This is a genomic window from Bacillus sp. ISL-46 (genome assembly GCF_018613205.1).
Map to the genome: position 1 here is coordinate 1 of NZ_JAGGQR010000042.1, position 44,405 is coordinate 44,405.

Here is a 44,405-nt window from a genome sequence, read left to right on the forward strand (position 1 = left end):
TATCCATACCAGCCAATTAGCTGCTTAACATAAAACTCTAACTTTTGGGGGTCACATCAGAAGCTTTAGGTACCCTCTTTTTATTGCGTATTTGCGCTTTTTTTAGAAAAAAATAATATTTACACACTAAAAGTAGGAGATTTTTATAATATATCGTTTGTAATTATTCCCCACTCATTTTTTATCAGCGGATTTGAGGGTTTTATCAGCGAATCTAGTCCATTTATCAGCGAATTCACACAGTTTATCAGCGATAAACTAGATTTTATCAGCGTATCGAATAATAAACGAATTAATCAGTCTATTATTTTGCCTTTGTTCCTTTACATACCTCGACTATTTTCCCGAAAATATAAAACTAACCAAACGTTTGATTAAAACGGGTATCAGCCCCGGTAAATCAATGTTTTTCTCCGAAATCTTATAAAAAGTTTGTCGGGAACTGGGACAGCTAAGCCTTCCATTCACCTTATTTCCCTTTAAATTTACACCCTTCGACCAACTGCAAACTAATCAAACGTTTAATTAAATAGGCGGAATAGCCCTCCCTCTCAACCTTTTACTCCTGAATCCGGAAAAAAGATTGTAGAATTTACACTGCTCCAAAAAACTAACCAAACGTTTGATTAGTTAGCCGCGACACCATATAAATAAAGGGTTCCAGCCATTTATTGTGAAAATCCTTTGTCGACCCGAGCGATAATTTACCTCTAATAAAATAAAAAACAAGTCGATATTAGGACTATCTTAGGGAAATTCCTATGCTTCGACACGATACCTGATCATTCCTTACTAACCAAACGTTTGATTAGTCTCGGGAAAAACCCTTTTAACAAAAGGATTTTTTCCCGGGAAATGGCGAAAAAAATGTCGAAACACGCAAACAATAAAAAAACTGGCAGAATAGATTCTGCCAGCTTCCATTTAACGCTTTTGTAATTCTTGCTGCAACAATTGGTTGACCAATTGTGGATTGGCCTGGCCCTTAGTTGCTTTCATTAACTGCCCAACTAAGAAGCCAACAGCTTTATTTTTCCCATTCTTAAAATCTTCAATCGATTGCGGATTCGCATCCAGCACTTCAGAAATAATTTTGAGAAGTGTTCCCTCATCGGAAATCTGGACAAGCCCCTTGTCCTTCACAATTTGCTCGGCATCGCCGCCGTTTTCGATTAATTCTTTAAAAACAGTTTTCGCGATTTTCGAAGAAATTGTTCCGTTTTCGATTAGCTTAATCATGCTTGCAAGACCTTCTGGTGTTAACGCTACTTGATGAAGCTCTTTTTGCTCAGCATTCAAGTAGGCGGAAACATCCCCCATTATCCAGTTCGAGGCAAGCTTCGCATCCGCACCACCATTAACTGTCTCCTCGAAGAAATCAGCCATTTCTTTCGTTACAGTTAAAACTTTTGCGTCGTAAACAGGTAACCCAAGCTCTTCTACATAACGCTTTTGACGCTGGTCTGGCAGTTCAGGGATTTCGGCACGAATTCGTGCTTTCCAGTCCTCATCAATGTACAAATCCATTAAATCTGGCTCCGGGAAGTAACGATAATCATCGGAACCTTCTTTAACCCTCATCAGCAAGGTTGCCCCAGTGGCTTCATCAAAGCGGCGTGTTTCTTGATCAATCGTTCCACCGGCCGACACCACTTCGCGTTGACGCTTCTCTTCGTATTCAAGCCCTTTGCGGACAAAATTAAATGAGTTCAGGTTTTTCAATTCTGTTTTCGTTCCGAATTCTTCTTGACCAACGGGACGAATCGAAATATTTGCGTCACAACGAAGTGAGCCCTCTTCCATTTTACAATCGGAAACGCCTGTATATTGGATAATTGATTTTAATTTTTCAAGATAGGCATATGCCTCATCAGGAGTGCGAATATCCGGTTCAGAAACGATTTCAACGAGAGGGGTGCCCTGACGATTGTAATCGCATAGTGAATACCCTTTTCCATGGTTCAGCTTTCCTGCATCTTCTTCCAAATGAATTCGCGTAATGCCAATTCGCTTTGTATAGCCATTTACCTCAATATCAATATAGCCATGTTCCCCAATCGGCTTGTCAAACTGGGAAATCTGATAGGCCTTGGGATTGTCCGGGTAAAAGTAGTTTTTGCGGTCAAACTTTGTGTGGGTCGCAACCTCGCAATTAATGGCCATAGCAGCCTTTATCCCAAATTCTACCGCTTTTTTATTTAGGACAGGTAAAACGCCAGGATAACCAAGGTCAATCACACTAGTATTCGTATTCGGTTCCGCACCAAAATGGTTTGGGCTCGCCGAGAAAATTTTTGAATCTGTTTTTAACTCAACATGGACCTCAAGTCCAATCACTGTTTCAAATTCCACGGTCTTCACCCCCTATAATCCAGGTTTCTGTTTATGATAGTCTGTTGCCTGTTCAAATGCATGTGCTGTCCGATAAATTGTTGCTTCATCAAAATACTTGCCGATGATTTGTAAGCCTAGCGGCAACCCGCCATCAAAGCCACACGGAACCGAAATTCCTGGTAAGCCTGCAAGGTTCAATGGAATCGTTAAAATATCATTGGCATACATCGTTAACGGATCCTCGATTTTTTCACCAATTTTGAAAGCTGGTGTTGGTGTAGTCGGGCCAATAATCACATCATACTTGGCAAAAACATTCTCATAGTCTTGCTTGATTAATGTCCGAACCTGCTGTGCCTTTTTGTAATAAGCATCATAGTAACCTGAGCTTAGTGCAAACGTTCCAAGCATTATCCGGCGCTTTACTTCATCACCGAAACCTTCTGCTCGTGTTTTTTTGTATAAATCAATTAACGTTTCCGCATCCTTTGTACGATAGCCGTAACGGACTCCATCGAAACGGGCGAGGTTCGCTGAGGCTTCTGATGACGAAAGCAAATAGTAAGCAGCAAGTGCATACTTCGAGTGCGGCAGGGAAACTTCTTCCCAAACTGCGCCAAGACCCTCGAGCACCTTTAATGCATTTAAGACGGATTGTCGGACAGATTCGCTGACACCTTCACCAAGATACTCTTTTGGTACTGCGATTCTAAGACCCTTTACGTCACCAGTTAAGGCACTAGCAAAGTCGGGTACGTCCACATTTGCTGAGGTTGAATCCATTGGATCCAGGCCGGATATCGCTTGAAGCAGGTAGGCATTATCCTCAACGGTTCTTGTAATCGGTCCAATTTGATCAAGTGATGACGCAAAGGCTACAAGGCCAAAGCGGGAAACACGACCATAGGTTGGCTTTAAGCCGACGACACCACAAAAAGAAGCTGGCTGACGGATCGAACCACCCGTATCAGAACCTAGGGAAAATAGGACTTCACCTGCTGCAACAGATGCTGCTGAACCGCCTGATGAACCACCTGGAACCGTCTCAAGATTCCATGGATTCCGTGTCGTTAGATAATGGGAATTTTCGTTTGAAGATCCCATTGCAAATTCATCCATATTTAACTTCCCAATCGTTACCGTTTCTGCCTGCTGCAGTTTCTGAACGACGGTGGCATCATAAATTGGATCAAAGTTTTCGAGAATTTTACTCGCACAGGTTGTCCGCAGTCCTTTTGTAACCATGTTATCTTTTAAGCCAATCGGCATCCCGAATAGCAAACCTTTTGCCGCATCCGTGTTAAGTTTCTCATCTAATGCTTTTGCTGATTGACGGGCACGCTCTTCATCTAATGTTAAAAATGCCTGAACTTTGTCCTCGACTTGTCCGATTCTCTTGTATGATTCTTCAACAAGATCGGATACATTTAGTTCCCTTTTATGTAGCAGCTCATGTAGATCTGCAACTTTATAGTCAAATAAACTCACGATTTAATCCTCCTTCCCCATAATCGATGGTACTTTAATCTGTCCATCCTGATGTTCCGGCGCATTTTTTAGTACCTCTTCAAGCGCTAATCCTTGTTTGGATTTATCTTCACGTAAAACATTTTTCATATCCAGCACATGGTATGTAGGTTCCACATTTTCCGTGTCCAATTCATTTAACTGCTCAGCAAAGGTAATAATCGCATCCAGCTGCTTTGTAAACTTTTCTGTTTCTTCCTCTGTTATAGCCAAGCGTGCCAAGTTGGCTACATGCTTAACCTGCTCATTTGAAATTCTTGACATATCATAACCCCCAATCCCATTTGTCTTGTCATATCAATACTAATGATGATACCAAACTTTTCCGCATTACCGCAATGATTCAACTATCAGTATTGGCAAGCAAATCAATTTTTGTTCAAACTTTTAAAAATTTAATTCTATTTCTCTCTTAATAATGCAAATATTTTTTCTAATAAGTTCATCACAGACATTCTTGGCATCTTCCCTTATAATGGTCATGGATGGGAGGGCTTCTGAATGAAAAAACGAAGACGGAAGAAATTTAAACTCTTTTTGATGCTGTTTATGCTTTTTTGTGGATTGGCCATGTTTCAAAATTATTTTCAACAAGCAGGTTCCCTTCAACTTGAAAAATCTGATCCATTTGCTGATGTAAAAAAATATCGTCCCTTAATCCATGATGAATTAGCGAAATATAATCTCGAAACTCATACGACAGTACTAGTAGCCTTAATGCAGCAGGAAAGCCGTGGCAAAGGCGGGGATCCTATGCAGTCGTCGGAATCGGCTGGTTTGGCAAGAAATACAATTACAGATCCGAAAAAAAGTATTCAGGTTGGGGTTAAACATTTTCAGCGCGTTCTTACTTATGGGAATCAGAAAAAGGTAGATTTCCAGGCCATTATCCAGTCTTACAACATGGGAATTGGTTACATTGACTATGTTGCACAGCACGGCGGCAAACATAGTGAGGCATTGGCGAAAGAATTCTCCCTCCAGCGGGTAAAAGAAAAGCCAGCTATATATACTTGTGGCGGCAATAAAGATAATTTCCGCTACCCTTACTGCTATGGTGATTTTACCTATAGCACAAAGGTAACGAATAATATTCAATTGTTAGCAGATACCGTTCCAGTAAACGGCACTGAAAAAACCACCAGTGGATCTTTTTGAAGATTCATCGGTGGTTTTTGTTTACTTTGAAACTGCCCCCTAAAATTGCGTTGTTTTTATGTTTTTCTTTTTCAAATGGGCGATCAGAAAAACGAGCTTAATAGGCAGGTAACCAAGAATTCCACCAGCCGTATTTAAAATTAAGTCGTCCACATCAAAGCTGCCAAATTCAAATACGAGCTGCAACAGTTCGAACGTTAGACTTAAACAAAAGGTAGCAAAGGTGACAGCGCTGATTTTTTGAAACTTTTTTGCCAGCAATGGTAAGATAAATCCAAACGGCATAAAACCGATGACATTCCCTGCTAAGTTCTCAATTCGAATACTTAGATTGATATCTGCTAAAAACAGATAAAATTTAATGGTTTTAAAGGGGACGAAATTATTCGACCGCCAGTGGTATTCATCATAGGTAAAGTTAAAATGATTAATAATCTCCGATAACGGGATATATTTAAACAAAATTAATTTCGAAAGAATCGCTAAATATAAACAAAGAATTAGGAAAAGGGTAATTTTAAAAATAATTTTCATTATCACTGCTCCATTTTTACATATCTAAATAACCATACCATATTTTTAAAATTACGTGGGAGCAAAACTCAAATTGGAGGAATTTAGAATGGCTGAACATATTTTTCATTTAAAGGCGAGCTGGCCGGGATTACGGAATGATGTCGGAGAGATTGAAGCCGGGAATCTAAAAACAAAGATTTCCATCCCACTAGGAATGGATGGGCCGGGTGTCGGCACTAATCCAGATGAGATGCTGCTTGGGGCTGCCGCGACCTGCTATATTATCACACTTGCAGCGATGATGGAACGTAGTCATTTGCAGAAAGAGACTCTAATGATGGAGTCTGAAGGAATTGTGGATGTCACCAATGGGGTTTTTACATATAAAAAGATTATTCACCGACCACATGTAGTCTTGAGAACAGGTGCATCCGAAAAAGAAGTGGCGATGGCTAAGAGACTCGCCAAAAAAGCGGAGTCTTCTTGCATGATCAGTCGCGCCATTCAGGGAAATGTGGAAATCGAACTGCAAGCTATAGTGGAAGTGGCAGTTGGGTGAAAAACAGAGGAGTGTATAGTGTCATAAAGACAGTTGGAGGTTGTACATGAGGTATTTTGTCCTTATGAACCTCTCATAAGGACAGTTTGGGCTCTGGTTTGATGATTTCCGGTGTTAAAGGCGTATGTTCTCTGAAATCACATCTGCTTATTTTTTAAAGATTTTTGAAAAAAAGCCCTTGTTTTTTTTAACTTCCTGCAGTTGGGCAGGTACCTTCTTGGTTATATAGATATCTTCCTTATCAATTGCATGATCCATAGCTAACACCAAGCCGATTTCCGTGTCGTGTTCTTTATTGGTCACAATAGTATGTTCAATCTTATATTTTGTGGCCAGCTTTACATATTTGGAAAGGGCCTCGTAATTCATGTTTCCATTTAAGAAAAGATGGGACTGGGGCTTTTCCTTCATATGCTGCTCCACTTGGGGATATACTGTTGATTCTCCTACTTGGCTTTTCGTAAGAGCCAACACAATCCGCTCTCTTAAAGTTCCTAAGAATTTCCGCCGCTCATCTGGTTTTGTTTCAAGTGGTCCATAGATACCCTGCTGTAAGACCTCATCAACGGTTGTCTTTTTCAACTCAATCAACTCCATATAAAGGCTATTATTATCTATGATGATACTCTAAAAAACGTTCCGTTCCAAAAAGTGGGTTCAGCAGCTTGTAAATTTAACTATCCGCAAGTTGAATCACCTCATACGCAAGTTGGATCACCTCATACGCAAGTTGGACCATCCCATCCGCAAGTTGGATCACCTCATCCGCAAGTTGGACCATCCCATCCGCAAGTTGGATCACCTCATACGCAAGTTGGACCATCCCATCCGCAAATTGGATCACCTCATCCGCAAGTTGGATCCCAATTCCCCGCCTATCCGACAGTAAACCACTAATTTATTCATATACCCACCAACAAAAAATCCCTCCCTCCAATAGGAGAGAAGGATTCGCGCCCTGCTAAAACCTAGTTTTTTCCTGTAAATTGTTCTGCCTCTGTTGAACCTTTCAATGCGGTTGTTGATGATGTTCCACCGGTAATGACCATAGATACTTGGTCAAAGTAACCTGTACCAACCTCACGCTGGTGACGTGTGGCTGTGTAGCCGTATTGCTCGCTGTCGAATTCCGCTTGCTGCAATTCGGAGTAAGCTGCCATGCCGCGCTCTTTATAGCCGCGAGCAAGTTCGAACATGCCATGATTTAGGGCGTGGAAGCCAGCAAGAGTAACGAATTGGAACTTGTAGCCCATTTTTCCAAGTTCGACTTGGAATTTCGCAATTGTTTCTTGATCCAATTTCTTTTTCCAGTTGAATGATGGCGAACAGTTGTATGCGAGCAACTTGCCTGGGAATTGCTCATGGATCGCTTCTGCAAATTGTCTTGCTTCCTCGAGATTCGGCTCAGAAGTTTCGCACCAAACAAGATCTGCATATGGTGCATATGCTAGACCGCGAGCAATTGCCTGGTCAATCCCCGCCTTAACACGATAGAATCCTTCTCCAGTACGTTCACCAGTAATAAAAGGTGCATCATTCATATCGATATCACTTGTAATTAAATCAGCCGCGTTTGCATCGGTACGAGCAACTAGTATCGTAGGAACACCCATAACGTCAGCAGCTAAACGAGCGGCAATCAAGTTACGAACCGCCGTTTGGGTTGGCAGCAATACTTTACCCCCTAAATGGCCACACTTTTTCTCGGAAGAAAGCTGATCTTCAAAGTGGACACCTGAAGCCCCAGCTTCAATCATGCCTTTCATTAGTTCGAAACAGTTTAATTGGCCGCCAAAACCGGCTTCTGCATCAGCGATAATTGGAGCAAACCAATCAATTGAATTGTCGCCCTCTGAATGGGTAATCTGGTCTGCACGTTGAAGTGCTTGATTAATCCTTTTGACAACACTTGGTACACTATTTGCTGGGTATAAGCTTTGGTCAGGGTACATGTGTCCGGACAGGTTTGCATCGGCTGCTACCTGCCAACCGCTTAGGTAGATCGCTTTTAGTCCTGCTTTAACTTGCTGGACTGCTTGATTTCCTGTTAATGCTCCAAGGGCATTTACATAGTCTTCTTCATTTAATAGCTTCCAAAGCTTTTCAGACCCTTTCCGAGCCAACGTATGCTCAATATCAATGGATCCGCGTAGCTTGATAACATCCTCGGCAGTGTATGGTCTTGTAATCCCTTTCCAACGGCTATCCATTTCCCAGCTTTCTTGTAATTGTGCTACTCTTGAATTTGTCATTTTATATTCCTCCTATTAATCTATTAAGTATTTTTTTAATTTAATAAACTAGATCAACTCATACCCTGGTAAAGTTAAAAATTCAGCAAAATCATCATTTAAAATCAAACGGTCAAACAGTTCAACTGCTTTATCAAATCGACCGCCTTCAAATGCCTGCACACCAATTTCCTGTTTTATTTTTCCTAATTCCTCCACCTTATATTGCTCATACATCTCCACAGTGACTTTCCGTCCGTCGTTAAGCATCCCTTTAGGGTGGCGAATCCACTGCCACAGCTGGGCTCGTGAAATTTCTGCAGTAGCAGCGTCTTCCATTAAGTTGTGAATAGGGGCTGCGCCACTTCCACTTAGCCAGGAAGCCACATATTGAATCCCAACATTTATGTTTAAACGAACGCCCTCTTCAGTAATCGTTCCACCTGGTGATTCAAGCAAATCTTGGGCTGTTACTCTGATTTTCTGTTGCTTAAGTGTATGAATTTGGTTTGCAATCGGCATTTCACGGTTGAAAACCTCCAGGGCTACCGGAACAAGACCTGGGTGTGCCACCCATGTTCCATCATGACCATCACGGGCTTCACGCTCTTTATCGGCACGAACCTTTGCAAAAGCCTCCTCATTAGCAGCCGGATTATTGCGAATCGGAATTTGGGCTGCCATTCCTCCGATTGCCGGTGCCTTGCGGCGGTGACAGGTTTGAATCGTTAATAACGAATACGAACGCATGAATGGTACTGTCATCGTTACCTGTGATCGATCCGGTAAAATGACATCCTTGTGGTTACGCAGCTTTTTTAAGTAACTGAAGATATAATCCCATCTTCCACAATTCAATCCTGCAGAGTGTTCCTTTAGCTCAAATAAAATCTCATTCATTTCAAATGCGCCCATGATGGTTTCTAGTAAGACAGTCGCTTTAATGGTTCCATTCGGAATCCCAAGCTTCTCTTGCGCAAATACAAATACATCATTCCAAAGCCTTGCCTCCAGGTGACTTTCCAATTTTGGTAGATAAAAATATGGTCCTGTTCCCCTCTTAAGTAACTGGTTCACATTATGGAAAAAGTACATCCCAAAGTCGAAGAAACTTCCTGAAATAGGCTTGCCATCTAGTAAAATATGTTTTTCTTCTAAATGCAGGCCGCGTGGTCTAACAAACAGAACAGCTGTTTTTTCATGTAGTTCATATTTTTTACCGTTAGGATTTTCAAAGGAAATCGTCCGATTTACTGCATCTCTTAAGTTGATTTGTCCTTCGATGATGTTTTCCCATGTCGGTGAAGTGGCGTCTTCACAATCAGCCATAAAAACCTTTGCACCAGAGTTTAAAGCATTGATGACCATTTTTCGATCGGTCGGGCCTGTAATTTCTACCCTGCGATCTTGCAGGTCATCCGGCAGCGGAGCAATGGTCCAGTCACCATTCCGAATATGTTTTGTCTCAGGGAGAAAATCTGGCAATTTCCCATCATTAATTTCGGCTTGGCGTTTTTGCCTGTACTGTAACAGTTCAATTCTTCTTTCGCCAAACTTTCGTTCTAGCGCTTCAATAAAATTTAATGCCTCTGGTGTTAAAATCTCTTCGTACTGGGCTCTCATTGCCCCAACCACTTCAATACCTGTCGTTTGCGTCGACATGAACTACATCACCTCTTTGTTATAATACAGCAACTATCTACGTTTTGTATTATATAACACTGATTTTAAAAATGGAACCACTTTTCAGAAAATTTTATAAAAATAGGTAAAAACTCCCTGTCCTCTGATTTTTCAAAAGGAAAAGTCCATAAAAAAAAGGACGTCATCGACATCCTTTTTTGCAGTCATTATTGGCCCGTTTCGTTAAGAAGCGTTTCATATATTCTAATAAAGTCATCTTCCCGATTATCACTAGTTAAGAACTCCGAACTTACAATGGTTTTTAATAGTTTTCTCTTCAAAGAAGCATTTTCCACTTCTTTCAGAATCCATCTTCGTTTTGAAAAAAGAAACTCAAGATAGCCCTCGTAGGAATCATCAAACTGCTCCTCGAGCTGCTCCCGAATTTTGCTTGCGAGGGTTGGACTCGCACCTCCTGTTGAAACGGCTATGCTCAACAGTCCACGTTGAAAATGGGCTGGGACATGGAAATTGGAGCGATCTGGATCGTCTGCAATCGTTACAAGCTGATGGGGTGCTGCTGAACTTCTAATCAACTGATTTTTTTCGAGATTGTTCGTTGCGGCAAAAATCATAAATGCATCCTTTATATCCCCGTCAGAAAAGGGCTTTTGCTTCCAAACAATTTTCCCCTCACGATGAAGTCCTTGAATTTCATCCGTTGCCTCCGGGCTGACGATTACGATTTCTGCACCCGTACCAAGCAGTCCCGTCACTTTTCGCTCGGCAACTTTCCCGCCCCCAACAATGACGACTGTTTTTCCTTCTAACCTTAGGATTACAGGATAGCCTGAATTCATCCTCTAAACTTCCTCGACAGGACGGACCGCTAAATATTCAACCAAGGCTTCTTTCGTTGCGCTGGCAGGCATTCCATGTGACATAAACCCGGCTTTTCCAACCGCAGCTGCTGTTTGTTTTCCCATGCTGACCACATGCAACCCTTGCAACAGTTCAACCGTATTCAAGTCACATTCACGTAACGCTTGTACAAACGGTTCAACGGACGCACTGCTTGGGAATACAATGGTATTCACGTCAGCCTCATCTAACATTCTTTTAAAAAGAGGCATGAACTGGTGATCTATTTCTTTTCTGCTAGTCACCATGATGTCTGCCTGATCATACTCTTTTTTCAAGATGCTATCGTCCCCAACAATGAGCAAGGCTCCGGTCTCGTCCATTTCATCAACCTGTACAGCAATAAATCCACGATTATTTAATGCTTTGATTGATTTCATCGAAGCGCCAAAGAAATCGGCACGGATTTTTCGAATATCCATTCCACTTTCCATCACCGCTGTAAAAAAATCGTCTACACTTTCAGGTGAGGTAAAAAATATTTTTTCATAGGAAGTTACTTTTGTCAGATCAACAGGCAGTGCCGTCTTTTTCCACTTTGGAAATTCAATCACATCGGCGCCTTGATCCATTAATTCCTTTGCTAATTCACTTTGACCCTCACTCGTCCGGGCAAGCAGTATTTGCCGTCCATACAGCGGCATTTTCTCGAACCAGCTGATTTTTTCACGCAGAGAAATGACACCCCCTACTAAAATAATCGATGGGTTGCTAAACTTTGCCTCCAAGACCTTCTCGGAAATATCAGCAAGTGTCCCTTGCAATGTTTTTTGGCGGCCAAATGTACCCCATTGAATCAAAATAATCGGGGTCGACGCTGGTTTACCGTTGTTAAGGAGATTTTCGCAAATAAACGGTAAATTGCCGACTCCCATATAAAAGGCAATGGTATCAACACCACGAGCCAGTCCTTCCCAATCAAGTACTGGTTTGCCCTCTTGCGATTTGTCATGGGCAGTAACGACTGCAAATGACTCTGCATACTCACGGTGGGTAACAGGAATTCCTGCATAAAGGGGGGCTGCAATCCCCGATGAAATGCCAGGAACGATTTCAAATGGAATTTGATATTCGGCCAGGGATGCCGCTTCTTCGCCAACTCTGCCAAACACGCCTGGGTCTCCTCCTTTTAAACGAACGACTCGCTTGCCTTCAAGAGCCTTCTCAACCAAAAGCTCGTTGATATTCCCTTGGCGTAAAATATGGCGGTTCGGTAATTTTCCGCAATAAATCAGTTCACAATCTGCTGGAGCAAACTCTAAAAGTTTGGGATTGGCAAGCCGGTCATATAAAATCACTTCGGCTTGCTTTATAGCCTCCAGTCCTTTTACGGTGATTAAACGAACGTCCCCGGGTCCTGCTCCTACTAAAAATACTTTCCCATTTTTCATTCTGCAGCCATCCTTTCCATTTCGCTCTTATCTGACAATAAAAACGATATCTTCCTCTAATTCAACCTTAAATGTCCGTACTTGACCTACATCCGGTGACTGTACTTTACCATCTTTTAAGGATATTTTCCAATCATAGACGGGGCAATATACATACTCGCCACTGACAAGGCCTTCTGAAAGGACGCCTCCTTTTGGATGGGGACTGCGGTTTTCAATCGCATAAACCTCTCCACTTGTTAATTTAAATAGGGCAATTTCTGTATAATCGATTTTAAATAGTATACCCAGATCGAACTCTTAAATTAGAATAGTTTGCCACTGGAATTCTTGTTATTGTTTGAAGCATATTGAATCACTCCCCAGCCTTAATAGTGTGTTTTGCATAATATTTATCTTGAATTTCTTCACTTTGAATCGCTTCATTCCAAGGTTCGATATATTTATTTAATGTTTTATCCATGCGCTCGTTTAAAGCTTTCCGTGTTTCCTCATTGGCAAGTACTTCTCTCACATGATCCAAGCCAACACGTTCTACCCATTTTGAAGTACGCTCTAGGTAGTTGGCTGTTTCACGATAATATTGAAGGTAAGCACCCGTGATTTCCATTACTTCCGCTTGTGTTTTCACAGTACATAGGAGGTCCCCCGCACGGAGGTCGACACCGCCGTTACCAGCGACATAAATCTCCCAGCCGCCATCAATTCCGACAAAGCCAATGTCTTTGATTCCTGCTTCGGAACAGTTCCGCGGGCAGGCCGATACGCCCATTTTTACTTTATGAGGAGTATCGAGGCGTTCAAATTTCTTTTCAAGTTCAATGCCAAGTGCCATCGAATCCTGTGTTCCATAGCGGCAGAACTGAGCGCCGACACAAGTTTTTACGGTACGAAGCGTTTTTCCATAGGCATAACCAGAGGGCATATCGAGCTCTTCCCACATTCTTGGCAGGTCTTCTTTTTTCACTCCGAATAAACCAATCCGCTGTCCGCCTGTTAATTTTACCAGTGGTACCTCATACTTTTCGGCAACCTCGGCGATTTTTTTCAAATCGGCTGCTGTCGTTTCCCCGCCATACATTCTTGGTACAACCGAGTAGGTTCCGTCCTTTTGGATATTGGCATGCATTTTTTCATTGACGAGTCGGGAATCACGATCATCTTTGTATTCATCCATATGAATCATACCTAGATAGTAGTTGATGGCCGGACGGCATTTGGTACAGCCTTCCTCATTATTCCACTCAAGGACGTTCATAACTTCTTTTACACTTGTTAAGCCTTTTTCTTTAATTTCGGCCACAACTTCATCACGGCTTAGGGTTGTACAACCGCACAGGCTTGTCTTTTGTGCTGCCGCTTCATCAAATTGGTCGCCCAGTGTATAGGCAAGAATATTGCTTACCATCGGTTTACAGCGTCCACAAGAACGGCCTGCGTTCGTACAATGGCTCACTTGGTCCAGTGTGGTTAACCCTTGAGTTTTGATTGCTTCAACAATGGCGCCTTTAGTGACTCCATTACAGCCACAAACTAATTCATCATTCGGCATTGAAGCTACATCACCATTGCCGCCTCCTGCACTGCATTCAGATTGCAGGACCGAAATACTAGTCATTCCGCTAATGTCTTCTTTTTTCGTCAGCATCCGGAATAATTTGGTGCTATCCTTGGTGTCTCCATATAGCACGACACCAACAATCGTGTTATTTCTTGTTAAGATCTTTTTATAGACACCATCATATTCATTGTAGACCATGATCGATTTTGTTGAACCATCTTCAAAAATTTCTCCAGCAGAGAAAAGGTCCACGCCGGCTACCTTTAATTGTGTTCCGGTCACAGAGCCTTCATATGGTTCGCCTAAATTGCCACAAATACGGTTGGCCAGCACTTTTCCTTGTTCATATAATGGGGCCACCAAGCCATAGACAATCTCTCGATGTTCCGCACATTCCCCCACGGCGTAAACATTAGGGACGCTTGTTTCCATGAAGTCATTGACCACTATCCCGCGATTGACATAGATTCCGCTGTTTCTTGCCACTTCGGTGTTAGACTTAATTCCGATTGCCATAACCACCAGGTCCGCTTCCACCTCTGATTCATCTTTAAAGCGAATACCTGTTACTCGTTCCTTGCCAAGGATTTCAACGGTTTCTTTTTCCATTAAGAAGTTCATGCCCTGGCTTTCTAGTTCTGCCTTCAGTAAGGATGAAGCAACCGAATCCAGCTGTCGCTCCATTAGATGCGGCATTAAGTGAACAACATCAACCTTCATTCCCAGGTTTAACAGTCCTCTTGCTGCCTCAAGACCTAGAAGTCCGCCGCCGATGACCACGGCTTTCTTAAATTGCTGAGCTGACTTGATCATCATTTCACAATCATTGATATCACGAAATCCAGTCACACCGATTTTGTCTGCACCTGGAATTGGGAGGATGAAAGAATTTGATCCTGTGGCAATAATTAATTCATCATATTCGACTTCCCTGCCTAAATTACTAACCACACGTTTTCCGTCCACATCAATGTTTACAATCGATTCACCTGTAAATAATTGAATTCTATTTTCTTTATACCAATCTAGCGGGTTAATGATAATATCTTCAAAGTTTGTATCCCCTTGAAGTATATTTGATAGTTTAATCCGATTGTAGTTTGGATATGGTTCTTGTCCAAAAATAGTAATTTCAAATGGTTCAGTGGTTACTTTGAGGATTTCCTCTACCGTTCTGACGCCTGCCATACCATTTCCGATCATTACTAGTTTTTTCATTTATCAATCACTCCTTATATGTTAAATAAGTATTTTTAAGGTTAGTAAGGTTTTCTTTATATTTAAATTGTAAATGCTAGCGTCGATAAAATTTGTGAAGTACGTCACTATCCAAACAATTATGTGAATATTTTCACATAATTGTCATAGTATATTTGGGCAACAAAAAAATAGCACACAAAAAATGCATGCTATCTAACTCTAAACTACCTTTTTTTCAGTTTTCCTTATTTGAAAGAGTTTTACCATTGAATGAATCATGGGAACAAGCACACCAATTACTACAACAGGGGCAAGCTCCCATAATACCAAGGGTGGAGTGATGAGAATACCAGTTATATGGATTGCATACAAAGTAAGAAAATAAGCTAGGCTGCCTGCCAGACCAGCTAACCGAGGGGTTTTTCTAAACAATAAATAGCATAAAGGAATGAATAAAAGCGTTATCGGAACATAAGAGGTTGGATAACCAACTGCAGCAAAAATAGCTTTGCCTACAAACCTTAACAGGATATAAAGTGCCGTCGCCATCACAGGTATGGTATAATCACGGCAATATCGGATGATTAGAATTGTTAGGAGAGCGACCATTAGGATTGAATAGGTGGGATAGACCCATTCCGGAATGCCGCCAAAAATCTGTGAGGCAGGATCTGAGATTAGTTCAAGGATTTCCTTTGAGGCAATCGATTTTCCATGAATGTATTGATCATATGAAATGGCCCCGTTTTCCTGTTGCATATTCGGAAACATCAAGCATTCAAGGAGATACATGGCAAACCAGGTATGAAGTGACCACCATGACGGTTGAATATCTCTCGTATATAGAAAGTAACCGTGCCAGACCCCAAAAATCATAATTGCTGTACCAATATAATAAATAAAATGGGTTGGACTCCATGTGGTTAAATCAATTCCATACGCAATATGATAGGTGAAATCTAGTGGGATCCCAATTAGGAATATAACGTAGCCTATTGTAATCAGGTTTCTAGAAAATCGGTCCAGATAATTTAAACGTCGCCACTCTTGAATTAACAAATATGCGCCTAAAGCAAAACCGATGGTATTAACAATATGGGGAATGGAGTATTCCTCAAATAAATATTTAAAATGATAAGAAGCATCCCATGCAGAACCAATAAATTTTAATAGAAAGGCAAGTACCCATAAACGATAATATTTCAACGATATCATCTCCTCTCTAGCGCTTATCCAAGTAAATCAAATATATCCCCAAAGATGGCAATAAGAATATAATTCACAGCTAACGCAATCGCAAAAGTAATTCCAGCGCCCCGAACATTTTTCTGTCGAAATAATTTATACATAAACGTAAATCCTGCTGTGACAACAAAAATATTACAGATTAAAAATGTCCAAAGTAAATTTTCACTATGTTGGACTGATGTGACGTGAAATAGATATAATGGAATCAATTTACAATCCCCCACACTTTTAGTCCTTACTGCCTTTTCTCTATATTATCATTATTTTTACTATAGGTAACTTTTTAAATTACATAAAATTCTTGCATTGGTTGAATTAGGTAATGTATTTTTAAAAAAGTAAGTTCTCATTGAATGGAGGAATTCCCACTGAAAAAATCTATCCTAGTTATGATCCTTTTTTATACCTTGTTTTTATCGGCTTGTAATCCGGTTAGAGTCCCAAAGTCGAGTATGGCTCATAATATGAGTGCCACTCCAACTGGTGTCATCCCTACAAAGTCTGATTGGAAGATCCAGGATCATCCGAATGCAAATGAGAAAATACCCATTTCACTGCTAATAATGGATCAGTCCAATAAACCGATTCAATCATTTGATACTGTACATGAGAAAAAAATGCATTTATTTATTGTTAGTAAGGATTTAGCTTATTTTTCTCACATCCATCCAGAATATAAGGGAAATGGCGAATTTGATTTTACCACTAGTTTCCCCGCCGGCGGAGATTATAAGCTCATCTCTGAATTTACTCCGAAGGGTGGAGGGGACCCTAGTGTAGAAAATCATTGGGTCCAGATTGAAGGGGAGGCCGCAGAAGAAAAACCTCTTGTCCCTGATCAGAAGCTAACCAAAGTCGTTGATGGAAAACTAGTGAAGCTCTCTTTTGACCAAATGATGGCTGGAATGACGATCCATATGAATTTCACCATTAGTGATGCAAAAAACCATCAACCCATTAAAAATCTGCAGCCATATTTAGGGGCAATGGGGCATGCGGTCGCCATGAGCAGTGATGCGGAAAAGTATTTACACATCCATCCGATGACAACAGAAGGAAATGGTCCAACGGTAACCTTTATGACTATTTTTCCTGAAAAAGGCATTTATAAGATATGGGGCCAATTTCAGCACGACGGCAAAGTATTTACCGTCCCTTTTGTGATAAACATATCAAAATAAAAGTGACCCCCCTTCTCGGCTTGAGAAGGGGGGTCACTTTTATAATTAGTACATTTCAGATGTTGTTTTTGCCTGCATATGAAGCAGCAAGTAGTCAGGACCGCCTGCTTTGGAGTCGGTTCCGGACATATTGAAGCCGCCAAATGGCTGATAACCAACGATGGCTCCAGTACATGAACGGTTAAAGTACAGGTTTCCAACATGGAAGTCTTCACGAGCTTGTTCCATGTGAGCACGGTTTGTAGTAATAACTGCACCAGTTAAGCCGTATTCTGTGTTGTTCGCAATTTCAAGAGCCTCATCGAAGTTCTTTGCCTTTGTGAAACCAACAACAGGGCCGAAAATTTCTTCCTGCATAATACGTGCTTTAGGAGCAAGATCCGCAATAACCGTTGGTTTAATGAAATAACCTTTAGAATTATCTCCTTCGCCGCCAGCCATTAACTTGCCTTCTTGCTTGCCGATTTCAATGTATTCCATGATTTTTTTGAACGCATTATTGTCGTTAACAGGACCCATGAACGTAGCTTGTTCAGTTGGATCTCCAACCGTTAACTCATTAGTTAATTCAACGACACGATTCAATACTTGATCGTAAACACTTTCTACGATTACCGCACGTGAACATGCAGAACATTTTTGACCTGAGAAGCCAAACGCACCTGCAACAATTGATTGAGCAGCAAGCTCTAGATCTGCTTCACTATCAACCACAATGGTATCTTTACCGCCCATTTCAGCAATCAAACGTTTCATCCATACTTGTCCTGGGTTCACTTTCGAAGAACGCTCGAAAATTCGAAGTCCAACATCACGGGAACCAGTAAAGCTGATAAAGCGAGTATCTTTATGGTCCACTAAATAGTCGCCCACTTCAGCACCGCTTCCTGGTACGAAGTTAAGAACACCTTTAGGCAGACCTGCTTCTTCCATGACTTCAACAAACTTCGCTGCAATCACAGGAGTAGTTGAAGCGGGTTTTAATAGAACCGGGTTACCAGAAACGATAGCTGCTACTGTAGTTCCTGCCATGATCGCAAATGGGAAATTCCATGGCGAGATAATAACACCAACACCAAGGGGAATATAGGAATAACGATTAAATTCGTTCGGACGGCTTTGAACGGGTACACCATCTTTAAGTGCTAGCATTTGGCGTGCATAGTATTCAAGGAAATCAATTCCTTCAGCAGTATCTGCATCCGCTTCTCTCCATGGCTTACCAGCTTCTTTCGTCATAAGAGCAGAAAATTCGTGTTTGCGGCGGCGAATAATTGCTGCAGCTTTAAATAAAACATCCGCGCGGACTTCAGGTTTGACCTTTTTCCAAGTTTTAAATGCTTCGACTGCTGCTTGCATTGCTTTTTCAGCTAGGTCTTGGCTAGCTTTTGAAACGCGGCCAATTACTTCTTCCTTATTGGAAGGATTATAAGAAACAATTTTATCTTCTGTTGCAATTCTTTCTCCATCAATAACTAAGTCGTAATCCTGACCTAAGTAACCTTCAACTGTTTTTAACGCCTTTAGATAGGCCTGACGGTTCTCTTCAATCGTAAAATCTGTAAATGGTTCGTGCTTGTAAGGTTGTACCATTTGTTAAACCCTCCTATGTATTAAAAACGTTTACACTCCACTGTTCATTCTAACATGTTTCATTTAAAGGCCGCAATAATTGTCGGGTCCCACAAAAAAAGACCCAGCATTAGCCAGATCTTATTGATAAATATGGACAAAAGGTTCCTCTTCATTAGCCTTTCGGACAATCAGTGCTTCAGGACCATCCACAGATGTAACACTTACCGAGACAGACAAATATTTAGGAAAATGTTCCATGACAAGGCCGGTTACATACTGCGTAAAACCTATTCCTTCTGTTTTTCCATAGAATTGAATTGGAATGTTAATATTTAAATCCTGCAGTTGGTCTCCCATGTAAAAGGCTCTGCCAATCACACCATTATAGTTAGGAAAATACTCCTCCACATCCTGCTTAAAATTTAAAAACGCAGTGACATCATCACGATGTTCTTCCTGTGCATCTGCAGAAGGGAAAAGAAAGTACTTTTCATTTACATTTTCCCAGCCATTTAAAGTAGTACTGCCATTGTCGACAGTGGAATAGGTAATGAAGTTACCAGGAACGACGGAAGACTTGCTTTCTTGTTCAAACAAGGCAATCGTAATTGGAACGTCCTTTAAAGACTTTATGCTCCTCATACGCTTTATCACTTCTGCAGCTATTTTCTTCCCTTCACTGACCATTTCTGAATGCGGGACTTTTTCCTCAAGGGTATCGCCGTCTGATGTCTGTTTATAGTAGTAAACTGAATTTAAGGCAAGGCCAATCGTAACACCGCCGAGTGTTACATTCCCCTTTTCATTTTTTATTAAGTAGTCGTGTTCTAAAATATGAGCTAAATAGATTGGCGAACTCGGTTCACCCTTGCTTCCAGTGTTCACAGGATTTAGCCCAATATTATCAGCATCTTTTAGTGTTTTATCTTCTTTTTTCATTTCATTGAACTGCTCTTTTGTGTATTTACGGTTTAACCAAAGTCTTATTGTCTCTTCTTTGATTTCCTGTCCTTCACGAAACAAATATTTTTCTGTATCAAAAGAATTTTGGGCAATTCTCATTAAGCCCATTTCAAACTCGTTTAAGTCATATCTTGTATTGATATTATTGACAACCAATCCGCGTGCTTCCCCTGGTTCAAATGGCAAAATTGTCCGGTAATAGCTGTCCGAAATATTATACTTTGGAATAATTGCCTTCCCTTTCACTTTCTCCTTCGTTTGCACAACCTCATTTTGCTTCTCAAAGTTTGGTGCACAGGCACTCAGCAAAAAGACAAGGGAGAGAGCGAGCAATGAGAACTTTCTCACGTCGATACACCTCTTATTTATTTAATTCAACTAGGAGTTTCTCCTCGCCCCACACTTCAATTCCTAGTTCTTGTGCCTTGGTTAGTTTTGAACCCGCCTCAACACCTGCAATGACAAGGTGTGTTTTTTTGCTGACACTTCCAGCCACATTCCCGCCCAGCGCTTCGATTTTATCCTTTGCTTCATTCCTGGATAAACGTTCCAGCTTTCCTGTAAGAACAACGGTCTTTCCTGCAAAGATGGAATCGGAATTTTCTGCGGAAACTGGTCTGGAACCCTTATATTCCATATTAACGCCCGCAATAACTAATTCGTTGATTAACTCCACAGCCTCTTCTTTTTCAAAAAAGGCGACAATTGAATCCGCCATTTTATCACCAATTTCATTAACCGCGATTAAATCTTCCTTGGTGGCAGCTGCGAGTTTGTCCATCGTACCAAATTGTTGGGCTAACGTTTTTGCGGCTTTGGCACCAACATGACGGATCCCTAGTCCAAATAAAAGCTTTTCAAGTGAATTATCTTTCGATATCTCAATGGCTTTAATAAGATTAGTAGCTGATTTCTCACCCATTCTTTCAAGGGCTAGAAGCTGTTCACGAGTAAGCTTATAAATATCGGCAACATCGGCAATTAATTTTTCAGCAAAAAGCTGGCTGATCACCTTTTCCCCAAGACCCTCGATGTTCATCGCGACCCTTGAAACAAAATGAATTAAGCCTTCCCGAAGCTGTGCAGGACATTTAGGGTTAATACAACGTAAAGCCACTTCTCCTTCAAAACGCACGAGCTCACTTTCACACTCGGGACAATGAGTCGGCATGTGGAATTCTACTTCTTCCCCTGTCCGATGGTCAGCCAAAACATTGACCACCTCTGGAATAATATCCCCTGCCTTTTTGATAACGACTTTGTCACCAAGCTTGATATCCTTTTCCCGGATTAAATCCTCATTATGCAAGGATGCACGCTGTACAGTTGTTCCTGCTACTTTGACTGGCTCAAGAATGGCCGTAGGGGTAATCACACCTGTTCTACCAACACTTAACTCAATATCTAAAAGAGTTGTGACCACTTCTTCTGCGGGGAACTTGTAAGCAATGGCCCAGCGCGGACTTTTTGCTGTCGTTCCGAGTTCTGCCTGGTGGGCATAGGAATCTACTTTAATGACGATTCCATCAATCTCATAGGGAAGGTGCGGGCGCTTTTCGACCCAGCTATTGACATATTCGATCACTTCGTCAACCGATGCACACTTGTTCCGCTCATGATTGGTTTTAAAGCCGAGGCGATCCAAGTAATCAAGGCCTTCGCTATGAGAATCAATCCCGCTGATTTCACTGATATTTCCGATTCCATATAAAAAGACATCTAGTCTTCTAGAGGCAGCGATTTTCGGATCTAGCTGTCTTAGTGACCCTGCTGCTGCATTTCTTGGGTTGGCAAATAGCTCCTCGCCGTGCTCTGCCCTTGTTTGATTCAATGCTTCAAACGAACGTTTTGGCATATAAGCTTCGCCGCGGACCTCCAAAGAAACATTTTCGCGGAGACGGAGCGGGACGGATTTGATGGTTTTTATATTAGCGGTAATATCTTCACCAATGGTCCCATCTCCACGGGTAGCGCCTTGTGCAAATAGACCATCCACATATCGTAACGATACAGCCAGACCGTCAATCTTCAACTCACATACATAAGAAATATCGACCCCGACAGCTTGACGGATGCGACGGTCAAAATCCCTTAAATCTTGCTCGTTAAAAGCATTGCCAAGACTAAGCATCGGTGTACGATGCTCTACCTTTTCAAACAGATCGAGCACGGTGCCGCCAACCCTCAGTGACGGCGAATCTGCTGTTTTTAATTGCGGATGGTTTTCCTCAAGTTCCAACAGTTCCTGCATTAACTTGTCATATTCAGCATCTGGTACAGATGGTTTGTCTAAAACATAGTATTCATAGCCATAGTGATTTAGCAGGCTGCTTATTTCAGTGATTCTCTTTTCTGCACGTTGAAGGTCCATATATTCAGTCCTTTCCTTAAGGATTTCTTAAACTTGTCTGTTGATTTCCACTCCATGCGCGCAGCGCCGCGCGGGCGGTCCGGGGAGCCTCCTCGGCGCTAAGCGCCTGTGGGGTCTCCCCTGCCCCGTCCTCCCGCAGGAGTCTCGCGCATTCCGCTCCAATCAACAGAGTGTGTAAAATCAAAATAAGGTTTAACTTAGCCTATCTAATTAGACTTTATTAATCGGAGCAAATTTGGCTAACAGGCGTTTGATTCCAACCGGACTTGGAAAGGCAATATCTAACTCCGTTCCCTCCCCTTGGCCTTTTACACTTACAACGGTTCCGATACCCCATTTACCATGTTGGGCTTTATCGCCAACCTTCCAGCCAGCCTCATCGCCAGAAGCAGCAGAAACTGGGCGCATAACTGGTTTTCTGGCTGCAGCCGGTGGACCAAATGACGTCTTCGGTGATCCGAACGATGTGCTGCGTCCTGAGCCAAATGATTTTGAATTCACTTTTTTCTCCGCTGGTTCGACTCCTTCGATCAGGTCTTCAGGGATTTCTTTTATAAAGCGAGAAGGTGGATTCATATTGGTTCTCCCAAACAATGTTCTCATTTGGGCGTTTGACAGGAACAGCGTTTGCTCCGCTCTAGTAATTCCTACATAGGCTAGACGGCGCTCTTCTTCCATTTCTACTTCTTCCATCAAAGATCGGCTATGAGGGAATACACCTTCTTCCATTCCAATCAAGAAGACAACCGGGAATTCCAGCCCTTTAGCCGAGTGCAAGGTCATGAGCGTAATTGAATCTGCCTTTTCACCATCGTCATCAAGCGAATCAATATCAGCCACCAGGGCCAAATCGGTTAAAAAGGCAACAAGACTCTTATCTTCACTTGAATCTTCAAAGCTTTTTGTCACAGATAATAATTCCTCAAGGTTTTCGAGGCGGCTTTGGGCTTCCAGCGATTTTTCCGCTTTGAGCATTTCACGGTACCCGGATTTTTCCAGTACTTCTTCAACTAGTTCTGTAACAGACAGAAACTCTTGCATATTGGTATAATTTCCGATTAAATCGCGAAATTCTCTAGCTGCTTTGGTGATTTTCGGACTCAAGCCCAATAGTTCCACTGACTCAAGTGCTTGGAAAAGGGATAAATCATGCATTACGGCAAAATCAGCAATTTTATCAACGGAGCTTGAACCAATCCCTCGCTTTGGAACATTAATAACACGGCGTAAGCTAATATCATCATCAGGATTGGAAATTAGGCGTAAATAAGCCAGCATATCCTTAATTTCTTTCCTGTCATAGAACTTTGTTCCGCCCACGATCGAGTACTCGATATTCGATTTTAGAAGCACTTCCTCCATGACACGGGACTGAGCGTTCGTGCGATACAGGATGGCAATGTCGGTTAATTTGTTTTGATGATTACGTGTTAATTCTTTAATTTTTCCAGCAACGAATTGTGCTTCCCCCTGCTCACTGTCCGCACGGTAATAAACAAGTTTGTTGCCTTCAGGGTTTTCGGTCCATAGGTTCTTCGCTTTACGGTTTAGATTGTTTTGGATGACCTTATTGGCAGCTAGAAGAATCCTTTTTGTTGAACGGTAGTTTTGCTCTAGTAAAATCACCGTTGCGTTCGGATAGTCTTTTTCAAACGAGAGGATATTTGCGATATCTGCTCCGCGCCATCGATAAATGGATTGGTCAGAATCCCCTACAACGCATAAATTCTTGAAACGACTTGCAAGTAACTTTACTAACAGATACTGTGCTTTGTTCGTATCCTGATACTCATCGACATGAATATATTGAAACTTGCGCTGATAATATTCGAGGACCTCAGGAACCCGTCTAAATAATTGAATCGTCATCATAATGAGATCATCAAAGTCCAGCGCTTGATTCTTTCTTAATCGCTTCTGGTATTCTTCGTACGCAGTACCTACAACATCTTCAAAATAGCCTCCGCCTGACTTCTTATACTCGTCCGGTTCGATCAACTCATTTTTCGCTGAGCTGATAGCTCCTAAAATAGCACGTGGATCAAATTTCTTCGGATCAATATTTTTTTCCTTAAGAATTCCTTTGACCACGGATAGCTGATCGGTTGAATCAAGAATCGTAAAATTACGGTTAAAGCCGATTCGGTCAATATCTCGGCGTAAAATCCTGACACACATCGAGTGAAAGGTGGAAATCCAAATTTCTTCGGCGGCCCCGCCCATCATTTTTCCGATCCGTTCTCTCATCTCTCGTGCGGCTTTATTTGTAAACGTAATCGCTAAAATATTATATGGATTTACTCTTTTTTCTACAATTAAATAGCCAATTCGATGGGTCAGTACTCTTGTCTTACCACTTCCGGCACCAGCCATTAGTAACAGCGGTCCATCAGTTGCCCTAACGGCACTTTGCTGCTCTGGATTCAGTCCATTTAATAGCTTATCAGTTAAATATTGCATTTAATATCCACCACCATCACAAACATTTGTTCTTATTTTTATCATAACTCTATTTTTCTACTTTAGCAATGATCGATCAATCTTTACTGTCTCCAAGGCTAAGTCAAAATTTTCATAAATGGCGTTTCCGACCACAATGACATCTGCATGCTTGGCCATTTCTGAGGCATGTTCAATGGTTGATATTCCTCCACCATAAAAAAGGATTGTTTTTTCAAGCGACTTTTTCACGCTCGCAACCAGTTCAACATCACCATATTTACCGCTATATTCTACATAAAAAATCGGCAGCTGAAACATTTTTTCAGCCATTACCGCGTAGGCAATTACTTCTTCATTGGTTATGTTTGTTTTCACATTTGTCAGTTTGGCAGCTTTGCACTCCTCATTTAAAATGCAATAGCCCTCCATGATAATTTCTTCCCAATCCATGATTTCACCAAATTCCTTAACCGCTTGGTGGTGAAGTCCTGTAATCCATTTGGTATCGCTGCTATTTAAAATGGTTGGAATAAAATAAAGGTCGAATCCTGGTGTAACCGTCTCAATCGTTGATACTTCAAGGACACATGGGACCGAAAACCTGCGAATTCTTGCCATCAAATCGAGGACTTTTTCTAATGTAATCCCATCTGTCCCACCTACGATAATGGCATCGGTTCCTGATTCACAGATTTTTTCTAAACGGTCTTCCGCTATTTCTTTATTTGGATCGAGTTTAAACACATGCCGCCACTCGCGAAAATCATACATCAAAAAGATCCTCCCATATCATTAATTCCATTACACCATTATAGCACTAGCCGATTCGATTAAAAAAGAAAACACTAAATCTAAATTTGGAAATCATAACTAAATCTAAAAAGCTGAAGAGCCTTGATCAGGGGCTGGAGCTGGATTCAAAAAAAAAAACCGAAGAGCAATTTCTCTCCGGCTTGTTTATTCTTGTTTAGTTCCAGTCGTTTCGCCCTTAACTCGTTCAAGGACCATTTCATACGTATCGTTTCCATAATTCAAGCAGCGTTTCACCCGTGAAATGGTGGCTGTGCTCGCCCCGGTTTCCGTTTCAATTTTGTGATACGTATTCCCTTCGCGTAGCATTCTTGCTACATCAAGACGTTGTGCTAATGACTGAATTTCATTAATTGTGCATAAATCGTCAAAAAAGCGATAGCACTCTTCAAGATCATTTAAGGAAAGAACGGCTTGAAACAATTGATCAAGCTCCTTACCCCGTAATTTATTAATTTGCATATTGTTTACCCCTTTAAAATGTCTATTTAGTTTACATCAAACGTGGCAATATTCTGCAGACCAGGTTTGGTTGGAACAACATTGACCCATGTTTTTCCTGGTACGAGTGGAACCTCTTCACCATTTTTGACTGGAACAATTTCACCGTTCTTATTCATCCACTCCACTTGGTTGACCTTACCCTTTTGAAGCAAATAGGCTTTTCCGCCAGACTTAAAATCGATATCTCGACGCCCATAAGAATCGATAAACTGGTGCTCAGCTTCGATAATAAAAATATTATCCAACAAAACAGGCTCTTTTGTATCTAAATCAATGGTTTGCTCGTTGCCTGAAAAACGAATATATTTACCGATCGTATCGTCAAATTTTAAGACTGAATTGGAAATTCCACTCTTAGAATAAGTAATTTTAACAGATTTAGCTTCCTTACCCGTAATATTTATACTTTCTTCTTCTGTGAAAAATTTAAATGGTGCTGGACTTTTTTCCATTGAGTATTTCTTCTGCTTAGCACCTTTTAAAATGTTTTCATACGTAATATAGGAGTTATGGGGTGCTTTTCGGGTTTTAGAGCGTTTAAATAGTGTACCATCATAGACCATCCCATTTAAATTATCAATATAGTTACCATTTAGGAGTTTCTTTGCTTCCGGGCTATAGCCATGGGCAATGTAAAGGGCATTAAGTCCTTTTGCCAAGTATATATAATAGTCCCTTGCACTCCTTACCGGACCAATATTTGCCGGCTTTTCACTTTGAAATACTGCCAGGAAGCGAGTGATATCACCCTCTGCTAGAATTTCATAGACGATATCTGCCTTGTTCAGGCCCGATTGGGGTCTTGCTTTTGGGTGATTATTAATCATTACAGCTACCGCTCTTCCATCTGTGCTGGTTTCAGAGCCAATCCCTGTTAATGGATAAGAATACGGGTCAACTTGTTTCTCTTCTGGTTTATTCTCTGTTTGAGTTACAGGTTTTTCCTTCTTTACTGGTTCCGTAACCTTTTCCTTATCACTACACCCAGAAAGTAGTAACAGGAAAGCTATCACGAAAACAACCCATTTTTTCATTTTCATGAACACACCCCTATTTACTCTCAATAAGAAAAACACTTTCACGCTTTAAAACTTTACTCACTTACAGTTTAACGCATTATTGACGGAAAGAGTACTGTTTTATTCATTACATCGTACATTCCCTGTGGGGTAATCCGAATGTAAGGCAAATGTGTTGCAGAAAAGAAGGCAAGACTGTATATAGGATCTGAAAATGAATAGCCTCGTTCTTTTAACTCGGTAAGCAGTCTTTTTTCATGACTGATTAATTCTTCGATTGGAAGGTTTGACATGATTCCACCTAAAGTTAATGGTATCTCGCACACGACCTGATTGTCCTCAACCATCACAATGCCGCCGCCTAATTCTTTCATTCTATTAAAAGCCTGGAGCATATCTTGTTTATTTTTTCCTATTAAAATAATATCTCCGGTATTTGAATACGAACTGGCCAACGCTGATAATGTAGTCGCAAATCCTTTTAATAACGTATTAATTCGCCATTTCCCATTGCGGTCAATCAATGTAAAAAAGCATTCATCATGATGTGATGGCAGTTCATCACCTGATGCATCAATAGAAATGGAATATGGCTTGGTGATGACGGCATTTTCCATCTTGATCCCAAACGGCATGGAAAATTGCATATCATCTATTGATAAATCCCAATCCAACTCCATCGGCTTTAGTCCATAATCGTTCCAAGTAATTGGCGGGTAGGCATCGGCCACTCGCTGTCCATCCCGTTTGACCCATTTTCCTTTCGCTAGAACGGAAACAGGTGTTGGATTTTCAATACTGGATAAGAAGTTTATATTGGCTACCCGGCCAGTGGCAATATTACCATGGAGATGATCAATATTGTAATAGCGGGCAATATTTACTGTTGCCATGTTATAGGCATCAATAGCTGGAACACCTTTTTCAATGGCAATGCGAATCATTGCATCAGTGACTCCTTGCTCGTAAAAGGTTGAGGATGAACCATCAGTATTAAATATTAATCTATCATATGCCTCTATACCTAGTCGCTTCATATCATCCAATATGTTCGGAAGATCAGGTCGAATCGATGAATACCTTAAAGACACCATATACCCTTGCATTAATCGGTTATATACTTCTTCACCTGTCATCGCTTCATGGTCAGAGTCCGCACCAAGCAGCATCATTTTTGCCAATGTTTTTTCCGAAGCTCCTGGAAAGTGGCCTTCAATTTGCTTGCGCATCCGTTTTGCTTCTTGAATCCAATGGAGCATCATATCATCGCCATCAAGCAGTTTGGGCCATCCTGTCAATTCCCCGCCCTGAAGAACCGCATCGTGCTCAAGCCATGATTTAACATTACTATGTGAAAAAATTTCTTCTTCATGCAGAATTTCTGTTTGTGAATCAAAACGGCTCCACCAAAACATCGTTGTTGGAATGGAGCGAAGATCCTTTAATAATGTAAACGCTTCCCTTTTTTCCAAATGTAAAACAAGGGCCATATTGTCATTAATTAATGTCGTTGTCCCGAACTGGGATGCATACGCAGCCAGTGTTTGGGGATTATATAATTGAAACGGATGGGCATGTGGCTCAATGTATCCCGGGACAAGAATCTCATTGGTGCAATCAATGATTTCACAGTTATCAAGATGTGTTGGCAAGTTCTCACCCACATAAACAATCCGATCTTCACAAATCCAAATATTTGCTCTTAACCACTTTTGAAACGTCTGATTTAAATACAAGGCGTTTTTCAATAAAATGGTTGGAGACGTTTTTCCATCCAAAACGGATACATGCATGCGTAAGTGTTTATTTTTCCAGCGGTAGCGTTGCTCTAGCATACGTCTTCCCTCCCCTTTTTTAAAAAAACTATCTATACAATAATAAGTTGATTTAACAGTAAAGAAAGCCCTTACAAAAAATTCTTTAGATACAATATTATCATATTTTACTGTTTAACGCATTAAAGAATTGATAATATTTGTAAACAATTTGTGAAGGAGTGAACAAAATGAATGTTAAACCAAATATTAGTATCTTAAATGCATTAATTCGGATTACGATCGGCTTAACGATTCTTTCCTGGACTACTTCTAAACTGGTCAAACACCCTTGGAGAGATTCTTATTTGTTTGTCGCCTTGTGTGGGGCAATGAAGGTAGCAGAGGGAATTATCCGCTATTGTCCGCTTACTGCTTTATTTGAAAAATGTCAGTGCATGATCGAGGATCACGATCGGGCGATGGATTCAATGGATGGAATGGAAGGACTTAATGGGGATGGGGATCAATTGGTACCCTATAATCCAACTTAAATCGGGGAATTGTAGATATCATCGAATCTCATTTTTTTCAAGCTAAAAAAGAGCTGACCCTAAAGCGGTCAGCCCTTGATTGGAGTTGATTGTTCATGTTTTGGGAGTATCTAACGGATATGTCGTTTGTTCTAATTGCCATTATCGGCAGCATTGTCGCACTTCTTTATGTGTTTATCCGTCGAACTGGAAAGAGGCGAGCCCGTTAGCGCGTAACGGGTTGGATCGCTTTTGCACCGATATCTTTTCGATAAAAGACACCATCACATGTTAACTTTTCCAGTTCACGATACACTTTTTCTTGCGCTTCTACTATACTTTCGGCTTTGGCTCCTACAAGAAGCACCCTGCCTCCAGCAGTAACAAACTCACCTGCATCATTTTTCACTGTTCCTGCATGAAAAGTGAAAACCTCTTGATTATTTAACTCTGCTAACCCTGTTAACACTGCACCCTTTTCATATACCTCAGGGTACCCTTTCGCAGCCACTACAGCACCGATCATAGCCTGTTCATCCCATTCAAGAGTAGGACATCCTCCATTTAAGAGCTCCAACACGACTTGAACTAAATCCGATTTCAATCTAGGCAGCACTACTTGTGTCTCTGGATCACCAAAACGGGCATTAAATTCAATCACCTTTGGACCATCAGGTGTTTTTATCAAACCCGCATATAACACGCCGCAAAAACTTCTGCCTTCCTGTACCATTGCTTTTGCCGCCGGAATAAGGACAGTATCAACAGCCGTTTGAACGGTCTCCGCACCGATTTGAGGAACAGGTGAGTAAGCACCCATTCCGCCTGTATTTGGACCAAGGTCACCATCATAGGCGCGTTTATGATCTTGAGCGATTTCTAATGGTACGACGACCTCACCATTCACCAATGCCATTAACGAAAATTCCTCACCCGCTAAAAACTCTTCAATGACTACACGGGATGACGCTGCACCGAATTTTGCATCAATAAGCATTTCTTCCACGCTAGCGAGGGCCTCTTCTTTCGTGAGCGCTACGGTGACACCTTTTCCTGCTGCTAATCCGTCCGCTTTAATGACAATCGGCGCACCTTTTTCCTCAATATAGTTACGGGCATCCTCATATTTAGTGAAAACAGCATAATCAGCCGTAGGGATTTGATATTTCTTCATTAGTTCTTTTGCGAATGACTTACTTCCTTCAATCTCGGCTGCTGCTTGGCGCGGACCGAATACGGCCAAACCAGCAGCTTCAAATTTGTCAGCAAGTCCCTCCAGCAAGGGTACCTCTGGACCAATAATCGTTAAGCCCACTCCATTGTCCTTAGCGAACTGAAGGAGCTGTTCATGTTCCGACTCTGCAATCGAGACAAGTTCCGCTACATCTGCCATTCCGGGATTACCAGGAGCAACAAATACTTTTTCTAATCCTGCGCTTTCACTTACTTTTCGGCAAATTGCATGTTCTCTACCACCACGGCCGATAATCAGTACGTTCATCGAATGCCCTCCATCGGTTTAATGTTTGAAATGTCTAACTCCTGTAAACACCATTGCAATTCCATATTCATCTGCTTTTTTAATTGAATCCTCATCACGGATGGATCCGCCTGGCTGAATAATTGCCGTAATTCCAGCTTTCGCCGCTGCTTCAACGGTATCGTCCATTGGGAAAAAGGCATCTGATGCAAGAGCCGCTCCCTCAGCCTTTGTACCAGCTTGCTTCAACGCAATTTCAGCTGCACCTACTCGGTTCATCTGTCCAGCACCAATACCAATTGTCATATCCTCATTAGTAACCACAATCGCATTTGATTTCACATGCTTGACAACTTTCCAGCCCAGCTTTAATGCTTCCCATTCTGCATCTGTCGGTTGTCTTTTCGTGGCAACCGTGACGTTCGCATCTTCTAATGTATAACGGTCTTGCTCTTGAACTAACAATCCGCCTTCAATCGTTGTCATTTTTAACTCTGGTTTTTTAACATCATTAAATGGAATGGTTAACAGGCGAAGATTCTTTTTCCCAGTTAAAATCGCTAATGCTTCCTCTGAGAAGGAAGGCGCAATGATGATCTCTAAGAAAATTTCATGAAGTTTGCTTGCTGTTTGGGCATCTACTTCACGGTTAAAAGCAATAATTCCTCCAAAAATTGACACAGGATCCGCTGCAAATGCTTTTGTAAAGGCATCATACCCTGTTTCACCTGTTCCAACACCGCATGGGTTCATATGCTTTACGGCGACAGCCGCTGGTCCTGCAAACTCTTTAACAATCTGCAGGGCTGCATCCGCATCGTTGATATTGTTATAAGATAGCTCTTTTCCATGAAGCTGGACGGCATTCGCAATCGAGAATGTCGAACCAAGTGGCTTTTTATAAAAAGCTGCTTGTTGGTGTGGATTTTCCCCATAACGAAGAGACTGTTTTAATTCATATGTTACTGTTAATGTCTCTGGGTTTTTTTCTTCAGCCAAATGGGTCATATACTCCGCAATTAAGGCATCATAGGCTGCAGTGTGGCGGAACACCTTTGCTGCAAGCTTTCTTCTTGTTTCAAACTTCGTTTCACCATCTGCTTTTAATTCAGCAATTACGGTCTCATAGTCAGTTGGATCGACCACAACAGTGACATATTGATGGTTTTTGGCAGAAGCACGAAGCATCGTTGGACCGCCGATATCAATATTTTCAATCGCATCAGCAACTGTAACATCTGGTTTTTCGATTGTTTGCTGGAAAGGATAAAGATTGACGCAAACCAGTTGAATTGCTTGTATTCCATGCTCGTCTAGCTGTTGTTGATGCTTTACATCATCCTGTTTTGCAAGCAAGCCGCCATGGATCAATGGATTTAATGTTTTCACACGACCTTCTAAAATTTCCGGAAAATTAGTTACATCACTAACACTAAGAACAGGTATACCCTGCTCTTGAAGAGCCTTTTTCGTGCCTCCTGTGGAAATAAGTTCATATCCTAGGCTGACTAAATCCCTTGCAAATTCAGTTATTCCATTTTTGTCAGAAACACTAATTAGCGCGCGCTTTTGTGTCATTGATTACATCTCCTTGTGTCAATAGCATTTGCAGTACGGATGGATAAAGTTTATGTTCGCTTTTCTGGATTTTCTGCTGTAGGCTATCTCTTGTCTCATTTTCGTCGAGTCGAACCCGCTCCTGAATAATGATTGGACCCGTATCCATTCCCTCATCAACAAAATGGATGGTGACACCGCTCCACTTCGCTTGAGCAGCCAACGCCTGCCCAATCGCATCTTTGCCAGGAAAAGCTGGAAGGAGTGACGGGTGGATATTGACGATTCTTCCTTTATACTCAGCTAACAATTTCGAACCAATCAAGCGCATGTATCCGGCAAGGACAATAAATTCTACACCAGAGGTCTTTAATTGAGCTAAAATTTCTTCCTCATAATGTTCCTTACTAGTATAGTCCTTTGCGGTAAAAACAAAACTCGGGATTTTTGCTGCTCTTGCTCTTTCAATCGCAAAAGCACCCGGTTTGTCGCAAACTAAAAGAGAAATATTTGCATCAAGATGGCCTGCTTGAACTACATCAATAATGGCCTGGAAATTGCTTCCGCTCCCTGATGCAAACACAGCTATCTTTTTCATAGGCGGCCACCTTGAGCCTTGATGTTAATTCCTTCATTCCCAGTTACCACACCAATTTCATAAGCGGTCTCTCCAGATTGGTTAAAATGTTCTAACAGGTCAGCTGCATTTTCCGGATCCACAGCAATCACCATGCCGATACCCATGTTAAAAATATTATACATCTCTTGGTAATCAATTTGTCCATGAGAAGATAGTAGTTTAAAAACAGGTGGGATATCCCAGCTTTTTTCATACAACTCAGCACCAAGACCCGCTGGCAGCATGCGCGGAATATTTTCAATAAATCCGCCGCCTGTTATATGAGCCATACCTTTTAATTGGAACTTTTTCAACGCGGACAAAATCGGTTTCACATAAATTTTTGTAGGCTTGAGTAACTCTTCTCCTAATGTACACCCGAGTTCATCAACAAAATCAAGTAACGACCAGTCATTAAATACTTTTCTTACAAGTGAATAACCATTACTGTGAATACCGCTCGATGCTAAGCCAATCAGCACATCACCCGCTTGAATCGTTTCGCCCGTGATGAGCTGCGATTTTTCACAGGCACCAACCGTAAATCCGGCTAAATCATACTCCGTTTCACTATACAATCCAGGCATTTCAGCTGTTTCACCGCCAACCAGCGCACAGCCAGCCTGCTCACAACCATCGGCAATTCCTTTGACAATTGCCTCAATTTTTTCAGGCTCCGCTTTTCCACAAGCAATGTAATCTAAAAAGAACAAGGGCTCTGCACCCTGTACAACAATATCATTAACACACATCGCGACTGCATCGATTCCAATCGTATCATGCTTATCCATCCAAAAAGCAATCATCAGTTTCGTGCCCACCCCATCGGTGCCTGACACCAAAACTGGTTCTTTTAATTGTAGTGCAGATAAATCAAACATACCGCCAAATCCGCCCAAACTGCCAAGGACGCCAGCCCGGGCTGTTTTTTGAACATGCTTTTTCATTCTCTCTACTGCTTCATAGCCTGCTTCAATATTGACTCCTGCTTGCTTATACGCATTTGCCACGCTGCTCGCCCCTTTCTACTTTTGGTAATAATATTGGAGTGTGTCAGGGTAAATTTCGGTTGGGTAATTTCCGGTAAAACAGCCAAGGCAATAACCGCTGGTGCCGTCCCCATCTTTTCTACCAATCGCTTCGATCATTCCCTCCACGCTAATAAACGTTAGCGTGTCCGCACCAATCAGTTCTCTCATTTCTTCAATCGATTTATCAGAGGCAATCAATTCTTCCTTCGTAGACGTATCAATTCCATAGAAGCACGGATTTTTAATCGGAGGAGAAGTAATGACAACGTGAACCTCTGTTGCTCCTGCATCTTTTAGCATCGTGACAATCCGCCTGCTTGTTGTTCCTCGAACAATCGAATCGTCCACCATCACGACTCTCTTTCCTTCTACTACGCCACGTACAGGGGAAAGCTTCATTTTTACCCCTTGCTCTCGTAACGATTGAGAAGGCTGGATGAACGTCCTTCCGACATAGCGGTTTTTGACTAATCCCATTTCATAGGGAATTCCCGTTGCTTCCGCATAACCAATCGCAGCTGAAATACTAGAATCCGGTACACCTGTGACGACATCCGCCTCAAACGGGGCTTCAACTGCCATTCTTTTCCCGAGGTTTTTACGGGCGGTATGAACGTTGATTCCTTGAATGTTACTGTCCGGTCTTGAAAAATAAATATATTCCATCGTACAAATAGCTTTCGTTGTACTTACAGCGAATTGTTCAGAAGTTATCCCCTTATCATTGATAATTAATAGTTCCCCGGGGCGAATATCGCGAATATATTCCGCACCTACTACATCAAAAGCACAGGTTTCTGATGCAACAATATAGGCATCACCAAGGCATCCGAGCGAAAGAGGTCTTAAGCCGTGCGGATCAAGTGCCACCATTAATTCGTTTTCTGTCATAATAAGGTAGGCATACGCCCCTTTTAACATCGAGAGTGCGTTTTTGGCACGGTCCCTTGAATCAGTGTAGCCGCTTCTCTTCATTAAGTGAGCTAATACCTCGGTATCAGAGCTGGTTTGAAAAATACTCCCTTGAGCCTCAAGCTGATGTTTTAATGAGTTCACATTAACTAGGTTGCCATTATGTGCAAGGGCAAGACTTCCCATTTGTGAATGAAACAAGAGCGGCTGAACATTTTCGTACCCGCCGCCGCCTGCTGTTGCATACCGAACGTGTCCAATCGCTGCAGTACCTGTCAATTCCTTCATGGCACTAGCCGTAAAGATTTCGGACACGAGCCCTTCACCCTTTACGCCTTTTAACTTACTTCCATCAGATACAACAATGCCTGTTCCTTCCTGGCCGCGATGCTGAAGGCTGTGAAGTCCGTAATAGGTAAGCTGTGCTGCGTCTACATGTCCCCAAACCCCAAAAATTCCACACTCTTCATTTAATCCCTTGATTTCAGGTAACATGGGATCGCCCCTTTCCAGGCATCTTTTAATTCTTCAATTGAAGCTTCAAGTACGGTTGACTCACCCATTGTGATTTGCAATTTAGCTGTATCATTCACTAAACCGATTTGTACTGCGTCTACTAAGCTTTCAAATTCAAGCTTATCTTCTTCTTTTACCGACAAAAGGAAACGAGACTGTGTTTCACTGAATAAGGCAGAAACTAGGTTTCCCGCTATTTCTACTTCCGCTCCAAGCTTTTCATTCGCAAAAAGACATTCAGCTAACCCAACGGCTAAACCGCCTTCTGATAGGTCATGAGCTGATTGAACCAATCCTGCACGAATCGCAGCTAGGACCTGATTCTGTCTTTCTTTTTCAATCGTTACATTTAATTCAGGGGCTTTACCGAAAACCTTTCCGTTCAGAAGCTTTTGCAGTTCACTGCCGCCGAATTCATCCTTTGTCTCCCCGACTAAATAAATAAGGTTGCCGCTATTTTTAAAGTGCTGTGTCGTAATATGATCAATATCGGTTACTAAACCAACCATCCCGACGACTGGTGTTGGATAGATCGCTGTTCCACTTGTTTCGTTATATAAAGAGACGTTTCCACCAATTACCGGAGTCTCAAGAACACGGCAGGCTTCGCTCATGCCATCAGCAGCTTTTTCAATCTGCCAGAACACTTCTGGTTTTTCCGGGTTTCCGAAATTTAGGTTGTCTGTAATCGCTAATGGTTCCGCACCAGAACAAACAATATTGCGGGCTGCTTCTGCCACGGCGATCTTCCCACCCATTTCTGGATCTAAATAGACATAGCGGGAATTACAATCCGTTGTCATCGCTAATGCTTTCCTTGTTCCACGAATTCTAACAACGGCAGCATCTGATCCTGGGGAAACGACTGTATTTGTACGCACCATGTAATCGTACTGCTCATACACCCATTCCTTACTTGCAACGGTTGGCTGACGTAAAATTTGTAAAAGCGTTTCTTTCACATCATCTACCTGTGGAATTTCGTTCTCCATTGTTTGGAATTCCTTAAAATAGCTTGGTTCTTTTGACGGTTTTTGGTAAACCGGTGCATCTTCCGCTAACGCATCAGCCGGAACGTCCGCAACGATTTCCCCGTTATGAATGAGACGAAGCTGTTTATCGCTAGTTACTGTCCCGATACCAACTGCTTCAAGTCCGTATTTTTCAAAAAGCTCGACAATTTCTTGTTCTCTACCTTTTTTCACGACGATGAGCATCCGTTCTTGGGATTCAGACAGCATCATTTCGTAAGCAGACATCCCTGTTTCCCGCTGTGGAACCAAGTCTAAATTCATTTCAATTCCCATTCCTGCTTTACTGGCCATTTCCGCAGATGAGCTGACAAGTCCCGCTGCACCCATGTCCTGAATGCCGACAAGTGCATCAAAATGAATTAATTCTAAGCAGGCTTCAAGCAGTAATTTTTCCATAAATGGGTCGCCTACTTGAACTGCAGGACGATCCTCATTGGATTGTTCCGTTAATTCCTCGGAAGCAAAGGTCGCACCATGAATACCGTCTCGGCCAGTTTTAGCCCCAACATACATAACAGTATTGCCTTCACCATGTGCTTGCCCTTTTTTGATGTCCTTATGGTCAATTAGTCCAACACACATGGCATTGACTAGCGGATTTCCTTCATAGCAAGGGTCGAATTGGATTTCGCCGCCAACTGTTGGAATTCCAATACAGTTGCCATAGCCGGCAATCCCTGCAACGACCTCTTTAAATAAATAGCGTACCCGGGCGGAGTCCAGTTCACCAAAGCGAAGCGAGTTTAACATAGCGATTGGTCTTGCTCCCATCGAGAAAACATCGCGGATAATACCGCCTACGCCGGTTGCTGCTCCTTGATATGGTTCAATAGCTGATGGGTGATTATGACTTTCTATTTTAAAAACAACAGCCTGTTCATCGCCGATATCTACGATACCCGCACCTTCACCAGGTCCTTGTAAAACTCGTTCCCCTGTAATCGGGAACTTTCTAAGAATCGGCTTTGAATTTTTGTAGCTGCAATGTTCCGACCACATGACGGAAAATAAACCTGTTTCGGTATAATTCGGTGTACGTCCAAGAATGTTTTCAACCATTGCAAATTCTTCGTCGGACAAACCCATTTGCTGATATATTTTTTCTGCTTTGATCTGGTTAGGATTTGGTTCAAGCGTTGACAACATGTGCTTCCCTCCAAGTTTTCACAATCGATTGGAACATTTTCAGTCCATCGGCGCCGCCTAATAGTTCATCTACTGCTCTTTCCGGGTGAGGCATCATCCCAAGAACGTTTCCTTTTTCATTGGTAATTCCAGCGATATCAGCAAGACTACCGTTCGGATTTTGATTATAGGTAAAAACAATTTGATTATTTTCTTTCAACTTCGCAAGTGTTTCCTCGTCACAATAGTAATTTCCTTCACCGTGCGCAACAGGGACAACAATAGATTCCCCTTTGCTGTATTCAGACGTAAACATCGTCTGATTGTTTTCGACTTTTAACTCAACAGGCTTACAAATAAATGAGAGGCTTTCGTTTCGTCTCATAGCCCCTGGAAGTAACCCTGCTTCGAGCAGAATTTGAAATCCGTTACATACTCCAAGAACCGGCTTTCCTGCTTCTGCCGCTTTGATGACTTCTTTCATAACATTACTAAATCTAGCAATAGCTCCAGTGCGCAAATAGTCACCATAAGAAAAGCCGCCTGGAAGCAAAATTCCATCAAATTCTTCTAAGCTTTCAGAATCATGCCAAACATATTCAACTTGCTCTCCAAGTTCATCTTGAATGGCATGGAACATATCAACGTCACAATTTGATCCAGGGAAGACGATTACCGCAAATTTCACAGAGTAACACACTCCTCTACTTCGTAACGGTAATCTTCAATGACCGGATTAGCTAAAAGGTTGGTACAGATTTCATTGATCACTTCATTAATATCCCGATCTGATTTTTCAATCGTTAACTCCATATATTTACCGATTCGGACATCGGCTACTTCCTTATAGTTTAGAGAATTTAACGAGTTGGTTACTGCTTTCCCCTGTGGGTCTAATACACTTTCTCTTAATGTGACAAATACCTTTACTTTATACATGCTGACGTCCTCCCAATCTCGCTAAAATATTTTCGTAAGCATCTGTTAAACTTCCTAAATCACGGCGGAATACATCCTTATCGAGCTTTTCATTGGTTTCTTTATCCCATAGCCTGCAGGTGTCGGGGGAAATTTCATCGGCAAGTAATATTTGACCGTCCTTGTCTTTTCCAAACTCTAGTTTAAAATCGATGAGACGTATGCCAAGTTCATTGAAGAAGCTTGATAAAACTGTATTAATTTGAAGTGCTTTTTCTCGTAAAATTGCTGCATCCTCTTCAGTTGCAACTTGCAGTTCAAGGATGTGATCTAATGTTACAAGCGGATCTCCAAGTTCATCGTTTTTCAGGTAAAACTCAACAATCGGCGTCGATAACTCGCGGCCCTCTTCAATTCCCAATCTATTTGCAAGGCTTCCTGCCGCAATATTTCGAACAACTACTTCAAGCGGAATGATGGTTACTTTTTTCACCAATTGTTCTATTTCAGATATACGCTCGATAAAGTGGGATTCAATTCCCTGTTCTTTAAGTTTTAAAAATAACAAACTAGTAATCTCGTTATTTAAACGGCCTTTTCCTGTGATGTCAGCCTTCTTTTGTCCGTTATAGGCAGTTGCTGAATCCTTATACTCAACCAAAACAATCTGTTCGTCGTCTGTTGCATAAATTCGTTTCGCTTTTCCTTCGTATAAAGGTTTTTTCATTGTAGAAACGCCTCCTATATTGCAATATTGGGAATCTTCTTACTAGGCGAGGGGCATGAGTGCCCCAGCTCTCGCCTTTTTTTATGTTTTAGTCACATGTCCCTTTACTCATTCAACCCTAAGCGGTCAAAAATTGTATCTACATGTTGAAGATGATAGCTATAATCAAAACAATCGGCAATTTCAGCACTGGATAGCAGCGAAGTAATTTTATCCTCTGCTTCAATTAAGCTGCGGAAAGGAACTTGTTTCTCCCATGCTTCCATCGCCTTTGGCTGTACTGTGTCATAAGCTTCTTCGCGTGATAGCCCCTTATCAATCAGTGCAAGCAACACACGTTGGGAATAAATCAACCCGAGGGTACGATCCATGTTGCGCTTCATATTCTCCGGATAAACGGTTAGGTTCTTCACAATGTTACCAAAGCGGTTCAACATATAATTCAAAGCAATCGTGGCATCCGGTAAAATGATCCGTTCCGCAGATGAGTGAGAGATATCACGTTCATGCCAAAGCGGTACATTTTCGAAAGCCGTCATCATATAGCCGCGAATCACTCGGGCTAAACCAGTCATATTTTCCGAACCAATTGGATTTCGCTTATGCGGCATTGCCGAAGATCCCTTTTGTCCCTTTGCAAAAAACTCTTCCACTTCACGAGTTTCACTCTTTTGCAGTCCGCGAACCTCAACAGCGAATTTCTCAATAGAAGTTGCAATCAAAGCAAGCGTCGACATGTAGTGGGCATGGCGGTCGCGCTGCAAGGTTTGCGTCGAAATCGGCGCCCGTTGCAACCCTAATTTTTCACAAACATACTGTTCTACAAACGGATTAATATTCGCGTATGTCCCTACCGCACCTGAAATCTTTCCGAACTCAATACCCTCGGCCGCTTGTCTAAAGCGCTCCAAGTTCCGTTTCATTTCTTCATACCAAAGGGCAAGCTTTAAACCAAATGTGGTCGGCTCCGCATGAACTCCGTGCGTCCGTCCCATCATTACCGTTAATTTATGTTCCTTGGCTTTATTTTTTAATATCTCAACAAAGTTTTCTAAGTCTTTTTGTAAAATCGCATTGGCCTGCTTTAATAAATAAGAAAGGGCCGTATCAACCACATCTGTTGACGTTAGGCCGTAATGGACCCATTTCCGCTCTTCCCCTAATGTTTCAGAGACAGCTCGGGTAAAGGCAACCACATCGTGCCGTGTTTCCTCTTCAATCTCTTTAATGCGGTCAATATTAAAAGAGGCATTTTCACGAAGTTTCTTAACATCTTCCTTTGGAATATCCCCAAGTTCCGCCCATGCTTCACATGCAAGGATTTCCACCTCAAGCCAAGCATTAAAGCGGTTTTCCTCCGTCCAAATAGCTCCCATTTCCGGTCTAGTATAACGATCAATCATGTTTTATCCCCCGATCTTTTCTTTTGTTTTTTTCCAGATGCTACTTTCATTAATTTCCGCAAGAGCCGCTTCGACACTCTCTCGCAAAATCGTCACATGGCCCATTTTCCGTTTGATTTTTGGTTCTTTTTTTCCATATAAATGAATCTTCCAGTCATTCAAAGTCGGAATTTCCTCATATAGGTTTTCAAGATGCTCTCCTAATAGGTTAACCATAACTGCCGGTTTTAATAGCCCCGTATTCCCTAGCGGCCAATTACAGATCGCACGGATATGCTGCTCGAACTGTGACGTTTCACAAGCTTCAATTGAGAAATGACCAGAGTTATGCGGCCGTGGCGCCAATTCATTAATATAAATGGTTCCATCACTAGTCAAAAACATTTCGACAGCAAGCGTCCCGACTAATTGTAACGAATCGGCCAGCTTCTTTGCCAGTTGAATAGCTTCTCTTTGTAAAACTTGTGAAATTCGTGCAGGAACAATCGTCGTATCTAAAATATTTTCTTCATGAATGTTTTCAGCGACTGGAAAAAATGTCGTTTCACCATCAGGCTTTCGTGTCACAATCACAGATATCTCTTTTTCAAAGGGAATCCATTTTTCTACTACACAGGCACCATGTTTTAGAAGGGGTTCCCCTTTCGATAAATCCTGAGGTTCCCTAATCACCAGCTGGCCTTTTCCGTCATAACCGCCTCTTGCCGTTTTCAGGACAGCCGGGTAACCGATGGTGTTAATTTTTAAAAATAAATCCTCCATGCTGTTAACTACTTCATATGGTGCAACATCTACCCCAGCTTGTTGGATAGCTGCTTTCTCCTTAATCCTGTCCTGCGTGACCGTTAACAGCCGCGGCCCTTGCGGCACATAAGCTTGATCACATAACCAGTCTAATGTATCTGCATCAATGTTTTCAAATTCATATGTGATGACATCACTAACTTCTGCTAATTTACCGATGGCTTTGCGATCATCATAAGCCCCAATGACTTCAATATCTGCGACTTGTCCGCACGGAGAATCTTCCGTCGGTTCTAATACCGCAATTCGAAAGCCTTGAGCCTTTGCCGCTAGAGCCATCATACGACCAAGTTGGCCGCCGCCGATAATTCCTATCGTTGCTCCTGGTAAAATCGTTTTGTTAGACAAGTTGATCACTACTTTCCAGTACCTCTTGTTTAGTTGCTTCTCTTCTTGCTTCTAATTTTCCAGCTAATTCAGCGTCACCCGTTGCTAAAATTTGTGCAGCTAGTAAACCTGCATTCACTGCACCCGCTTTACCAATCGCGACTGTTGCTACAGGTACACCACCCGGCATTTGGACGATAGACAACAATGAATCCAATCCCTTTAATGCCTGTGTTTGTACGGGAACACCGATGACCGGCAAGATGGTTTGTGAAGCTACCATTCCGGGAAGGTGGGCCGCACCGCCGGCTCCGGCAATAATCACCTTTAAACCTCTATCTCTGGCTTCCTTCGCATATGTAAACATCAAATCAGGTGTCCGATGGGCTGATACCACTTTTTTTTCATAAGCAATTTCTAACTGGTCGAGAACCTCACAAGTATATTTCATTGATTCCCAATCCGATTTACTCCCCATGATAACTCCAACAAGAATGGACATCGCTAATCCTCCTTTTTTACCTAAATAAAAAGCCCGTAACAAATAGCTTCTCATGAAAGAGAAAGCCATTTGTTCGGGCATAACAATAGAAAGGGGCCAGCCCTTAATCTACCGAACATATTGACTTTCCCTCATAGTCCAATAATTTACGGTTATTGGGTAGAAACTTATGGGCCATATCCCCATGGATATACGAGGGTAAAGATAAATTGTTTGTTGTTTAAATCACTTCTATATCTTACAATCATCTCATTTAGGTGTCAACCAATTAATCGAACAATATTTTTAAATAACAGTATATTGTTCGTGTTTTACTCTATTAATGTACCTTCAAAGATAATTTGGCGTGCTACGGGCTCATAAATTGTTTCACTGCCTTTTTTTATTTCTTGAAAAATTGGCTTTTCCGTGCGGCGTACAGGCGTATATCCCAACGTTTTCATTCTATTCAAGCATTCCTCAATACTTTCATTTTCATGTACCTCAAATTGCATTTTCTTTTTACCCATTGACACTAATTACCTCTCTTTCCACCTTTAATTTCTCTCTCTAAGTAAGACATTTTCAGCCTGTCTTAATAACATAGTGTCTTCGGCCAATTTTATTTCGTAATCAAACAGGGTTTGAGCAATAATCCTTCTTGCTCCTTTTGCTGCATCCCAGTAATAGGCATCATCCACAAGACCCGTTACCGTGTATTCTATCCCTCGATAACCCGAATTGATCGTAGTCATCCCATATACTTCAAACGGTTCAATTGCACAATTGGAGTGGTCTAACTTTAAACATGGTTTGTGAACCTCATTAATTTTTTCACAGGCAATCTCAAGAATCTCAAACACCCTTTCAGGATTTTCCCGATAGCTTACCACTACTCTTTCAATCACACGCATTTGATCGATATTAAAATTGTGAATCTGTTTTACTTCTCCATTGCTTATCGTTAAAACCTTTCCATTCCATTCTCGAATCTTTAAGAACCTTAATCCTATATCCACAACCGTTCCATTAAAGGTATTATTGATTGTGATAAAATCGCCTTTATGCAGCTGCTTTTCATAAATTAAGAAAATACCTGAGAGAATATCTTTGATTAAGCTTTGCGCCCCAAATCCAACGATTACCCCGACAACCCCTGCCCCGGCAAGAATTCTTCCAAAATTACTTACATATTGAGATATCGCAAAAAAGATGAAACTAATCGTAACTGTGTATTTTGTTAAAGAGCGGATCATGCTTTCAATCGTTTGCTCTTTTCGTTCCTCAATGAAATGAGTTTTTAGAAAGAAATTATGAACCGTTTTATTTATGATAAAAACAATGACCCTTGCAATAACAGCAGCTATTAGAATACTTATCAGTTTATAGTGATGCAGCAATTCCATCCAATCCATCATATCACCCACTTGTCTTCCAATCATACTTAGTGTTTACAATGTTTGATGTTACAAACAATTAATGGAAAAATAATTTTACGATAGACTTTTTTCCTGCTCACTTGTGAGATTTTGTCCTTTGAAACCCTCAGAGTGACCGTTCAGTGTATTTTTCTTCGAGCATGGGCACTGTGATCTCCTCAGAGTGACCGTTCGGTCCTTTTTTCTTCGAGCACGGGCACTGTGAACTCCTCAGAGTGACCGTTCAGTCCTTTTTTCTTTGTGTGCGGGCGCTGTGAACTCCTCAGAGTGACCGTTCGGTCCTTTTTTCTTCGTGCATGGGCACTGTGAGCCTTAAGATCGGACACTTATCCTTACTCCCTGGTTTACATCACCATAAATTAATAATCACAATTATTTTCTCCACATAACAAAAAAACAACCATTACTGGTTGTCTTAGATTTGCCTGGCAACGTCCTACTCTCACAGGGACGCGTGTCCCAACTACCATCGGCGCTGAGAAGCTTAACTTCCGTGTTCGGTATGGGAACGGGTGTGACCTTCTCGCCATTGCTGCCAGACTATTTTGTTGAGGTATCATTCCCTCAAAACTAGATAATGCAGAAGAAGTTTGTAAAAACGAGTATACCTT

The 44,405-nt window shown here is 41.7% G+C and carries 41 protein-coding genes, 1 rRNA gene and 1 riboswitch; of the genes, 5 read left to right on the forward strand and 37 right to left on the reverse strand.

Annotated features, from left to right (window positions below; translation table 11 throughout):
- Window positions 1-924 precede the first annotated feature (924 nt).
- From gatB to gatC, 3 genes are read right to left on the reverse strand one after another with little or no spacing between them, the layout of a single operon-like run.
- On the reverse strand, window positions 925-2,352 hold the full coding sequence (gene gatB, locus J7E67_RS19895) for an Asp-tRNA(Asn)/Glu-tRNA(Gln) amidotransferase subunit GatB (RefSeq protein ID WP_214718664.1): 1,428 nt from the start codon (window positions 2,350-2,352) through the stop codon (window positions 925-927).
- A gap of 12 nt (window positions 2,353-2,364) precedes the next feature.
- Entirely contained in the window at window positions 2,365-3,822 is a 1,458-nt protein-coding gene (gene gatA / locus J7E67_RS19900) for an Asp-tRNA(Asn)/Glu-tRNA(Gln) amidotransferase subunit GatA (protein ID WP_214732720.1), read from the reverse strand.
- A 3-nt stretch (window positions 3,823-3,825) separates the two neighbouring features.
- On the reverse strand, window positions 3,826-4,125 hold the full coding sequence (gene gatC / locus J7E67_RS19905) for an Asp-tRNA(Asn)/Glu-tRNA(Gln) amidotransferase subunit GatC (RefSeq protein ID WP_088085175.1): 300 nt from the start codon (window positions 4,123-4,125) through the stop codon (window positions 3,826-3,828).
- A gap of 237 nt (window positions 4,126-4,362) precedes the next feature.
- Between gatC and J7E67_RS19910 the strand changes: the two genes are divergently transcribed.
- Window positions 4,363-5,019 carry a lysozyme family protein gene (locus J7E67_RS19910; RefSeq protein ID WP_214718654.1) on the forward strand — a complete coding sequence of 219 codons (657 nt, stop codon included), beginning with the start codon at window positions 4,363-4,365 and terminating at the stop codon, window positions 5,017-5,019.
- A 39-nt stretch (window positions 5,020-5,058) separates the two neighbouring features.
- Here the strand turns inward: J7E67_RS19910 and J7E67_RS19915 are convergent, their stop codons facing one another.
- Entirely contained in the window at window positions 5,059-5,553 is a 495-nt protein-coding gene (locus tag J7E67_RS19915; RefSeq protein ID WP_098934661.1) for a VanZ family protein, read from the reverse strand.
- An 88-nt stretch (window positions 5,554-5,641) separates the two neighbouring features.
- Here J7E67_RS19915 and J7E67_RS19920 point away from each other — a divergent pair, with 88 nt between their 5' ends.
- On the forward strand, window positions 5,642-6,094 hold the full coding sequence (locus J7E67_RS19920; RefSeq protein WP_214718653.1) for an OsmC family protein: 453 nt from the start codon (window positions 5,642-5,644) through the stop codon (window positions 6,092-6,094).
- Between the two features lie 147 nt (window positions 6,095-6,241).
- Here J7E67_RS19920 and J7E67_RS19925 read toward each other — a convergent pair whose 3' ends face one another.
- The 10 genes from J7E67_RS19925 to J7E67_RS19970 all read right to left on the reverse strand — a co-directional run bounded on the left by J7E67_RS19925 (window position 6,242) and on the right by J7E67_RS19970 (window position 16,478).
- Window positions 6,242-6,676 (reverse strand): YueI family protein, encoded by a 435-nt coding sequence (locus J7E67_RS19925; protein WP_251026883.1) that lies wholly within the window; start codon window positions 6,674-6,676, stop codon window positions 6,242-6,244.
- A gap of 91 nt (window positions 6,677-6,767) precedes the next feature.
- Window positions 6,768-6,938 carry a hypothetical protein gene (locus tag J7E67_RS31425; RefSeq protein WP_214718651.1) on the reverse strand — a complete coding sequence of 57 codons (171 nt, stop codon included), beginning with the start codon at window positions 6,936-6,938 and terminating at the stop codon, window positions 6,768-6,770.
- Window positions 6,939-7,062: 124 nt separating this feature from the next.
- A complete protein-coding gene (gene aceA / locus J7E67_RS19935) occupies window positions 7,063-8,346 on the reverse strand; it encodes an isocitrate lyase (protein WP_168241662.1) in 1,284 nt (427 codons plus the stop codon).
- A 48-nt stretch (window positions 8,347-8,394) separates the two neighbouring features.
- Window positions 8,395-9,987: a malate synthase A gene (aceB, locus tag J7E67_RS19940; RefSeq protein WP_214718650.1), complete on the reverse strand. Its 1,593-nt coding sequence runs from the start codon at window positions 9,985-9,987 to the stop codon at window positions 8,395-8,397.
- 188 nt (window positions 9,988-10,175) lie between these two features.
- A complete protein-coding gene (locus tag J7E67_RS19945; protein ID WP_214718648.1) occupies window positions 10,176-10,808 on the reverse strand; it encodes an NAD(P)-binding protein in 633 nt (210 codons plus the stop codon).
- A 3-nt stretch (window positions 10,809-10,811) separates the two neighbouring features.
- Entirely contained in the window at window positions 10,812-12,260 is a 1,449-nt protein-coding gene (gene cobA, locus J7E67_RS19950; RefSeq protein ID WP_214718646.1) for a uroporphyrinogen-III C-methyltransferase, read from the reverse strand.
- 27 nt (window positions 12,261-12,287) lie between these two features.
- Window positions 12,288-12,551, reverse strand: coding sequence for a nitrite reductase small subunit NirD (gene nirD / locus J7E67_RS19955; protein WP_308161458.1), 264 nt, complete (start codon window positions 12,549-12,551; stop codon window positions 12,288-12,290).
- A 64-nt stretch (window positions 12,552-12,615) separates the two neighbouring features.
- On the reverse strand, window positions 12,616-15,039 hold the full coding sequence (gene nirB / locus J7E67_RS19960; RefSeq protein ID WP_214718644.1) for a nitrite reductase large subunit NirB: 2,424 nt from the start codon (window positions 15,037-15,039) through the stop codon (window positions 12,616-12,618).
- A 201-nt stretch (window positions 15,040-15,240) separates the two neighbouring features.
- Window positions 15,241-16,227 (reverse strand): hypothetical protein, encoded by a 987-nt coding sequence (locus J7E67_RS19965; RefSeq protein WP_214718642.1) that lies wholly within the window; start codon window positions 16,225-16,227, stop codon window positions 15,241-15,243.
- Between the two features lie 23 nt (window positions 16,228-16,250).
- On the reverse strand, window positions 16,251-16,478 hold the full coding sequence (locus J7E67_RS19970) for a hypothetical protein (RefSeq protein ID WP_214718640.1): 228 nt from the start codon (window positions 16,476-16,478) through the stop codon (window positions 16,251-16,253).
- Between the two features lie 243 nt (window positions 16,479-16,721).
- On the opposite strand from J7E67_RS19970, the gene J7E67_RS19975 reads away from it, so the two are divergent.
- The gene (locus J7E67_RS19975; protein WP_251026884.1) at window positions 16,722-17,450 is read left to right on the forward strand and encodes a hypothetical protein; all 729 of its coding nucleotides are present in this window, start codon (window positions 16,722-16,724) and stop codon (window positions 17,448-17,450) included.
- Between the two features lie 45 nt (window positions 17,451-17,495).
- Here the strand turns inward: J7E67_RS19975 and pruA are convergent, their stop codons facing one another.
- The 8 genes from pruA to J7E67_RS20015 form a co-directional block, all read right to left on the reverse strand.
- Window positions 17,496-19,043 (reverse strand): L-glutamate gamma-semialdehyde dehydrogenase, encoded by a 1,548-nt coding sequence (pruA, locus tag J7E67_RS19980; RefSeq protein WP_214718637.1) that lies wholly within the window; start codon window positions 19,041-19,043, stop codon window positions 17,496-17,498.
- Between the two features lie 120 nt (window positions 19,044-19,163).
- Window positions 19,164-20,336 (reverse strand): CamS family sex pheromone protein, encoded by a 1,173-nt coding sequence (locus tag J7E67_RS19985; RefSeq protein ID WP_214718629.1) that lies wholly within the window; start codon window positions 20,334-20,336, stop codon window positions 19,164-19,166.
- Window positions 20,337-20,349: 13 nt separating this feature from the next.
- Window positions 20,350-22,359: an NAD-dependent DNA ligase LigA gene (gene ligA / locus J7E67_RS19990; RefSeq protein WP_214718627.1), complete on the reverse strand. Its 2,010-nt coding sequence runs from the start codon at window positions 22,357-22,359 to the stop codon at window positions 20,350-20,352.
- A gap of 210 nt (window positions 22,360-22,569) precedes the next feature.
- On the reverse strand, window positions 22,570-24,819 hold the full coding sequence (gene pcrA, locus J7E67_RS19995) for a DNA helicase PcrA (protein ID WP_214718625.1): 2,250 nt from the start codon (window positions 24,817-24,819) through the stop codon (window positions 22,570-22,572).
- A 57-nt stretch (window positions 24,820-24,876) separates the two neighbouring features.
- Window positions 24,877-25,572, reverse strand: coding sequence for a heptaprenylglyceryl phosphate synthase (pcrB, locus tag J7E67_RS20000; RefSeq protein ID WP_214718624.1), 696 nt, complete (start codon window positions 25,570-25,572; stop codon window positions 24,877-24,879).
- 186 nt (window positions 25,573-25,758) lie between these two features.
- A complete protein-coding gene (locus J7E67_RS20005; RefSeq protein WP_214718623.1) occupies window positions 25,759-26,073 on the reverse strand; it encodes a YerC/YecD family TrpR-related protein in 315 nt (104 codons plus the stop codon).
- A gap of 26 nt (window positions 26,074-26,099) precedes the next feature.
- The gene (locus J7E67_RS20010; RefSeq protein WP_214718668.1) at window positions 26,100-27,149 is read right to left on the reverse strand and encodes a DUF3048 domain-containing protein; all 1,050 of its coding nucleotides are present in this window, start codon (window positions 27,147-27,149) and stop codon (window positions 26,100-26,102) included.
- Between the two features lie 74 nt (window positions 27,150-27,223).
- Window positions 27,224-28,969 carry an adenine deaminase C-terminal domain-containing protein gene (locus tag J7E67_RS20015; protein ID WP_214718622.1) on the reverse strand — a complete coding sequence of 582 codons (1,746 nt, stop codon included), beginning with the start codon at window positions 28,967-28,969 and terminating at the stop codon, window positions 27,224-27,226.
- A 170-nt stretch (window positions 28,970-29,139) separates the two neighbouring features.
- Between J7E67_RS20015 and J7E67_RS20020 the strand changes: the two genes are divergently transcribed.
- Entirely contained in the window at window positions 29,140-29,442 is a 303-nt protein-coding gene (locus tag J7E67_RS20020; protein ID WP_214718621.1) for a YgaP family membrane protein, read from the forward strand.
- A gap of 95 nt (window positions 29,443-29,537) precedes the next feature.
- Window positions 29,538-29,651, forward strand: coding sequence for an EYxxD motif small membrane protein (locus J7E67_RS32340; protein WP_348982634.1), 114 nt, complete (start codon window positions 29,538-29,540; stop codon window positions 29,649-29,651).
- Here the strand turns inward: J7E67_RS32340 and purD are convergent.
- From purD to rrf, 15 genes are all read right to left on the reverse strand, one after another.
- Window positions 29,648-30,922 (reverse strand): phosphoribosylamine--glycine ligase, encoded by a 1,275-nt coding sequence (purD, locus tag J7E67_RS20025; RefSeq protein WP_214718620.1) that lies wholly within the window; start codon window positions 30,920-30,922, stop codon window positions 29,648-29,650. The two genes, J7E67_RS32340 and purD, sit on opposite strands and share 4 nt — an antisense overlap.
- An 18-nt stretch (window positions 30,923-30,940) precedes the next feature.
- On the reverse strand, window positions 30,941-32,479 hold the full coding sequence (purH, locus tag J7E67_RS20030; protein WP_214718619.1) for a bifunctional phosphoribosylaminoimidazolecarboxamide formyltransferase/IMP cyclohydrolase: 1,539 nt from the start codon (window positions 32,477-32,479) through the stop codon (window positions 30,941-30,943).
- Window positions 32,454-33,056, reverse strand: a complete 603-nt coding sequence (purN, locus tag J7E67_RS20035) for a phosphoribosylglycinamide formyltransferase (RefSeq protein ID WP_214718618.1) — start codon at window positions 33,054-33,056, stop codon at window positions 32,454-32,456. Before purN ends, purH begins: the two co-directional genes overlap by 26 nt.
- The gene (gene purM, locus J7E67_RS20040; protein WP_214718617.1) at window positions 33,053-34,087 is read right to left on the reverse strand and encodes a phosphoribosylformylglycinamidine cyclo-ligase; all 1,035 of its coding nucleotides are present in this window, start codon (window positions 34,085-34,087) and stop codon (window positions 33,053-33,055) included. Before purM ends, purN begins: the two co-directional genes overlap by 4 nt.
- 15 nt (window positions 34,088-34,102) lie before the next feature.
- The gene (purF, locus tag J7E67_RS20045) at window positions 34,103-35,515 is read right to left on the reverse strand and encodes an amidophosphoribosyltransferase (protein WP_214718614.1); all 1,413 of its coding nucleotides are present in this window, start codon (window positions 35,513-35,515) and stop codon (window positions 34,103-34,105) included.
- Window positions 35,491-37,716 (reverse strand): phosphoribosylformylglycinamidine synthase subunit PurL, encoded by a 2,226-nt coding sequence (gene purL / locus J7E67_RS20050; protein ID WP_214732721.1) that lies wholly within the window; start codon window positions 37,714-37,716, stop codon window positions 35,491-35,493. The genes purF and purL overlap by 25 nt, the downstream gene beginning before the upstream one ends.
- Window positions 37,700-38,383, reverse strand: a complete 684-nt coding sequence (purQ, locus tag J7E67_RS20055) for a phosphoribosylformylglycinamidine synthase subunit PurQ (protein WP_214718611.1) — start codon at window positions 38,381-38,383, stop codon at window positions 37,700-37,702. The genes purL and purQ overlap by 17 nt, the downstream gene beginning before the upstream one ends.
- Window positions 38,380-38,634: a phosphoribosylformylglycinamidine synthase subunit PurS gene (gene purS, locus J7E67_RS20060; protein WP_214718608.1), complete on the reverse strand. Its 255-nt coding sequence runs from the start codon at window positions 38,632-38,634 to the stop codon at window positions 38,380-38,382. The genes purQ and purS overlap by 4 nt, the downstream gene beginning before the upstream one ends.
- Window positions 38,627-39,340 (reverse strand): phosphoribosylaminoimidazolesuccinocarboxamide synthase, encoded by a 714-nt coding sequence (gene purC, locus J7E67_RS20065; RefSeq protein ID WP_098934681.1) that lies wholly within the window; start codon window positions 39,338-39,340, stop codon window positions 38,627-38,629. The genes purS and purC overlap by 8 nt, the downstream gene beginning before the upstream one ends.
- Before the next feature lie 104 nt (window positions 39,341-39,444).
- Window positions 39,445-40,743 (reverse strand): adenylosuccinate lyase, encoded by a 1,299-nt coding sequence (gene purB, locus J7E67_RS20070; protein ID WP_214718606.1) that lies wholly within the window; start codon window positions 40,741-40,743, stop codon window positions 39,445-39,447.
- A gap of 3 nt (window positions 40,744-40,746) precedes the next feature.
- On the reverse strand, window positions 40,747-41,895 hold the full coding sequence (gene purK / locus J7E67_RS20075) for a 5-(carboxyamino)imidazole ribonucleotide synthase (protein ID WP_214718667.1): 1,149 nt from the start codon (window positions 41,893-41,895) through the stop codon (window positions 40,747-40,749).
- On the reverse strand, window positions 41,888-42,376 hold the full coding sequence (purE, locus tag J7E67_RS20080) for a 5-(carboxyamino)imidazole ribonucleotide mutase (RefSeq protein ID WP_088085138.1): 489 nt from the start codon (window positions 42,374-42,376) through the stop codon (window positions 41,888-41,890). Before purE ends, purK begins: the two co-directional genes overlap by 8 nt.
- Window positions 42,377-42,490: 114 nt before the next feature.
- Window positions 42,491-42,592, reverse strand: a riboswitch (purine riboswitch).
- 95 nt (window positions 42,593-42,687) lie between these two features.
- A complete protein-coding gene (locus tag J7E67_RS20085; RefSeq protein ID WP_214718666.1) occupies window positions 42,688-42,885 on the reverse strand; it encodes an NETI motif-containing protein in 198 nt (65 codons plus the stop codon).
- 27 nt (window positions 42,886-42,912) lie between these two features.
- A complete protein-coding gene (locus J7E67_RS20090; RefSeq protein WP_214718604.1) occupies window positions 42,913-43,773 on the reverse strand; it encodes a mechanosensitive ion channel family protein in 861 nt (286 codons plus the stop codon).
- 444 nt (window positions 43,774-44,217) lie between these two features.
- A 5S ribosomal RNA gene (gene rrf, locus J7E67_RS20095) occupies window positions 44,218-44,334 on the reverse strand.
- Window positions 44,335-44,405 lie beyond the last annotated feature (71 nt).

What these genes read in the sequence shown, in the direction of transcription:
- gatC (WP_088085175.1), bottom strand. Translation starts at nt 4,125, where the DNA reads ATGTCAAGAATTTCAAATGAGCAGGTTAAGCATGTAGCCAACTTGGCA.
- J7E67_RS19910 (WP_214718654.1), top strand. Translation starts at nt 4,363, where the DNA reads ATGAAAAAACGAAGACGGAAGAAATTTAAACTCTTTTTGATGCTGTTT.
- J7E67_RS19915 (WP_098934661.1), bottom strand. Translation starts at nt 5,553, where the DNA reads ATGAAAATTATTTTTAAAATTACCCTTTTCCTAATTCTTTGTTTATAT.
- J7E67_RS19920 (WP_214718653.1), top strand. Translation starts at nt 5,642, where the DNA reads ATGGCTGAACATATTTTTCATTTAAAGGCGAGCTGGCCGGGATTACGG.
- aceA (WP_168241662.1), bottom strand. Translation starts at nt 8,346, where the DNA reads ATGACAAATTCAAGAGTAGCACAATTACAAGAAAGCTGGGAAATGGAT.
- aceB (WP_214718650.1), bottom strand. Translation starts at nt 9,987, where the DNA reads ATGTCGACGCAAACGACAGGTATTGAAGTGGTTGGGGCAATGAGAGCC.
- J7E67_RS19945 (WP_214718648.1), bottom strand. Translation starts at nt 10,808, where the DNA reads ATGAATTCAGGCTATCCTGTAATCCTAAGGTTAGAAGGAAAAACAGTC.
- cobA (WP_214718646.1), bottom strand. Translation starts at nt 12,260, where the DNA reads ATGAAAAATGGGAAAGTATTTTTAGTAGGAGCAGGACCCGGGGACGTT.
- nirB (WP_214718644.1), bottom strand. Translation starts at nt 15,039, where the DNA reads ATGAAAAAACTAGTAATGATCGGAAATGGTATGGCAGGCGTCAGAACG.
- J7E67_RS19975 (WP_251026884.1), top strand. Translation starts at nt 16,722, where the DNA reads ATGGCTCATAATATGAGTGCCACTCCAACTGGTGTCATCCCTACAAAG.
- pruA (WP_214718637.1), bottom strand. Translation starts at nt 19,043, where the DNA reads ATGGTACAACCTTACAAGCACGAACCATTTACAGATTTTACGATTGAA.
- ligA (WP_214718627.1), bottom strand. Translation starts at nt 22,359, where the DNA reads ATGGACCTTCAACGTGCAGAAAAGAGAATCACTGAAATAAGCAGCCTG.
- pcrA (WP_214718625.1), bottom strand. Translation starts at nt 24,819, where the DNA reads ATGCAATATTTAACTGATAAGCTATTAAATGGACTGAATCCAGAGCAG.
- pcrB (WP_214718624.1), bottom strand. Translation starts at nt 25,572, where the DNA reads ATGTATGATTTTCGCGAGTGGCGGCATGTGTTTAAACTCGATCCAAAT.
- J7E67_RS20005 (WP_214718623.1), bottom strand. Translation starts at nt 26,073, where the DNA reads ATGCAAATTAATAAATTACGGGGTAAGGAGCTTGATCAATTGTTTCAA.
- J7E67_RS20010 (WP_214718668.1), bottom strand. Translation starts at nt 27,149, where the DNA reads ATGAAAAAATGGGTTGTTTTCGTGATAGCTTTCCTGTTACTACTTTCT.
- J7E67_RS20015 (WP_214718622.1), bottom strand. Translation starts at nt 28,969, where the DNA reads ATGCTAGAGCAACGCTACCGCTGGAAAAATAAACACTTACGCATGCAT.
- J7E67_RS20020 (WP_214718621.1), top strand. Translation starts at nt 29,140, where the DNA reads ATGAATGTTAAACCAAATATTAGTATCTTAAATGCATTAATTCGGATT.
- J7E67_RS32340 (WP_348982634.1), top strand. Translation starts at nt 29,538, where the DNA reads ATGTTTTGGGAGTATCTAACGGATATGTCGTTTGTTCTAATTGCCATT.
- purD (WP_214718620.1), bottom strand. Translation starts at nt 30,922, where the DNA reads ATGAACGTACTGATTATCGGCCGTGGTGGTAGAGAACATGCAATTTGC.
- purH (WP_214718619.1), bottom strand. Translation starts at nt 32,479, where the DNA reads ATGACACAAAAGCGCGCGCTAATTAGTGTTTCTGACAAAAATGGAATA.
- purN (WP_214718618.1), bottom strand. Translation starts at nt 33,056, where the DNA reads ATGAAAAAGATAGCTGTGTTTGCATCAGGGAGCGGAAGCAATTTCCAG.
- purF (WP_214718614.1), bottom strand. Translation starts at nt 35,515, where the DNA reads ATGTTACCTGAAATCAAGGGATTAAATGAAGAGTGTGGAATTTTTGGG.
- purL (WP_214732721.1), bottom strand. Translation starts at nt 37,716, where the DNA reads ATGTTGTCAACGCTTGAACCAAATCCTAACCAGATCAAAGCAGAAAAA.
- purS (WP_214718608.1), bottom strand. Translation starts at nt 38,634, where the DNA reads ATGTATAAAGTAAAGGTATTTGTCACATTAAGAGAAAGTGTATTAGAC.
- purC (WP_098934681.1), bottom strand. Translation starts at nt 39,340, where the DNA reads ATGAAAAAACCTTTATACGAAGGAAAAGCGAAACGAATTTATGCAACA.
- purB (WP_214718606.1), bottom strand. Translation starts at nt 40,743, where the DNA reads ATGATTGATCGTTATACTAGACCGGAAATGGGAGCTATTTGGACGGAG.
- purE (WP_088085138.1), bottom strand. Translation starts at nt 42,376, where the DNA reads ATGTCCATTCTTGTTGGAGTTATCATGGGGAGTAAATCGGATTGGGAA.
- J7E67_RS20085 (WP_214718666.1), bottom strand. Translation starts at nt 42,885, where the DNA reads ATGGGTAAAAAGAAAATGCAATTTGAGGTACATGAAAATGAAAGTATT.
- J7E67_RS20090 (WP_214718604.1), bottom strand. Translation starts at nt 43,773, where the DNA reads ATGATGGATTGGATGGAATTGCTGCATCACTATAAACTGATAAGTATT.